This window comes from Thioclava sp. DLFJ4-1 (assembly GCF_002020145.1).
Taxonomy (GTDB): domain Bacteria; phylum Pseudomonadota; class Alphaproteobacteria; order Rhodobacterales; family Rhodobacteraceae; genus Thioclava; species Thioclava sediminum.
This window is the reverse complement of sequence record NZ_MPZT01000007.1, coordinates 1-55,050: the sequence shown is the minus strand read 5'-3', so window position 1 is coordinate 55,050 and position 55,050 is coordinate 1. Positions and strand designations below refer to the sequence as shown.

59 protein-coding genes and 2 pseudogenes (1 of these 61 only partly in view) are annotated in these 55,050 nt (G+C 60.3%); 35 read left to right on the top strand and 26 right to left on the bottom strand.

What is annotated here, in order from left to right:
* The 3 genes from BMI85_RS20150 to BMI85_RS20135 all read left to right on the top strand — a co-directional run.
* Positions 1–435 carry the 3' end of an LssY C-terminal domain-containing protein gene (locus BMI85_RS20150; RefSeq protein ID WP_168174830.1) on the top strand. Its footprint begins 1,680 nt before the window's first position, so only the last 435 of its 2,115 coding nucleotides appear in the window; its start codon lies beyond the left edge, outside the window; the stop codon is at positions 433–435.
* A 404-nt stretch (positions 436–839) separates the two neighbouring features.
* Positions 840–1,181 (top strand): cupredoxin domain-containing protein, encoded by a 342-nt coding sequence (locus BMI85_RS20140; protein WP_078602563.1) that lies wholly within the window; start codon positions 840–842, stop codon positions 1,179–1,181.
* Between the two features lie 27 nt (positions 1,182–1,208).
* Positions 1,209–2,039, top strand: a complete 831-nt coding sequence (locus BMI85_RS20135; protein ID WP_078602562.1) for an FTR1 family protein — start codon at positions 1,209–1,211, stop codon at positions 2,037–2,039.
* A 180-nt stretch (positions 2,040–2,219) separates the two neighbouring features.
* Here BMI85_RS20135 and BMI85_RS20130 read toward each other — a convergent pair whose 3' ends face one another.
* Together BMI85_RS20130 and BMI85_RS20125 are read right to left on the bottom strand one after the other, a co-directional pair.
* Positions 2,220–2,825 carry a response regulator transcription factor gene (locus tag BMI85_RS20130; RefSeq protein WP_078602561.1) on the bottom strand — a complete coding sequence of 202 codons (606 nt, stop codon included), beginning with the start codon at positions 2,823–2,825 and terminating at the stop codon, positions 2,220–2,222.
* Positions 2,826–2,876: 51 nt separating this feature from the next.
* Entirely contained in the window at positions 2,877–4,490 is a 1,614-nt protein-coding gene (locus BMI85_RS20125; protein ID WP_168174829.1) for a histidine kinase, read from the bottom strand.
* A gap of 138 nt (positions 4,491–4,628) precedes the next feature.
* On the opposite strand from BMI85_RS20125, the gene BMI85_RS20120 reads away from it, so the two are divergent.
* The 7 genes from BMI85_RS20120 (at position 4,629) to BMI85_RS20095 (ending at position 11,231) form a co-directional block, all read left to right on the top strand.
* Complete coding sequence (locus tag BMI85_RS20120) at positions 4,629–5,261, top strand: hypothetical protein (RefSeq protein ID WP_078602560.1); 633 nt, start codon at positions 4,629–4,631, stop codon at positions 5,259–5,261.
* An 11-nt stretch (positions 5,262–5,272) separates the two neighbouring features.
* Entirely contained in the window at positions 5,273–6,307 is a 1,035-nt protein-coding gene (locus BMI85_RS20115; protein ID WP_168174828.1) for a cytochrome c oxidase subunit II, read from the top strand.
* Between the two features lie 27 nt (positions 6,308–6,334).
* Positions 6,335–8,164: a cbb3-type cytochrome c oxidase subunit I gene (locus BMI85_RS20110; RefSeq protein WP_078602558.1), complete on the top strand. Its 1,830-nt coding sequence runs from the start codon at positions 6,335–6,337 to the stop codon at positions 8,162–8,164.
* Entirely contained in the window at positions 8,161–8,718 is a 558-nt protein-coding gene (locus BMI85_RS20105; RefSeq protein ID WP_168174827.1) for a cytochrome c oxidase subunit 3, read from the top strand. Before BMI85_RS20110 ends, BMI85_RS20105 begins: the two co-directional genes overlap by 4 nt.
* A 13-nt stretch (positions 8,719–8,731) precedes the next feature.
* On the top strand, positions 8,732–8,908 hold the full coding sequence (locus BMI85_RS21515; protein ID WP_168174826.1) for a hypothetical protein: 177 nt from the start codon (positions 8,732–8,734) through the stop codon (positions 8,906–8,908).
* Positions 8,905–9,822: a heme o synthase gene (cyoE, locus tag BMI85_RS20100; RefSeq protein ID WP_210402386.1), complete on the top strand. Its 918-nt coding sequence runs from the start codon at positions 8,905–8,907 to the stop codon at positions 9,820–9,822. Before BMI85_RS21515 ends, cyoE begins: the two co-directional genes overlap by 4 nt.
* Before the next feature lie 219 nt (positions 9,823–10,041).
* Positions 10,042–11,231, top strand: a protein-coding gene (locus BMI85_RS20095; RefSeq protein ID WP_143595211.1) for an IS3 family transposase whose coding sequence is annotated in 2 segments (ribosomal slippage) — positions 10,042–10,294 and positions 10,294–11,231 — 1,191 coding nt in all. Because the reading frame shifts where the segments join, the coding sequence is not laid out codon by codon here.
* Between the two features lie 4 nt (positions 11,232–11,235).
* Here the strand turns inward: BMI85_RS20095 and BMI85_RS20090 are convergent.
* Both BMI85_RS20090 and BMI85_RS20085 read right to left on the bottom strand, forming a co-directional pair.
* Positions 11,236–11,496, bottom strand: a complete 261-nt coding sequence (locus BMI85_RS20090) for a type II toxin-antitoxin system RelE/ParE family toxin (protein ID WP_078602555.1) — start codon at positions 11,494–11,496, stop codon at positions 11,236–11,238.
* 5 nt (positions 11,497–11,501) lie between these two features.
* On the bottom strand, positions 11,502–11,744 hold the full coding sequence (locus BMI85_RS20085) for a type II toxin-antitoxin system ParD family antitoxin (RefSeq protein ID WP_078602554.1): 243 nt from the start codon (positions 11,742–11,744) through the stop codon (positions 11,502–11,504).
* Between the two features lie 462 nt (positions 11,745–12,206).
* Here BMI85_RS20085 and BMI85_RS20080 point away from each other — a divergent pair, with 462 nt between their 5' ends.
* Both BMI85_RS20080 and BMI85_RS20075 read left to right on the top strand, forming a co-directional pair.
* Positions 12,207–12,860, top strand: a complete 654-nt coding sequence (locus BMI85_RS20080; RefSeq protein ID WP_246832608.1) for a hypothetical protein — start codon at positions 12,207–12,209, stop codon at positions 12,858–12,860.
* Positions 12,861–13,097: 237 nt separating this feature from the next.
* On the top strand, positions 13,098–13,940 hold the full coding sequence (locus tag BMI85_RS20075) for a hypothetical protein (RefSeq protein WP_078602553.1): 843 nt from the start codon (positions 13,098–13,100) through the stop codon (positions 13,938–13,940).
* Between the two features lie 209 nt (positions 13,941–14,149).
* Here the strand turns inward: BMI85_RS20075 and BMI85_RS21715 are convergent, their stop codons facing one another.
* Complete coding sequence (locus BMI85_RS21715) at positions 14,150–14,416, bottom strand: IS30 family transposase (RefSeq protein WP_246832607.1); 267 nt, start codon at positions 14,414–14,416, stop codon at positions 14,150–14,152.
* Positions 14,417–14,770: 354 nt separating this feature from the next.
* Here BMI85_RS21715 and BMI85_RS20065 point away from each other — a divergent pair, with 354 nt between their 5' ends.
* From BMI85_RS20065 to dps, 5 genes are read left to right on the top strand one after another with little or no spacing between them, the layout of a single operon-like run.
* Complete coding sequence (locus BMI85_RS20065; RefSeq protein WP_210402385.1) at positions 14,771–15,901, top strand: molybdopterin-dependent oxidoreductase; 1,131 nt, start codon at positions 14,771–14,773, stop codon at positions 15,899–15,901.
* Positions 15,901–16,392, top strand: a complete 492-nt coding sequence (locus BMI85_RS20060; protein WP_078602551.1) for a hypothetical protein — start codon at positions 15,901–15,903, stop codon at positions 16,390–16,392. The genes BMI85_RS20065 and BMI85_RS20060 overlap by 1 nt, the downstream gene beginning before the upstream one ends.
* A complete protein-coding gene (locus tag BMI85_RS20055; protein ID WP_078602550.1) occupies positions 16,389–18,983 on the top strand; it encodes a cbb3-type cytochrome c oxidase subunit I in 2,595 nt (864 codons plus the stop codon). The genes BMI85_RS20060 and BMI85_RS20055 overlap by 4 nt, the downstream gene beginning before the upstream one ends.
* Positions 18,980–19,207 carry a hypothetical protein gene (locus tag BMI85_RS20050; protein ID WP_078602549.1) on the top strand — a complete coding sequence of 76 codons (228 nt, stop codon included), beginning with the start codon at positions 18,980–18,982 and terminating at the stop codon, positions 19,205–19,207. Before BMI85_RS20055 ends, BMI85_RS20050 begins: the two co-directional genes overlap by 4 nt.
* Position 19,208: 1 nt before the next feature.
* Positions 19,209–19,691: a DNA starvation/stationary phase protection protein Dps gene (dps, locus tag BMI85_RS20045; RefSeq protein ID WP_078602548.1), complete on the top strand. Its 483-nt coding sequence runs from the start codon at positions 19,209–19,211 to the stop codon at positions 19,689–19,691.
* On the opposite strand, the gene BMI85_RS20040 is transcribed toward dps, so the two are convergent.
* From BMI85_RS20040 to BMI85_RS20015, 8 genes are all read right to left on the bottom strand, one after another.
* Positions 19,671–20,309, bottom strand: coding sequence for a uracil-DNA glycosylase (locus BMI85_RS20040; protein WP_210402384.1), 639 nt, complete (start codon positions 20,307–20,309; stop codon positions 19,671–19,673). The two genes, dps and BMI85_RS20040, sit on opposite strands and share 21 nt — an antisense overlap.
* The gene (locus BMI85_RS20035) at positions 20,299–20,526 is read right to left on the bottom strand and encodes a YrhK family protein (protein ID WP_210402383.1); all 228 of its coding nucleotides are present in this window, start codon (positions 20,524–20,526) and stop codon (positions 20,299–20,301) included. The genes BMI85_RS20040 and BMI85_RS20035 overlap by 11 nt, the downstream gene beginning before the upstream one ends.
* Positions 20,527–20,538: 12 nt before the next feature.
* The gene (locus BMI85_RS21585) at positions 20,539–20,661 is read right to left on the bottom strand and encodes a DUF2474 family protein (protein WP_143595209.1); all 123 of its coding nucleotides are present in this window, start codon (positions 20,659–20,661) and stop codon (positions 20,539–20,541) included.
* A complete protein-coding gene (cydB, locus tag BMI85_RS20030; protein ID WP_078602545.1) occupies positions 20,661–21,671 on the bottom strand; it encodes a cytochrome d ubiquinol oxidase subunit II in 1,011 nt (336 codons plus the stop codon). Before cydB ends, BMI85_RS21585 begins: the two co-directional genes overlap by 1 nt.
* Entirely contained in the window at positions 21,668–23,098 is a 1,431-nt protein-coding gene (locus tag BMI85_RS20025; protein WP_078602544.1) for a cytochrome ubiquinol oxidase subunit I, read from the bottom strand. Before BMI85_RS20025 ends, cydB begins: the two co-directional genes overlap by 4 nt.
* 66 nt (positions 23,099–23,164) lie before the next feature.
* A complete protein-coding gene (locus tag BMI85_RS20020) occupies positions 23,165–24,190 on the bottom strand; it encodes a YeiH family protein (RefSeq protein WP_078602543.1) in 1,026 nt (341 codons plus the stop codon).
* Between the two features lie 105 nt (positions 24,191–24,295).
* Positions 24,296–24,460 carry a hypothetical protein gene (locus BMI85_RS21510; protein WP_168174824.1) on the bottom strand — a complete coding sequence of 55 codons (165 nt, stop codon included), beginning with the start codon at positions 24,458–24,460 and terminating at the stop codon, positions 24,296–24,298.
* A gap of 60 nt (positions 24,461–24,520) precedes the next feature.
* Entirely contained in the window at positions 24,521–24,940 is a 420-nt protein-coding gene (locus tag BMI85_RS20015) for a hypothetical protein (RefSeq protein WP_067262795.1), read from the bottom strand.
* A gap of 103 nt (positions 24,941–25,043) precedes the next feature.
* Between BMI85_RS20015 and BMI85_RS20010 the strand changes: the two genes are divergently transcribed.
* From BMI85_RS20010 to BMI85_RS19990, 5 genes are all read left to right on the top strand, one after another.
* Entirely contained in the window at positions 25,044–25,628 is a 585-nt protein-coding gene (locus BMI85_RS20010; RefSeq protein ID WP_210402382.1) for a sigma-70 family RNA polymerase sigma factor, read from the top strand.
* Positions 25,625–26,389 (top strand): anti-sigma factor, encoded by a 765-nt coding sequence (locus BMI85_RS20005; protein ID WP_078602542.1) that lies wholly within the window; start codon positions 25,625–25,627, stop codon positions 26,387–26,389. Before BMI85_RS20010 ends, BMI85_RS20005 begins: the two co-directional genes overlap by 4 nt.
* A 112-nt stretch (positions 26,390–26,501) precedes the next feature.
* Positions 26,502–27,317 (top strand): extracellular solute-binding protein, encoded by an 816-nt coding sequence (locus BMI85_RS20000; RefSeq protein ID WP_078602541.1) that lies wholly within the window; start codon positions 26,502–26,504, stop codon positions 27,315–27,317.
* Between the two features lie 119 nt (positions 27,318–27,436).
* Positions 27,437–28,657 (top strand): sulfite oxidase, encoded by a 1,221-nt coding sequence (locus BMI85_RS19995; protein WP_246832606.1) that lies wholly within the window; start codon positions 27,437–27,439, stop codon positions 28,655–28,657.
* Positions 28,658–28,715: 58 nt separating this feature from the next.
* Positions 28,716–29,459: a c-type cytochrome gene (locus BMI85_RS19990; RefSeq protein WP_078602539.1), complete on the top strand. Its 744-nt coding sequence runs from the start codon at positions 28,716–28,718 to the stop codon at positions 29,457–29,459.
* Position 29,460: 1 nt separating this feature from the next.
* Here BMI85_RS19990 and BMI85_RS19985 read toward each other — a convergent pair whose 3' ends face one another.
* The 3 genes from BMI85_RS19985 to BMI85_RS19975 all read right to left on the bottom strand — a co-directional run bounded on the left by BMI85_RS19985 (position 29,461) and on the right by BMI85_RS19975 (position 31,757).
* Positions 29,461–30,201 carry a hypothetical protein gene (locus tag BMI85_RS19985; RefSeq protein ID WP_078602538.1) on the bottom strand — a complete coding sequence of 247 codons (741 nt, stop codon included), beginning with the start codon at positions 30,199–30,201 and terminating at the stop codon, positions 29,461–29,463.
* A complete protein-coding gene (locus BMI85_RS19980) occupies positions 30,198–30,701 on the bottom strand; it encodes an RNA polymerase sigma factor (protein ID WP_078602537.1) in 504 nt (167 codons plus the stop codon). The genes BMI85_RS19985 and BMI85_RS19980 overlap by 4 nt, the downstream gene beginning before the upstream one ends.
* Before the next feature lie 123 nt (positions 30,702–30,824).
* Entirely contained in the window at positions 30,825–31,757 is a 933-nt protein-coding gene (locus tag BMI85_RS19975) for an IS5 family transposase (protein WP_078602536.1), read from the bottom strand.
* A 79-nt stretch (positions 31,758–31,836) separates the two neighbouring features.
* On the opposite strand from BMI85_RS19975, the gene BMI85_RS21235 reads away from it, so the two are divergent.
* Together BMI85_RS21235 and BMI85_RS19970 are read left to right on the top strand one after the other, a co-directional pair.
* Complete coding sequence (locus tag BMI85_RS21235) at positions 31,837–32,157, top strand: MFS transporter (protein WP_143595207.1); 321 nt, start codon at positions 31,837–31,839, stop codon at positions 32,155–32,157.
* Entirely contained in the window at positions 32,111–32,353 is a 243-nt protein-coding gene (locus BMI85_RS19970) for a hypothetical protein (protein ID WP_143595205.1), read from the top strand. Before BMI85_RS21235 ends, BMI85_RS19970 begins: the two co-directional genes overlap by 47 nt.
* 178 nt (positions 32,354–32,531) lie before the next feature.
* Here BMI85_RS19970 and BMI85_RS19965 read toward each other — a convergent pair whose 3' ends face one another.
* Positions 32,532–32,744, bottom strand: coding sequence for a hypothetical protein (locus BMI85_RS19965; protein WP_078602534.1), 213 nt, complete (start codon positions 32,742–32,744; stop codon positions 32,532–32,534).
* Positions 32,741–33,493: a TMEM165/GDT1 family protein gene (locus tag BMI85_RS19960; RefSeq protein WP_078602533.1), complete on the bottom strand. Its 753-nt coding sequence runs from the start codon at positions 33,491–33,493 to the stop codon at positions 32,741–32,743. The genes BMI85_RS19965 and BMI85_RS19960 overlap by 4 nt, the downstream gene beginning before the upstream one ends.
* Positions 33,494–33,594: 101 nt before the next feature.
* Here BMI85_RS19960 and BMI85_RS19955 point away from each other — a divergent pair, with 101 nt between their 5' ends.
* Positions 33,595–34,452, top strand: a complete 858-nt coding sequence (locus tag BMI85_RS19955) for a MurR/RpiR family transcriptional regulator (RefSeq protein ID WP_078602532.1) — start codon at positions 33,595–33,597, stop codon at positions 34,450–34,452.
* Between the two features lie 165 nt (positions 34,453–34,617).
* Here BMI85_RS19955 and BMI85_RS19950 read toward each other — a convergent pair whose 3' ends face one another.
* Positions 34,618–35,685 (bottom strand): hypothetical protein, encoded by a 1,068-nt coding sequence (locus tag BMI85_RS19950; RefSeq protein WP_078602531.1) that lies wholly within the window; start codon positions 35,683–35,685, stop codon positions 34,618–34,620.
* A 195-nt stretch (positions 35,686–35,880) separates the two neighbouring features.
* Between BMI85_RS19950 and BMI85_RS21815 the strand changes: the two are divergent.
* Positions 35,881–36,107 (top strand): annotated as a pseudogene (locus BMI85_RS21815) (hypothetical protein); the annotation flags it as partial.
* A 201-nt stretch (positions 36,108–36,308) separates the two neighbouring features.
* Here the strand turns inward: BMI85_RS21815 and BMI85_RS19945 are convergent.
* The 3 genes from BMI85_RS19945 to BMI85_RS19935 form a co-directional block, all read right to left on the bottom strand.
* The gene (locus tag BMI85_RS19945) at positions 36,309–37,625 is read right to left on the bottom strand and encodes an APC family permease (protein WP_078602530.1); all 1,317 of its coding nucleotides are present in this window, start codon (positions 37,623–37,625) and stop codon (positions 36,309–36,311) included.
* A gap of 570 nt (positions 37,626–38,195) precedes the next feature.
* A complete protein-coding gene (locus tag BMI85_RS19940; RefSeq protein ID WP_078602529.1) occupies positions 38,196–38,783 on the bottom strand; it encodes an SMC-Scp complex subunit ScpB in 588 nt (195 codons plus the stop codon).
* 2 nt (positions 38,784–38,785) lie between these two features.
* Positions 38,786–39,670 (bottom strand): DUF1403 family protein, encoded by an 885-nt coding sequence (locus BMI85_RS19935; protein WP_078602528.1) that lies wholly within the window; start codon positions 39,668–39,670, stop codon positions 38,786–38,788.
* Positions 39,671–39,908: 238 nt separating this feature from the next.
* On the opposite strand from BMI85_RS19935, the gene BMI85_RS19930 reads away from it, so the two are divergent.
* A complete protein-coding gene (locus tag BMI85_RS19930) occupies positions 39,909–40,952 on the top strand; it encodes a tyrosine-type recombinase/integrase (protein ID WP_078602527.1) in 1,044 nt (347 codons plus the stop codon).
* A gap of 446 nt (positions 40,953–41,398) precedes the next feature.
* Here BMI85_RS19930 and BMI85_RS21225 read toward each other — a convergent pair.
* The 4 genes and pseudogenes from BMI85_RS21225 to repA all read right to left on the bottom strand — a co-directional run.
* Positions 41,399–42,396 (bottom strand): annotated as a pseudogene (locus BMI85_RS21225) (hypothetical protein); the annotation flags it as partial.
* 178 nt (positions 42,397–42,574) lie between these two features.
* On the bottom strand, positions 42,575–43,789 hold the full coding sequence (gene repC, locus BMI85_RS19910) for a plasmid replication protein RepC (RefSeq protein WP_078602525.1): 1,215 nt from the start codon (positions 43,787–43,789) through the stop codon (positions 42,575–42,577).
* Positions 43,790–44,003: 214 nt separating this feature from the next.
* Positions 44,004–44,933, bottom strand: coding sequence for a plasmid partitioning protein RepB (repB, locus tag BMI85_RS19905; RefSeq protein WP_078602524.1), 930 nt, complete (start codon positions 44,931–44,933; stop codon positions 44,004–44,006).
* Entirely contained in the window at positions 44,917–46,110 is a 1,194-nt protein-coding gene (gene repA, locus BMI85_RS19900) for a plasmid partitioning protein RepA (RefSeq protein WP_078602523.1), read from the bottom strand. Before repA ends, repB begins: the two co-directional genes overlap by 17 nt.
* Before the next feature lie 421 nt (positions 46,111–46,531).
* Here repA and BMI85_RS19895 point away from each other — a divergent pair, with 421 nt between their 5' ends.
* The 8 genes from BMI85_RS19895 to iolC form a co-directional block, all read left to right on the top strand.
* Positions 46,532–47,560: a LacI family DNA-binding transcriptional regulator gene (locus BMI85_RS19895; RefSeq protein ID WP_078602522.1), complete on the top strand. Its 1,029-nt coding sequence runs from the start codon at positions 46,532–46,534 to the stop codon at positions 47,558–47,560.
* A 267-nt stretch (positions 47,561–47,827) separates the two neighbouring features.
* Positions 47,828–48,772, top strand: coding sequence for a sugar ABC transporter substrate-binding protein (locus tag BMI85_RS19890; protein WP_078602521.1), 945 nt, complete (start codon positions 47,828–47,830; stop codon positions 48,770–48,772).
* Between the two features lie 108 nt (positions 48,773–48,880).
* The gene (locus BMI85_RS19885; protein WP_078602520.1) at positions 48,881–49,957 is read left to right on the top strand and encodes an ABC transporter permease; all 1,077 of its coding nucleotides are present in this window, start codon (positions 48,881–48,883) and stop codon (positions 49,955–49,957) included.
* 69 nt (positions 49,958–50,026) lie between these two features.
* The gene (locus BMI85_RS19880; protein WP_078602618.1) at positions 50,027–50,803 is read left to right on the top strand and encodes an ATP-binding cassette domain-containing protein; all 777 of its coding nucleotides are present in this window, start codon (positions 50,027–50,029) and stop codon (positions 50,801–50,803) included.
* An 84-nt stretch (positions 50,804–50,887) separates the two neighbouring features.
* The gene (locus BMI85_RS19875; protein WP_078602519.1) at positions 50,888–51,787 is read left to right on the top strand and encodes a sugar phosphate isomerase/epimerase; all 900 of its coding nucleotides are present in this window, start codon (positions 50,888–50,890) and stop codon (positions 51,785–51,787) included.
* Between the two features lie 11 nt (positions 51,788–51,798).
* Complete coding sequence (locus BMI85_RS19870; RefSeq protein WP_078602617.1) at positions 51,799–52,809, top strand: Gfo/Idh/MocA family oxidoreductase; 1,011 nt, start codon at positions 51,799–51,801, stop codon at positions 52,807–52,809.
* 11 nt (positions 52,810–52,820) lie between these two features.
* Positions 52,821–53,606, top strand: a complete 786-nt coding sequence (locus BMI85_RS19865; protein WP_078602518.1) for a TIM barrel protein — start codon at positions 52,821–52,823, stop codon at positions 53,604–53,606.
* A 98-nt stretch (positions 53,607–53,704) separates the two neighbouring features.
* Positions 53,705–55,050, top strand: a 1,346-nt coding sequence (iolC, locus tag BMI85_RS19860; RefSeq protein ID WP_078602517.1) for a 5-dehydro-2-deoxygluconokinase, incomplete at its 3' end; no start/stop codon positions are given.

Sequence of the window (55,050 nt, the reverse complement as noted above, 5' to 3'; positions counted from 1 at the left end):
CTGATGCGAGCCGCGATTGCTGCCTGGAGCAACGGCGCGGACGCAACTGCTCCTGTGACCCCGTATTTCTGGGATAATCAGCCGAATGACTTGGCCTTCCAGAAGCAGACCCAAGACGCCACTTTGCGAAAGCGCCATCACATTCGGCTTTGGCGAACGAAATTTGTGAACGCCAAAGGCCTACGCCTATTCGTCGGTGCCGCAAGCTTTGACGACGGTCTCAACTGGGGCGTCGACTGGGGCTTGCTGCACCACATCGACCCGAATGTCGACGCGGAGCGCGATGGGCTGGTCAAGGATCTTCGTAGCGCCAATCAGGTCGCAGCCAGCAACACTCTCCGGCTGTCACAACCACGCCTCGGGCAATCAGTGGCAGGCGATCCATGGTTCTCGGACGGCATCGCGGCGATACTAACGCTGCAGAGCGGGCAGTAAGCCGAGCCTTCGGCGCCTTAGGGAGCCGGCGTCAAAGCATGAGAAGTCGTATCACCGAGACCAATGCAAAGTCACAGTCCAACAATTCGACTTCCCTCCCAGCGTCGCGAGGCTTTGCTTCGTGACTACCATGGGAAACAAGATCGCGTTCCGCGTAGCCCTGCCAGACGCGAAGAGCGGCGTTCACTCCGGGACCTACAAGATACTTTCCAGAGGGATATTTCTGGGCAGGCCGAAGCGCATGAAGCTCCGTGGCGAGGTTCCGCCGATGAGAAAGCCAGACACGGCCCGTTCAGCGTCGAGCGCCTATTGGCGCGCGAAACAGCTTAGCATTTTTATCGGGAATTATTGACCCAAGTGTTTTTGTCGGCTATTCGACGGGCGAACAGACAAGCAGGAACATCATGACTCGCATTTCACGCATTCTTCCCGCGCTTTTCGTGCTCGCCTGCGCGCCGGCGCTGGCCGTGGCGGACGAGACAATCCCGACGATTACCCTGACCGACGGGGTCGTCTCGCCGCAGCAGATCGACCTTCCCGCGGATACCGCCGTGACGCTGACCGTCTCGAATACCGGCAAGACCGCAGCCGAGTTCGAAAGCAAGCGCCTGCGTATCGAGAAGATCATCGCGCCGGGCCAGACCGAGACGATCGACCTTCCGGCACTACCTGCTGGCACCTACCCCTTCGTCGAGGAATTCCACGAGGATCTCGACACCGCCAAGGGCACGATCGTCGTCAAATAATCCATCTTCCACCCGCAGGAGAATGTCATGGACGGACAGATCATCTTCATCCTGTGGCGCGAAAGCGTCGAGGCGCTTCTCGTCATCGGCATTCTCGCGGGCTGGCTCAAGCATGAAGGCGCCGGACGTCGAGCGGCGCGCTTTCTTTGGGGCGGCGTGCTGACGGGGCTCGCGCTGGCGCTTACCTTTGCGCTGACGCTGTTGGGCTTCTCGAAGCTTCTGTCGGCGGATGTCCGGCAGGACTTGATGACGGTGATGGTCTTCGTCGCGGCCGGGCTGATCGTGCAGATGGTGGTCTGGATGCGCGGCCACGGCCGCACGCTGAAACGCGATCTCGAGGCCGGGTTGAAGGCCGCCGCGATACGTCAGGGCTGGTGGGCGGTTTTCCTACTCGCGATGGCGGCGGTAGCGCGCGAAGGCTCGGAAACGGTGGTCTTCCTCTATGGCTCGCTCGCGGCAGCGAAGCAGAGCGAGATGGCGGGGGTTCTGGCCTCGATCGCCGTGGGCGTGGCTGCCGCTGGGGCAAGCTATGCGGCGCTGCGGGCCGGGGCGCGTTTCATGCCGTGGCGCGGTTTCTTCCGTTTGTCCGAAGTCATGCTGCTGCTTCTGGGCGCGGCGCTTTTCACCACCGGTGTGGATGACCTCGTCTCGGCAGGTATCCTGCCCTTCGGCGCGCCGCTCTGGGATATGAGCGCGGTGCTCGATGACGGCGACCGTATTGGCGGGCTGATCTCTGCGCTGACCGGCTATCGCGCCGCGCCGGACGCTGCGACGCTGGGCGGCTGGATCGTCTACTGGGCAACGGTCGCAGGCATCCTGCGCTGGCAGAGCCGCAGCCTGCAGGCCCGTCTGGCCTGAGGCTCGCTCTGGCGGAACCATTTATTTTTTGCCCCGGCCGGGATCATTCTCGCGCCGGGGACCGCTTTCTCTCTACCGCCCGCCAACCCCAAGAGGATACACATAGAAAACGCCCTCTGTTGAAGGTGTCGTTCTATCGGCCATCGGGGATGAGATCAGCTGGCAAGAAAGCACCCAGTTTTATTGGCTTGAGGCCTCATCTTTGGGGAGGTGCCCGCCAGACGCGCAGACAATCAATTCTGCCCGGCTGGCAACCCCAAATTTCTCCATCAAGCGCTCCTGATATGTCCTCACAGTGAACTGGGAAATCCCGAGCATCTTCGCGATTTCCTTGTGTGTCCGGCCCCGAAGCAGTCCGTCGAGCACATTGCGCTGCCGATCGCTCAGCCTGACATCACTGTCAGGTCGAGCGGTATTGGTCTCTGGGTAAACCCGGTAGCCATGCGCGACCGCCTCGAGCATCTTCACCAGGTCGGTCGGTTGCGCGTTTTTCAGAACATATCCGCCAGCGCCGGCAGCCATCGCTGCTTCCATGTCTGAAGCGTCCTCGGACACGGTCAACATCAAGACTGGCGGGTCTCCACCGAGCGCTTTCAGTGCTTCGATGCCATCACCTTCGGGCATATGCAGATCCATGAGAACGATATCGGGCGTCAAATCCCGTGCCGACGCGACACCGCTTTCACCGTCTGCGCATTCCGCCACAACGCTGTGACCATAGTCTTCTAACACGCGCCGTAGCCCGCTCCGGAAGATCGGATGATCATCGACGATGATTATGCGCATTTCTAGAACCGCCCCGTTTTCAAGTTAACATCAAACATAAAGCATTCAAAATCAGATCGATGGCAGCTTCACCTGCACTTCGGTTCCCGCATCGTCATGCGAAACTGAAAACCAGCCGTGCAACTCTTCGACCCTCTCGGCCATTATCTTCAGGCCGTGATGACCACTCGAAGATGTGCTCCCAGACGCAGGATCGCGGAATGTGCCGTCATCAAGAACCGTCAGCACGAGTTCGTCGTCGGCCTTGTTGAGTGAGACGGTGACCGTCCGGGCTCTGCCGTGTCGCACCGCGTTGGCGATAGCCTCCTGAAGAATGCGCCCAAGTTGCCATGCGGTTTCCGGCTCGAGGTCGATCGGTCCGGCGTGAAACGCAAGCTCGATACCACGGGTCTCGCTGGTCGCTCTCGCAATCCCCTCGAGGAAGTCCGTTGCGACCTCGGCATTTTCCGGTTTCCGGCGAAAGCCATCCACCGCCAAACGCGTGGCCTCGTAGGCATCAAGCGCGGCTTCGCGCAGTTGATGGCAGCGATCGACCGCGGTGGGGCGCCCCTCGGAGATCAGTGTTTCGAGATGACCAAGCTGCATGTGAACCGACGCGATCGATTGGCAAACCTCGTCGTGCAACTCACGCGCGATGCGCTGACGCTCAGCCCATAGAGCCTGCTGATACCCTTCGACGATACGCGTGAGAGTCGCACTGTGACCAGCAATCATCTGGACCAATGGCGGGTCCAGAGTCGCGGTGTCGATCTTTCTCCCGCCCGCAGATTGGAGCAGCAGCGCGCCATCTTGCGTGCCTTTGACACATACCGTCGCCCCGTCTTCGAAGGACCAGACGCCAATTGGGCGGGTAAAGACTTCATCGCTCACAGGATGTGTGCGGCCCTCCGTTGCCTGTAACTGCCATGTGTCCGCGTGGCGCAGATAAAGGCTCGCCCCGTCGGCTTCGGCAGCATCGCACATCACCCGTAACAAACGATGGGTCTGGCGCGGACCTATATCGGAAAAGCGCTCATGCCCCGGGTCGAGCGCGGAAAGTGCGTTGGCCTCGACCTGCCTGAGACGCCAGCGAAGCCGGAGCTCCGCTGAGAGGATGGAAAGACTGGTTTCATCAAAGCTGTCCCAATCCTCGGTGGAAACTGCGATCCTCCCCAAATCCGTATCGCCTTCGTGCAGTGTAAAGACGCGCTCTGAGCCATCTGCGGCCATATCACGACCGAACGAGCGTCCGACAACGACCACTTCGGGTCGGACGCCTGGCGGAGTCCAGATCAAGCGCAATCGATCGGCCCTAAGGGCTTCACGGGAAAGCTCCGCAAGCGGGTTGAGAATGTCGGCGACGGACGGTGCTGCGGCGAGCAGACGAACAGCTCCGCTCAATGCCTCATGCTGGCGGTTCTTGCGCTCCAAATCCAAAGCCGTGCGGCGAAGCTCGGCATTCGCCGCCTCGAGTGTCATTGCCCGCCGCTCGAGGAGCCGTAAAACGATCGCCGTCAATGTCGGCACGATGGCCGCATGCATAATGATGATCATCGTAAGTCGTTGCTCTGTCGTGTGATTGAGCAACAGGATGTGCGGTGTGAGGCCGAGGATCGCCGAAAAGGCGATCAGAGGCCATCTGAAAGCCGTCAGAAACCCCGATGACGCTCTATCGACGGTTGGCATCGCGCTCCTCCCTTCCACGCGTGTGTCGATCTGCTGTCCTCCAAACCGGGGACAGCTGTCCTCCATCGCGTGGCTATTCGGCAAAAATTTGCCGGTTACCCTTTTAGGAAATCACCAGCGAAAGGGGGAGGTCGCAAGGTGAAAAACGAATTCAAAGGGGAAATGAGAAGCGTCAGCGGTTGGTCGGTCCTGTCCGGAGCCGTGGTGCTGGCTGTGCTGACTGGCAGCATGTTGGTCTGGGCCAATAATGCCCGACCTGCCGACCGGACGCATTTCACGATTCATATGCTCGATTACGCATTCGAGCCTCGGCATATGGTTTGGCACGTGGGCGAAACCGTGACCGTAACGCTCGTAAACGACTCCGAAGCGCATCCCAGAAAAGGACACGAATGGATGGTCGGTCGTGGACCGAACCTAAAAGATACGGTCTTCGGACCGCGTCACGTAGACGGTTTTCATGTGCCCTTTTTTAAGGATGTAGACGTCAAGGTGGTCAGCGGACACGACCTGGTCATGTTCATGGGGGGCGCAGCGCACTTGAGCGGCGTGCCAGTGAAAGACGTTCTTCGCACAGGACCGATGGGGCCGATGGAAGAAATGTCGGGCTTTATGCCTCTGCTCGATGCCGCAGGGCAGCTGACGATTTCCTTCAAGGTGCCGGACAAGCCCGGGCAATGGACCTACGGCTGCTTCCAACAATCAGGCCAGCATTTCGTGAACGGCATGCGCGGCACTATCGACGTCGTCCACGACAAGCCGAAAGCGTGAGGGGAAGGGCTATGGACCGTGAAACCCGCAATCACATCCTCTGGCTGAGCGCTCTTTGGGTCGTTTTCAGCGCGCTTGGTGAATGGCTCGTGCAAGTGGCCGTGGAACATTGGCCCCTGATTGCCTCAACGCAAGGCGCTGTCACCGGCGAGGCGATATTCTTCCTGATGCGTGCGACGGTGCCGGTCTTCGTGATCGTCACTCTAATCATTGGGTATTCGGCAATCCGGTTCCGGGTGCCACAGGACGACGAGAAGCCAGCCGAGGCGCAATTCGCCACCAATGGCCTCTTCATCGCGGCTTGGGTCGGCCTGAGCGCCCTGCTGAATGTGATCTTCATTATCTATCCCGGCGTCTATGGGCTCGAAACTCTGTGGTCGAGCGCACGCGCGGCGGTTGCCCCCAATGCCCTCACGGTGAAGGTTACCGCAAAGCAGTGGGAATGGGACTTCAGCTACCCGAACGAAGGTATCGAGACCGTCGACAAGTTAATTGTTCCGCTCGACCGACCGATCCATTTCATCCTTCAGTCCAAGGACGTGATGCACTCTTTCTGGGCGCCTGCCTGGGGCATCAAAAAGGCTGTAATCCCCGGTGAGACACGCGACCTCGTCGTGACCCCGACCAAGATCATGGACACTCTGAGCGATCCGACCATGCGCATTCAATGCGCCCAAATCTGCGGCGCCGGCCACCCGGTGATGCGCAGCGAGCTGCGCGTGGTGTCCGCCGCAGATTTCGACACTTGGGTCGCCAAGCAACAAGACGCAGCGAAGCAGGAAGCCAGCTCGATGAGCGGCATGAATATGGGTGGCGGCGGTTCTGGGCAATCCGGCGGAATGCAAATGCAGGACAACGCGTCCGGAAGCATGAACATGAACGGTTCGGGCCAGCCCGACAGCGCGTCGATGCAGGATCAGGGTGGCGGCAGCATGGATATGAACAGTGAAGGCTCTGGCGGATCGGCGAGTATGAACATGCCCTCCAGCCAATCGAACACTGACATGCAGATGCCAAATATGAACAGCAACGGCTCAGGGAATTGATGCCGGGGGAGCGATAGGAGGACGCCGATGAGCGATCATTCCGGAATGATGGAGACGAATGAGAAGCGGCATGGCTGGCTGCATCATGCAGCGCCGATGTTGCGGGCTGCCTTGTGGGCCGCGATCGGGGTTCTGGGGGCCGACTGGCTCGTTGCGGCCCTCCTGAACGACCGGCTGGCAGGCGAGTGGCCGGTGGTCGCGGCTTTCTCCGCGGGCACGGCTGGCTGGATCCTCGGCGGCGGTGCTTTCGAGGCCTGCATCCGGCCTTGGTTCGGAAATGCGGCGGCTTGGGACGAAGGGCACGGGATCGGGCGCTTTCTGCGCTTTCACACCGATCACAAGATCATCGGGATGCAATATCAGATCACGGCAATCCTGACCTTCCTTGCTGCCGGGCTGGCGGCGATGATGATGCGGCTCGAGCTTCTAACTCCAAATCTCGACGTCTTTCAGACATCTCAGGCCTATAACGAAGCCTTTGGCGTGCATGGCAGCCTGATGCTTTTCGCAGTGTCCGTCGTAGCCATCGTCGGCGGCTTCGGGAATTATTTCGTCCCTGTCATGGTCGGCGCTGACGATATGACATTTCCACGCCTCAACGGGCTGAGCTGGTGGTTCCTCGTGCCGGGCGTGATGGCGATCCTTCTGAGCCCCCTTGCGGGCGGCTTCCAGACAGGCTGGACAGGATATTCGCCCCTCGCGGCCGAGGATGCGGTCGGACAAGATCTCTATTATCTTGGTGTCTTCGCGCTCGGACTGTCGTCACTCTTCACCGCGATCAACGTCATATCCACGACGCTCTACATGCGCGCCCCGGGACTTGGCCTCGGCCGTTTGCCGATGTTCGTCTGGGGCATGTTCGTGACCTCGGTGCTGAACCTGCTTTGGGTGCCGGTAATCGGAACGGGGATGATTTTCGGTCTCGCCGATCGCACGCTCGAGACCCATTTCTTCGACAGCGAAGGCCTCCCGGTTCTTTGGCAGGACTTGTTCTGGCTCTTCGGTCATCCGGAGGTCTACATCATCATGCTTCCCGCCTGGGGACTGTGGCTCGAAATCATTCCCGTTTTCGCGCGCAAACGCCTCTTCGGCTACGGATGGGCCGTCGCCGGAATGATCGGGGTGACGGTGCTGTCCAGCTACGTCTGGACTCACCACATGTTCACCACCGTCGCGGACAATCGTCTGGTCCCGTTCATGACGACGACGGAGTTGATCTCGATCCCAACCGGCTTCATGTATATCGCCGCGCTGGGGACGCTCTGGAAGGGCCGACTTCGGTTACGCACGCCGATGCTGTTCGCCCTCATGAGCGTGTTCAATTTCCTCATCGGCGGCTTCACAGGCGTATTCCTCTCCGACGTGCCGGCGGATTTCCAGCTCCACAATACCTACTTCGTCGTGGCCCATTTCCACTACACGATCATCGGAGGCATGGTCTTCGCGTGGCTTGCTGGCCTCTACTATTGGCTCCCGAAATTCTCGGGGCGGATGTATAATGAGGGCTGGGGCAAGCTGTCGGCTTGGCTGGTGTTCTTCGGGTTCAATCTGACATTCCTCGGCATGTTCGTGGCCGGCTTTGATGGCATGAACCGGCGGGTCGCGGAATACATGCCCTATCTCGGCAATATCAACGAATGGGTCTCGATCTGGGCCTTCCTCTTGGGGCTCGCCTTCGGGATCGCACTTCTGAACCTGCTCGTCAGTGCGATCAGCGGCAAACCTGCAGGCGACAATCCCTGGGGCGGCAAGACGCTCGAATGGCAGACCAGTTCGCCGCCTCCGCACGGCAATTTCGTGCGAGAGCCCCTCATTACGGACCATTTCTACAACTACGGCGCGGGAGATCAGACATGAGCACCGCAAGCATCAATGCCCCGAAGGATCTGAGCGAACGCCAACGACGAATGTATCGAGGTTCTTTCTTTCTCGTGATCATTGGCGAAGCGATGATCTTCGTCACTCTGTTTTCAACGCGCTTTCTGCTGGCGGGCACCGGGCACCCCGACACACTGAACACCCCGCTCGGACTTGCGGTAACGGTGCTTCTCGTGATCAGCCTCGCGCCGCTCGCTCTTGGCCTCGGCCGGGTGCAAAAGGGCTCTAGCGGTGCCTCCTGGCTGTGGCTTGCCGTGCTTCTGGGGCTCATCGCCTTGGCCCTGATCGTCTACGACTGGTCGACCCTCCAAGTGGCGGTCGGCAGCCGCTATGGCGAAAACTACGTCATGAGCACGGGCTATCATGCCCTGCATATCTTGCTTGGTCTCATTGGGCTGGCCGTAATCGCGGGAGCCGACGGGCACCGGGCCTTCACCGCAGGCAATCACTGGCAGGTCGAGGCGGCAGCGATGTTTTGGACCTTCGTCGTGATGACCTGGCTGATACTCTATGCCGTTTTCTTCATCTACTGAGCGGAGGTCCGATATGTTCAACCTCAATGTTCCTGAAAGTCCTGGCGAACCGATCCTATGGTGGCTGTTCTGGTTCACGGTTTCGGTCGTCGCCTACACTGTTCTGATCGTCTGGTTCTGGCGCGCGTTGAAACGCGAAACCCGCGACCTGCCTGACCCAGCCGAGCCCCGTGATGAGACGTCGGCGTGATCCGCTTGCCCCATATGGAAGCATCGCGCACATCCGGTTCCGAACTGGCGAGAGCCTATTTGGAGTTGTGCAAACCGAAGGTCGTGATGGTGATGATCTTCACGGCATTGGTGGGCGAGCTTCTGGCCGATCCGTTGGCTCTACCGATCCGGGCGCTTATTCTGGGCAATCTCGGAATCGCCATGGCGGCAGGATCGGCGGCGGCAATCAACCATCTGATCGATCAACGCCTCGACGCACGCATGGCGCGCACGCGCCGGCGCCCGATCCCGACAGGGCTCATTTCTTCGGGCCCCGCGCTGGTATTCGCGCTGGCTCTCGGCGCAGCCGGTCTGATCCTACTCTACACACTGATCAACCCACTGACCGCCGTGCTGACGTTCGCCTCGCTCATCGGCTACGCGGTCATCTACACGGGGTTTCTAAAGCGCGCGACGTCGCAGAACATCGTGATCGGCGGCCTCGCCGGCGCGGCGCCACCGCTTCTGGGCTGGACGGCCGTGACTGACCGGATCGAAGCGCTTCCGGTTCTGCTGGTGATGATCATCTTCGTTTGGACACCCCCCCATTTCTGGCCTCTCGCCATCCACCGCATCGAGGACTACCGCCGCGCCGAAGTGCCGATGCTGCCGGCTACCCATGGTGAGGTTCACACGCGCTGGCAGGTGCTGTTCTACACTACCCTGATGGTCGCGGTGACGCTGGTGCCCGCATTGATTGGTCTGACTAGCTTCATTTACCCCGCAGCAGCGCTGACGCTCGGTGGCATGTTTCTGTTTTATTCAATAGCGATGCTTGTTTCGCCCGACCCGAGCTGGCCGATGCGAACTTTCCGCTTCTCGATCACCTACATCCTCCTGCTGTTCGGAGCGCTTGTCATCGACAGCTATCTCATGGCGGCTCTTTTATCCTGAGGCTGTGAGACAGGAACGCGACTGATATAATGGGATGAACTGCCTTCCCACCAACCGCTGCGATCGTTGCGGGCATAGGTGGAAGGAGGAGTATCTCATAAACATCAAGGTTCTGGGAACTGATCTGTGTAAAACCGTTTGCAGTCTTGCCGGGCATGACCTGCCACGGGATTTTTCCTCCACCATCGATTAGAGTCCGACCCAACTTGAGGACGGACAATGAAGCGAACGAGATTCACGGACGAGCAGATCATCGGCATCCTGGCCGAACACGAGGCAGGCGCGAAGTGCGCGGACTTGTGCCGCAAGCACGGCATGTCGGAAGGGACCTTCTATAACTGGAAGGCGAAGTTCGGCGGCATGACGGTGCCGGAGGCAAAGCGGCTGAAGACGCTCGAAGACGAGAACGCCAAGCTGAAGAAGCTGCTGGCCGAGCAGATGCTGGACCTGGCGGCGATGAAGGAACTGGTTTCAAAAAAGTGGTAACGCCTGCCTTGAAGCGCGAGGCGGTCGCGCATCTGAAGGCCCAGTTCGGGCTCTCGGAACGGCGGGCGTGCCGGATTGCCGGGGCGGATCGCAAGATGGTCCGCTACCAGACGCAGCGTGCGCCGGACACGGTGCTGCGCGGGCGGTTGCGGGAGCTGGCCAACGAGCGTCGGCGGTTCGGCTATCGGCGGCTCTTCGTGCTGCTGCGGCGCGAGGGAGAAGCCTCGGGGATCAACCGGATCTACCGGCTCTACCGCGAAGAAGGCCTGACGGTGCGCAAACGAAAGGCACGGCGCAAGGCTGTCGGAACGCGAGCCCCGATCCTGGTCGAGGCGCGGCCCAATGCGCGATGGTCGTTGGATTTCGTTCACGACCAGTTCGCCAACGGTCAGCGTTTCCGGGTGCTCAACGTGGTCGACGATGTCACCCGGGAGTGCCTCGCGGCGATCCCGGACACCTCGATCTCGGGGCGCCGGGTGGCTCGTGAACTGACTGCCCTGATCGAGCGCCGCGGAAAGCCGGGGATGATCGTCTCTGACAACGGCACCGAACTGACCAGTAACGCAATCTTAACCTTCGCTACCGCGCACCGGATCGAGTGGCACTACATCGCCCCGGGCAAGCCGATGCAGAACGGCTTCGTGGAGAGCTTCAACGGGCGGATGCGGGACGAGCTGCTCAACGAGACCATGTTCCGAAACCTGGCCCACGCGCGGATCGTGATCGCCGCCTGGGCTGCCGACTACAATACCGAACGCCCGCACTCGGCCTTGGACTACCAGACACCGGCTGACTACGCGCGGGCCCTGACCTCCGCAATCGCCCGCCCCGCTGCGCGAGATGATAGCTCCGCGCGTCGGGCGATTGCTCAACCTGCGCCGATCGGCGTAAACACCAACCGGGCTCCGGTCGCGGCTGGATGAAAGTTCAGTGGCAGGTCACTGCCGCGCCATCCGCGGCATCGAGCCGCTTGTAGAAGATCACGTGACGCTGGCAGTTGACGGATCGCATCCCCGGGACGAAGAGACTCCTGTCCCGACCCCGGTCGGGATCCCCGGTGATTTGCTCGAAGGCGGTGACCAACTGGCGGTAATAGACGAGCCATTGGTCCCTACCCCAGGTCTCGACGGTGTAGGCACGGATCTCTTCAAGGTCGGACCTGGCCCGACCGGAAAGTCGAATAGTCATGCGGGTCAGCGATCAAACGCATCCGGCTCGAAGGCTCGGGCTTCGAACTCGGCGAAGTCTCCATTTTCGGCCAGGGTGGCTGCCTCCTCGAGGTCGGCCTTGAGCACATAGAACTGCCGGGCACCATCCCGCTCCATCAGCATCCTCACGCCGGCGCGCACGACTTCGCTCAGATTGGCGTAAGCGCCGGACTCGATCTGCGCCTGCACATATTTCTGCATCGGTTCGGTCAGGTGGACGTTTGGCATCAGACTCTCCTATCTATACTCAATCATATCAGATACTGACATAAATCTTCAAGCTGATGTTCGATCCCAACATAGGCTCGTTGCTCCATACCGTCCTTCTGCGCCCGGATTCCAGCCGGGGAGCCAGGCGAGACAGTTTTCCGATACTGCCCGTCCCGAGACCATGAGCGCTCCGACACGCCGTTTGATGGACTCATGCGGTCTAGTCTTTCGTGACCGCTTTCGTGGCCGCATTGGAATGCCACATTTGTATTTGATTACAGATGTTTGTTTGGCAGCCAACGTGAAACAAGGCCGCAATTTTGGCCACTTTCAAGACGCCACAAAAGCCCACACCGGCGTCAGAACTCGGAAGCCGTCACGCGACACAAGCGAACAATCGCATGCCTTCATCAATCAAATCTCCCTGCTATCATTAATGTTGTTTCGTATCGCTGCACCATTATAGATGGAGTCGGCATCATGAAGCACGTGATCCACGGCGTGGCCACTGCCACGGCACTAACCATATCCGGAATAATGGCCTCGTCAGCTCCGGCTCAGGCCTATCAGGTCGACTGTGCAATCCTCCTCTGCCTTGCGGGCGGCTGGCCTGCCTCCGCGCCCTGCGCGCATGCCAGAGCGGTCTTCATTCGGCGGATCACGCCATGGCCGATCGAGCCGCCCTTGCAAATCTGGCGGTGTCCGATGGGTGTGTCGTTCAACGATCCCAACCCGATGTCGCCCATGGAACGCCTTTATGACATCACGTTCCGCGATCCGCCCGAGCCGCAGGAATCGACTCCAATCCCCCTTGTCCGCGTCCAGGCGGATGAACAAGCAGACATCGACATCTCAGGCGACGCCTTTGATTTCGTGCGCAGCATTCGCGTCTATCACATCCAGTACCGCCAGCACGAAAACCGAGATGGCGACTGCAATCGCAGCGACTCCACGCGATTGGGGTCCTACGGCGTGCAGGGCGACTACCGATGGACAAGATCCACCGTGGGCCAGGTGCCAGCCGCATCCGGCCTGAGCATTCCGAATGGATGCGGCAACTACTTTTACCGTTCCGTCTTCGTCGACTGGCGTGATCACGCCGGGAACTACGGTTCTGAAGAAGTTCGCTACTGACAAAATCTGCGCGCGGTTTTGCCGCGCGCGTCATCTCAACCCCGCCCGGGAGGCTGTGCAAAAGCCCCTGAAAAGGAGACGACGCCAGACCGTGAAGCCTGACGCCGTGCTAGAAAACTCCGTGAACAAGAGTTTCCTAGCGCACCGCTAAAACACCTGCAACCAGCAAAGTTGTTTTGCTGGCAAGAATGTTGTTGTCTCACGACATGGCGTCGGATCTCCAAGGAGACCTCGACCATGGAACCTACGACCGGCTTGATCCTGCGACGGATTACGCAGACAAATCTCTCTGTTGCAGCGCACAAGCTTGCCACCCTCATCCTCGACGCCATCGCCTGGAAGGATGGCTACAACGGTTTGTCGCGCGGAACGGCAGCCTTCACACTCTCGGCCCTGGCGGAGAAGATGGGTGTCTCACGGCAGTATCTTGCGGTTCTTCTGAACGAACTTGAGGCTTCGGAGTTGCAGCTCGAGCGGGCGAAGCCGAATGGCAAGTTCGCGCCCTGGATCTTTCGGTTTTCCGCTTTCGACGAGGAGAGTGAAACCCATGATCTCGTGTCAGGTGAAGGTGACACATCACTATCTAGAGATAATAATAACAAAACTATCTTCTCAGGACTGATCGACATCACCGCGAGTTCGAACGTTTTTCAGACCAGTTGGGCGGAGCTCATCAAAGCAGCGAAGGCAACGCTCCCCTGCTGGAACGTCGACACTCAGGTCATCTGGGACCGCTTTCTCGCCTTCAATCGCTCCCGAGGCAACGGCCGGGTGCCTGCCGGCTTTTTGCTTGGCTTCATGCGCCGATGGCGGAATTCGCCGGGGACTCCGCCTCGTCCCGAGGTGAAACCATCGCAGAAACGGGTAGCAGACCCCAAAGAGCGCGAATTGCTAAGACAGATGCAAGCCGCACCAACTGCGAACCGCCAGTTCCACGCGTCCGACTTGTGTCGCTTGATCGGGCACGCTGCCTACGAAGCGCGGGTACTCGATGTGATCCGCAGGTTTGGGTGTCAGAGGTTCTCAGCAACCTTGGCGGTGCACGGACGAGCGGTGTTGGCAGGGGAAATTTCCAGGTAGTCTATTTGCGATGCTGTGGCTTAGGGCCGGAAAGCCACCACTGTAGGTTCAAGGCTGGTTGCGACAGTTTCGCTATCTTAGTTTCATCATATCGTCCCTGAAGGCTTCCATCGGGGTTCCGTTCAGGCGGGCGCAAATCGGCTTCATATTGTGATTTAAGAGCATTGCCACCGGCGTCTCCCGTGGCAGGTAGCGCCGGGCCCGCTTGTTCAGGTTTCGACCGACCCTTTCTGCCAGGAAGCCTGAGGATCGCAGAACCAGACCTCGGTGCCGATCCCGGGCTTGAGCTTGCGCCAGCTGGGGAACTCGATCCCGCGGTCGAAGGTGATCGACTGGCGCGCCAGTTGGGGCAAGCGGTCCACAATCTCCATGAGCCAGTCCATCAGATGCGTGGTGCTCCGGTCGTTGTTGCGGAACAGGGCGGCGAAGCGGGTCTTGCGCTCGACCAGCGAGGCGATGTTCGCGTTGCCATTCATGCGCGCGTCGCCGGTTGGATCAGTCCGGTTTCTACTTGGGTTTTGGTGGTTCTGGTCGCGACATACCTTTGGAATGTCCTGCGAAAGTGATGCCGGAGCTGCCCAAAGCGCACTGAGGGGCCGATCGTCGACAAGAACTGACCGCCACCCATCCCCTGAAATATGCCAACGGGCGGAGAAACCTGTTTCGACAAGGGAATAATCGAGGCTTGAAAAACGTCCCTTCAGTGTAGGCTGCAGAAGGACGTGACGGTGCACGAAACAAAACAAGGCGCTCAGCAAGCGATCTCACGTCGCGCTCTACTCGCATCGACCGCCGGCATGTGTGTGTCCGCGCTTGGTGCCAGAATGGCTATGGCCGGTCCGCCCTATGACGATCCCGTCGCCCGGTTCCCAGAAAAAACTGCGTTGCGGCTGCTGAATGATCGTGCGCCGCAGCTTGAGACGCCTTGGCGGTACTTCAAGGAGGATCTGACCCCCAATGAGGCGATGTTCGTCCGCTGGCACTTGCAACCCATCCCGACCCATGTCGACCTGAACACCTGGACATTGCGGGTGGGCGGCCATGTCAACGAGACACTTTCGCTGAGCATGGACGACATCCGCACGATGCCCGCACAGGAATTCGTGGCCGTCATCCAATGCTCAGGCAACTCGCGACGGTATTTCGCGCCCCGTGTCCCCGGCGGACAATGGGGAGACGGGGCGATGGCCAACGTGCGCTGGAAGGGCGTGCGTCTGTCGGACGTCCTGGAACGCGCGGGAATGAAGTCCGGCGCCGTGCAGGTCACGTTCAACGGTCTTGATACCGGTCCGCTTCCCGCGACGCCCGACTTTGTCAAGGCGCTCGACGTCGATCACGCGATGCAGCCAGAGATCCTGCTGGCCTACGAAATGAACGGTGAGGAACTGCCACTTCTAAACGGTTTTCCCATGCGGCTGATCGTGCCGGGCTGGTACGCCACCTACTGGGTGAAGTGCCTGTCGGAGATCACCGTGACGGATACCATGTTCGACGGTTTCTGGATGGCCAAGGCCTATCATATCCCCGACAATGCCAATGCCTCCGAGGCGCCGAATGATCTGGCCAAGAACACGGTTCCCATCAACCGATTCAACACCCGCTCCTTCTGGGTGCACCCGAGCGAGAAGACCGGCGAAACCGAATTTGCGAACGGCGCCACCATCCCGCTGGAGGGCGTCGCGTTCGACGGTGGAAGCGGCATCGCATCGGTCGAGTACTCGCTGGACGGCGGCGGGACCTGGCAAGAAGCCACGCTCGGAGATGACATGGGCGGCTACGCGTTCCGGCGCTGGCGCGCCGAATGGACCCCGACGACGCCGGGTGCCTACCAGCTGAAGGTCCGCGCAACAAGCAATGACGGCGAAACGCAGCCCGTGGATGCGAAGTGGAACCATGGCGGCTACATGCGCAACGTGATCGAGACAGTCGATGTCACGATCACAGGGCAGGAGGAAGGCTGATGGCCAACAAACATCCCGCCCCGAAGGACCCGTCCGAAGTCAGCCGCGAATACGACGAGACGCGCCGCCGGCTCGACGGGCCCGCGCTGATGATCGCCATCCCGCTTCTGCTGGTCGCGATCTACTTCGCTTTTTACGGTGTCGATAGCGGACGATCAGACATTGAAACGGCGCAAATGGGGACGCCAGCAGCCGAGGCCGGACAGGTCAGACCGATCACTGCCGCCACATCCAAAACAATCGAATTGCCGCATCTGCAGCCGATCTTGCCACCGGGTCCGGGGCTGGAAGCTGTCGAGGTCAATTGCGTCGTCTGCCACTCGCCGCGCCTGATCACCGATCAACCAGACTTTTCGCGCGAGCAATGGGCCGAGATCGTCCACAAAATGGTCGGCACCTTCGGTGCTCATGTCACCGCAGACGACCAGGATCTGATCATCGATTACCTGACTTTTATCAAGGGCACAGACACCAGCGGGGACGGCCAATGACAGACGCGACCTTTGAAAGTGCGAACGAAAATCATCGGGCGGCACCGCAAGTCACAACATCTCTTGTTCGCGCGCATGTCTATGCCGCGCTCTCCATGGTCATCATCTCGGCGCTGTTCGGGATTATTGTCGCGACCAAGATGAACTGGCCCGGATTTCTGGGTGAGACAGCGGAGCTGACCTGGGGCCGGGTGCGCTATGCCCACACGCAGGGCATCTTCTTTGGCTGGCTGAGCAACGCATTCATCGCGTTTCTTTATTACGGCGTGCCGCGACTGGCCGGTCGATCCGTCACAAGCACGTCATTGGGCTGGGTCATTTTCGTCGCTTGGAATCTTTTGGCCGTGCTGCCGGGCTGGGCGCTGGTCCTGGCAGGGTACAGCCAACCGCTCGAATGGGCCGAGTTCCCGATCATCATCGACGGGGTGCTGATCGCGGCGATGGCGCTTCTTTTCGTCCAGTTCGTCGTGCCGTTCTTCCGGACTCGGATGGCCGATCTCTATGTCTCGGGCTGGTATTTCCTCGGCGGCATAACCTTCACGATCTTCGCCTATGCGGTCGGAAATTTCGTGCCGGAATTCCGGCCCGGTGCGGAGGGCGCGTCCTATAGCGGGCTCTGGATCCACGATGCGGTCGGACTGTGGGTCACGCCTCTCGCGGTCGGCATCGCCTACTACGTCATCCCCGCCGCCAGCGGTCGGGCGATCTGGAGCCACTTTTTGTCGATGATCGGCTTCTGGCTTCTGTTCTTCGTCTATCCGCTCAATGGCTTGCACCACTACCTGTTTTCCTCCATCCCCTTGGAGATGCAGAAAGCCGCCGTTGTGGCCTCTGTCTATCTGGGCGTTGCCGTCATCATTGTAGTGACGAACCTGATGATGACCCTGCGGGGCCTCGGCGGGAAGGTCACCGGTGATCCGGCGCTTCGCTTCGTCTGGCTCGGCATCGTGTTCTACCTCGTCGTCAGCCTGCAAGGCTCGTCACAGGCGCTCATGCCATTCAACCGCTACATTCATTTCAGCGACTGGGTTATAGGGCATTCGCATCTCGCCCTGCTAGGGTTCGCGAGCTTCATTGCCGTCGGCGGCATGCTCTACGCATGGCGCAACACGGTCGGGGTGCGATACAATCCGCACCTCGCGACGTGGTCCTTCTGGCTCCTGTCATTCGGACTACTGGCCATGGTCTTGGTCCTGACGATTGCCGGGATGATTCAGGGCCAGTTATGGCAGGGCGGAGGTCCGTGGCTAGATAGCGTCGAGGCGTCGCGCCCCTATTGGGTCATCCGCACGCTGACCGGTGTTCCAATCATCCTGGGTTTCGGCGCGCTGATCTTGGCGATGACGACCGGTCAGCGGATCGCAGCCCAAGACACCCATGATTCAAGCCAGGGTGCCGCGAAGTTCCAAGACATCAACATTTACTCCCACGCGCGGCGCAATCGCTGGCTTCGCGGGGCCTATGCTGTGACCGGCCTCGCCGGGCTGGGCTTCTTCGCGCTCTCTTTTCTTGCACTCGCCGTCTGGCCCTCTCGGGAGGTAGCCGCAACGATCGAACGGACCACGCCCGTGGGAGCGATCACCTATACGGTGGCCGAAGCGCGGGGGCGTGATGTCTATGCCCGCGAAGGCTGCGCCTACTGCCATTCCCAGATGATCCGCGCGCTCCCCGCCGATGAAAACCGCTTCGGCCCGGCCAGCCAGGCCTGGGAGACCGCACAAGATACGCCGCAGATGTGGGGCACCCGCCGGATCGGGCCCGACCTCAGCCGGGAAGCCGGGCGTCGCCCCGCCGACTGGCAGTTCGCGCATCTCTACGATCCTCGCTCGGTCGTGCCGCGGTCGAACATGCCGGCGTTCCCATGGCTCTTTGACGGGTCCGCCACCGAACCGACGCAGGAGGCCATCGATCTAGTGGCTTACCTCGAAGCGCTTGGGCGCAACCGCATCCTCGCCGGGGAAGCAGAGCCGTTGACCACGAGCGCAGAGGGACGCGCCCCTGACCTGTTGCTAAGCGATGTCGACGCGCGGCTGCCAGGACGCGGCAAGGCGCTCTTCGAAGCAAATTGCGCGGGCTGCCACGGGGCCGAGGGCTTGGGCGATGGCCCCTCCTCGGACGCGTTTCTGCCGCATCCCCGCAACTTGGCGGAGGTCCGGCTTTCCGACGACCGCTTGTCGGTGGTTCTGTGGAATGGCGTCGAGGGTTCCGCCATGCCAGGCTGGTCTCGTCTGCCAGTCGCAGACCTGTCGGCGATCGCCGCCTATGTCGAAACCCTTCCTCGCAACGTGGCCGCCGAGGAAAGGACGCCGGATGCCTTTGCTGGCGCCGGCATCTATGCACAGAATTGCGTTGTCTGCCACGGCAACAATGGACGGGGCGATGGCCCGTCCGCAGGCGCGCTGGCCCCTGCACCCTCCAACTTTCACGAAGAGCTCCCCTCCCTCGACTACGCGATCAAGGTGCTGACCGAGGGCGTGCCCGGCACATCCATGCCCCGCTGGGACACGAAATTGTCGGCTGAGGAGATCGAGCAGGTCGCGCGATATGTACGGACGTTCTACGACACATCAGCGGAGGAGAATGCGCAATGATCGCCAACTTGATCGTCGTTACCGCCACGCTGCTGATCGCGGGTTTTCTGATTGCGCGGATTTTCGTTCCCGGTGCGAAGGCGTGGTTCGAGGCACCGAAACACCGGTTCATGCGTGACGAAACCGCCCATGCCGACCGTCACCGCCGAAAGGCATACGGGAACGAAAGACCGATGCACGAGACGCCACCCGAAGATACCGATCGATCAGATAAGGAGAGTTAACATGCCCCGGAAGTACGCCAGCGGCCTCGACGATCCCACTTCGGTCAAGATGGTCGAACTGCTCAACAGCAACCTCAGCCTGGTCATCGACCTATCGCTTGCGGTCAAGCAGGCCCATTGGAACCTGAAGGGCACCGGCTTCATCGGTGTCCACGAACTGCTCGACACAACGGTCGCGCATCTACGAGACATTCTTGATACAATTGCCGAACGTGCGGTCATCCTTGGCGGCCTTGCGCGCGGGACGACGCAAACCGTGATCGAGGGTTCGACACTCGAGCCCTATCCGACGGACATCACCGATATCCAAGATCACTTGCGCGCCTTGACCGATCGCTACGACGTGGTCGCGGCGTCGCTCAGAGACGCCATCGGCACAGCAGGAGATGCCGGTGACGAGGACACCGCCGATCTCTTCACCGAGGCCAGCCGCATCGTCGACAAGGATGCGTGGTTCATCGGCTCAAACCTCAGCGGCAACTGATCCATGCGGTGATTGACCAATGATCCCGGCCACGGATTTAAGGCCCTTATCGATCCTGAACTGGATTTCAGGATCGGTATTCACATAGAAAGAGCTTGGATGCGGGATTTCGATGACCGGAATCTCTTTACCAAGACCCGCAATCGCCGGGTTCGCCTTACCCGCCCATCGTCCCGCCAGGACAATTACCTGCAAGTTCTTCAGTAGACAAAAGAGCGCAGGCAATTGATCGAGACCGTCCGCAAGCTCGGACGCGGTCAGGCGGCGATTACGTGTCAAACTCGACGGCGCAAGCCAGGGCACAATATTCCACAATAACGTTGTTGACCGTTCGAGGCCTGCGCGATCAAGCGCGCGTTTGAGGTTGCGCTGCGTTGGTGACGGATTGTCGCGGGACACGAACCGGGGATGCTCCCCGCGCCTGGCTGGTCGTTCGAGCAAGATGAGAACGCTTGCATCCTCCCCTCCGTCCAGCGGATCGAACCAAGGCACATCCCGGCTGAGGTTTTGAAGCCCGCGGCAATAGGCGTTGAGGCGATGCATGTGCGGCGCGTCGAGCGCGGCCAACCGGGTCGCCCGAGCCGCCGGTGTGCTTAGCTCGGTGGCCTCAACCACCATCGCGTTCGCGCTTCTCATAGACGGCCTTGGTCACCTCTCCGAGAGCGCCGACGAACATCAGCGCCGAGCCGACGACGAACATCCAGACAGCAAGCGTTTGCCACGTCTCGAATATCTTGAAGAACAAGACAGAGCCGATCACGAAGAGAGCATTGCCGGTAACCGCGATCGCCAGATGCCAGTGCCGATATTCGCGCACGATAGTCTCAAGTTGCATTGCCATTTTTCCTCATGCGCCGATCCAGAGCCGCAGCCCATAGGCAATGGTGGCGACAGTCCCGACCCCCGCAAGCCACAGCAGGACGAACCACGCCAGGCGCTTGTGCAATGGTGGCTGATCATGTTCGGGCATCAATGATACCCCTCGTCCGGATCCATCTTTCCGCGGAAGACCCAGTAGGCATAGGCCGTGTAAGCCAGGATCACCGGGATGAGGATGGCGACTCCCACCAGGATGAAGATTTGGCTCATGCGTGGCGCGGCGGCCTGAGCGATGGTGACCGTGTCCAGCACAATGTAGGGAAAGATAGAAACGCCAAGCCCGACAAAGCAGAGCCCGAACAGCGCTAAGGTCAGCGGGAAGGGCCATGCGTCACGGCGTTCGGCCAAGCGGCGCAAAAGGAGCCAGGCGAGTACGCCTACCCCAAGCGGAACCGGTGCAGTCAGCAAAATCCGCGGCCAAGCGAACCAGTTCTGCCAGTAGGACGCTTCGAGGAATGGTGTCACCGCGCTGACGAACAGGATCGCAGCCAGTGTCGTATATGTCAGGCGGTTTGCGAGTGTATAAGCATAGTCGCGCAACGTGCCTCCGGTCTTGAGGATAATCCAGGTCGCTCCAAGAAGTGCATAGCCGATCACAACCGCCAGACCCGTCAGCGCGCTGAAAGGTGTGGCCCAATCCCACCAGCCGCCGCCATAGGCATTTTTTGTTACCGTCACCCCCTGCAGGATCGCGCCAAGTGCCACGCCCTGCGCAAACGCTGCAACAAGCGAACCACCCGTGAAGGCGATGTCCCACAGGAAACGGCCCCGTTCGGTCCGCCAGCGGAACTCGAACGCGACGCCGCGAAAGACGAGACCAAGCAGCATGGCAATGATCGGTGCATAGAGCGCGGGCATGAGGATCGCGTAGGCAAGCGGGAAAGCCGCAAAAAGTGCGCCGCCGCCGAGAACGAGCCAGGTTTCATTCCCATCCCAGACTGGTGCGACCGAATTCATCATCACGTCCCTGTCGTGCCGCTCGGGAAAGAACGGAAAGAGCAGCGCCACACCGAGGTCGAAGCCGTCCATCACGACGTACACAAAAATTGAAAAGGCCACGACGAAGGCGAGGCTCGTCGCGAGATCAAGCGAGCCAGTCATTTGCCGTTCTCCTCGCGCTGGCCCATCACTGCATTCGGATCCATGGAAGTTGCGGGCGTGATCCCGGCCGCGCGAATTGGCTGCCCTCCCGTGAGACCTGGCTCGTGGGGCTTGGGCGCGTGGTTCATCAGGCGCAAGAGGTAGAAGGTCCCGGCCGCGAAAACCACGGCATAGACGACGATAAAGGCAATCAGTGACGTCCCCACCGCCGGGACAGCCAGCGGCGAGGCGCTATCCGCTGTCCTGAGCAATCCGTAAACGGTGAATGGCTGCCGCCCGACCTCGGTCGTGACCCATCCCGCCAGAACCGCGACGAAGCCTGCAGGACCCATTGCGAGGGCAACCATGTGCAAGCCGCGCCAATCATGGAGCTTGCCGCGCCACCGGGCAAAAAGGCTGATAAGGCCGAGACCCAGCATTGCGAAGCCCAGCGAAACCATGATGCGGAACGACCAGAAGACAATCGCAACCGGCGGCCAGTTTTCGCGGGGGATCGTTTCCAGCCCGTCAAGGGGCGCGTTCAAGTCATGTTTGAGAATGAGCGAAGAAAGCTTCGGAACTTCGAGCGCGTAATCGACCTGCGCGGCGTCCTGGTCCGGCAAACCGAACAGGATCAGCGGCGCGCCGTCCGGATGGCTTTCGAAATGACCTTCCATCGCCATGACCTTGGCGGGTTGGTGTTCAAGCGTGTTCAGTCCGTGCTGGTCGCCCGCAAAAATCTGAAGTGGGGCCACGAGAACCAGCATCCACATCGCCATCGAAAACATCTTGCGGCTGGCAGGGCCCGACCGACCGCGCAGGTGATGCCAGGCAGCAACACCGCCGACCACGAGTGCCGTCGTCAGGTAGGCCGCCAGCACCATGTGGACCAGCCGGAAGGGAAAGGACGGATTGAAAATGACGGCCAGCCAGTCTTCGGGCACAAACTGCCCGGCATCGGTGACGGCATGACCCGCGGGGGTCTGCATCCAGCTGTTGACCGACAAAATCCAGAAGGCTGACATCAGCGTGCCAAGCGCAACCATCAGGGTGGCGAAGAAATGCAGCCCACGGCCAACACGCTTCATTCCGAAGAGCATGACCCCGAGGAAGCCGGCTTCGAGAAAAAAGGCCGAAAGCACCTCGTAGGCCATCAGCGGCCCCACCACCGGCCCGGCCTTCTCGGAGAAGACCGACCAGTTGGTTCCGAACTGATAGGACATCACAATGCCCGAGACGACACCCATACCGAAGGCGACCGCGAATATCTTCTTCCAGTAGTGGAAAAGATCCAAATATACCTCGCGGCCTGTTTTCAGCCACAAGCCCTCGAGTACCGCAAGATAGGATGCCAGCCCGATCGAGAAGGCCGGAAAAACAATGTGAAACGACATCGTGAAAGCGAACTGCATCCTGGCGAGCAGCACTGGATCAAAGTCAGTCAGCATGCATGGCGCTCCCAGCAATCAAAGTTACGAGAGGCTGGAGATAAACTCTGGCGATTGTCCATCACCTCAGCCTCCCTGCGTGAGCAGGACAAGCAGGAGGCTGAGCAATACGATGAAAACCCAGGATGCGGCCCCGAGCAATGCGGGACGCACGCCTTCCGCCGCCAATTTTCGGATGTCAGTCTCAAGCCCCATCGCCGCCAGCGCCATCGCAAGCAGAAACTGCGTGAGGCCCGTTGTCCACGGTTCCACAACTTGTGGCACCCAACCGGTTGAGGCAATTCCGACCATGCCGACAAAGCCAAGCACAAACCAGGGAATGGGCGCGCCCCCGGCCTGTTTTCCGTCGACTTGCTTCGCGGCAAAATAGCCGAGGATCAGCACCATCGGAGCCAGCATCATGACGCGTGTCAGCTTTGCGATTGTTCCGAAATGCCCAGCCTCTTCGCCCTGCTGGAAGGCGGCGGCAACGACCTGCGCAACTTCATGGATCGAGGCTCCGGTCCAGAGGCCATAGGCGTGCGGCCCAAGCTGCAGGAACGTTTCGGCCACCGGGATGAGAACCATAGAAAGCGAGCCAAATACGGTCACGCAGGCAACCGCATAGGCCACGTCTTCGTCGCTTCCGCGGGTCACGGTGTTCGTCGCGATCACCGCCGAAGCGCCGCAGATGGATGTGCCCGCCGCAATCAGCTCTGTCAGTTTCGCGTCAAGCCCGAGTTGACGTCCCAGCCATTTGGTGAAGAAGAAGGTAGCAACGAGCGTGGCCACAATAACGCCGACGCCGACCCAGCCCACGGCGGCGACCTGTGCAAAGGTCAGCTGCAGCCCGAGCAGTATGATACCGGCACGCAGTATCTTTTTCAGGCTGAATGTCACACCAGGTTTTGCGGCGGCGGGGGTTCCGATCAGATTATGCACAGCCATCCCGATCAGAATGGCCAGGATCAACGGAGATAACAGATTGAAGCCGGGAAGATAGCGCAAACCGAATGCAGCCATTGCAATTGCGCCCGTCAGCGCAAGTCCGGCCCAAGGAGACCGGGGCGCGTTTTGTTCGGCGGTATTTTCAGGAAGTACTGTTTCGGTCATTTCGCCCTCATTCAATCAGTTGCGATCGGACATCCGCATAGATCGGGGGCGTCTATAGCTACAATCCAATCACACTCTTTTCGCCATAAATGGCTGTAAACGTTTCTATTCCGAATGTTCGATGTCATTTGCGGCGTCGTTCGGTAGCGGCTCCGAGGCATCTTCATAGAGCGCGGCAAACAGCGCAAATGCGACGGCCGCCGCCATGCCCGCCAAAGGGACCCAGTGCCATCGTTTCGATTTCTCGGAGTCCGGTTCCAGGTTCGACATATTGTACCTCCAAAAAACGATCTGGCCGGGCGATCCGAAGAGCACCCGACCGTGAGAGGTTCAGTCGTCGATCGAGATCGGGCTGACCAATGGGCCACCATCGACAACCACCGGCTTGTCGTTCGCAACGCTGCCGGGCCCGAATTCATAGACGCCGAGTTCGCCATCATCGACGTGCAGCATCGCGATGACCTTGTCGCCATCATATTCACCGGTCAGCGGCACATAGACGTTCTCGGTCATGCCTGCCTTGACATAGGTATGGCCGATCGAGGCCGGCACGACGGGCTTGCCGTCCTTGATTGCGTGGATCACGACCCAGCCATCTGCCGCGGCGGTCACGGACTTGACCACGACGGCGTGACTCAGTTCCTGTTCTGCGGTTTCGAGCGCGTCGGACACGTGGCCGTCAGCGAGGGCGACGGACGCGGTGGCGGTCAGGGCCGCGATTGTGGCGATAGTCTTCTTCGTTACGTTCATCAGAACTCTCCTTTGAATTCGGTTGGAGCGCCGCTTCGGGCGGAGCTTGTAGGGTTCACGACTGTCCGCTCGAAACCCTTCCCAAGTTTCCGTTCACGAACCCGTGATAGACAATCTGGAAAAGATCTCTGGGAATAAACCGGTGGGCTCAGGCGTCACTTTGGTGAATGCATGCAGCGGAGACACCATGCCGACCCATCACGCCCTTGCCCAAGAGGCCGACGCCATGAAGCGGTACGCGATCACGCTGACGCGCGACGTGCATACCGCCGATGACCTCGTGCAGGATTGCATGGAACGGGCCTTGCGCAAGTGGACGCTGCGGCGTGAAGGCGTGCCGCTTCGGGCCTGGCTCTTCACGATGATGCGCAATCTGCATGTCGATGGCTGGCGGCGGGCGAAACGACGTCAGACGGAATCGCTTGAGACCATGACATCACCGCCCGAGATACCGCCGACCCAGGAAAACCATGTCGAATTGAACCGGCTGCTGGCGCGCGTCATGTCGCTGCCCGAGGATCAGCGGGCGGCCTTGATACTGGTCAGCGTTGAAGGCTTCACCTATCGCGAGGCCGCCCAGACGCTTGGCGTGCCCGAAGGCACGATCCTGAGTCGCGTGAGCCGGGCCCGCGCCGCCTTGCGCGAGGCCACCGGCGAGGCCTCCCCGAAACTGAGGAGCGTAACATGACGCGCGCGCCGAAGGATATCCGTGAAGAAGATCTTGTAGCCTACGTGGACGACGCCCTGACGCCCGATCGGAGAAGCCAGGTCGAAGCCTATCTGAACGACACGCCAGAAGCCGCGCATCGGGTGGAAGCCGACATGGCCATCGCCCGCGATCTGCGCCGTGCCTTCGCTGGGCTGGTTAGCGATCAACAACCAGCAGCGCTTCCGGCGACTGACCCGCGCAAGCACATGCCGTTGGCATGGGCTGCGTCGGTTGCGATGGCGCTGATGATCGGCGGTGCGGCAGGTTGGGTCCTGCGCCCCGACGCAGTTCCACAACCGACATCGGGCCTTGTGGCCGAAGCCTTCGCCGCACATCGCACCTTTGTTGTCGAAGTCGCGCACCCGGTGGAGGTCGGGGGCGAGAACAAGGGCCATCTGGCCACCTGGCTGACCAATCGGCTTGGTCGGCCTTTCGCTATCCCCGACCTGCGGGTCGCGCGCCTGTCGCTGGTCGGTGGGCGGCTCCTCCCCTCGCCCACCGAACCAGCGGCGCAATTGATGTATGAAGACGGCAACGGTCAGCGCCTGACGCTTTATCTGCGACGCGGCAGCGAAGGCGATCCGAGCTTCCGATTTGCTGAAACGGCTACCGAGCAGGCGTTCTACTGGAGCGATACGGAGTTCGCCTATGCCTTGACCGGGGCATTGCCACGTGCGCGCCTTCTGGAAATCGCGCATCTGCTTCAGGCGCAGTTCGAAGATCCCGGCGCGCCAACCTGACCTCACGCAGGCGTGAACAAAAAACCCGGAAGGGTTCTGCATCTCCGCCCGTCAGTCCTGTGAAGGCCACTCCGACCGGGGGTGGTCGGTACACGACCTGACAGGAGATGCCATGCGACTGACGACACTTCTCGCCACCACAATCCTCGCCGCTGCGCCGGCGTTGGCCGACACTGCTGCCGACCGCCGCGGTGATACGCCGTTCAACGACCCATCCATCCAACACGCGCCGAAGGATGGCGTCGTGAAGCTTTACGGCGCTGGCGGACCGCACACGGCGTTCCGGAAGGTCGCGGCCGTCTTTGAAGAGCAGACCGGCACCAAGGTCGAAGTGATCGCTGGCCCGGAGTCGAAGTGGACTGCGGATGCCCAGAAGGATGCGGATATTCTCTGGGGTACCTCCGAACAGTCGATGACCGCCTTCCTGCTGACCTATACCGCCTTCGATCCGGCGAAAGTCGAGCCGATCTACCTGCGTCCGACGGTGATCGCGGTGCAGGCCGGAAACCCGATGGGCATCGAAGACTTCGATGACCTTTTGGCCGACGGGGTGCGGGTTGTCGTGACCGAGGGCGCAGGGGTCTACAACACCTCGGGCACCGGCACATGGGAAGACGTGGCGGGCCGTTTGGGGAACCTTGATGACATCGCCGCCCTGCGGCGCAACATCGTGGCCTATGCGCTTGGCTCGGGTGCCTCCTACGGGGTCATATCCGGCGGTGATGCCGACGCGTGGATCACCTGGCCCAACTGGCCGATCACCAAGGACGACCTCGACATGATCGAACTGGCCGAGGACCGGGTGATCTACCGCGACGTGAACGTCGTGTTGTCGCCCGATGCCGATCCGGAAGCACAGCAATTTCTCGATTTCCTCGTCACCGAGGAGGCGCAGGACCTCATGGCGACCGAAGGCTGGCGTCGCTGATCCACCCTTAAAAACCGGAATTCAGGAAATCGGCCACGCGCGTGGCCGATTTTTTTTGCGGGTGGCGGGAATAAAGACAATCGGCCGGACGTCTTTCAATCATAAGGGTGCTGTATGCCATGGAACGCGGTGCCCTAAACCATGGGAGGAAAGCAATGAATTTTCAGACACAAGTGAAGCGTCGCCACTTTCTAATCGGCTCGGCCGGAACCGTGGCCGCGGCTGCGGTCGGCGGCTCGGCGATCGCGCAGGACGCGACCGATCCGCTGCCCGATTACGTGGCCTGGAAGGACCCCAACGATTTCATCGTCCATTCGAAACAGACACTCGAGACGAAGCGCGCGGTTCAGGGCACTGAGCTGATCACGCCGAGCGATGAACTCTACATCCGCAACAACCTGCCCGCCCCGTCCGAAGAGATCGTCGCCGACCGCGATGCGTGGGAGATCGAGATCGACGGCGTTGCCAACCCCGGCTCACTGACCGTGGGCGACCTGAAAAAGATCGGAGTCGAAACGGTCGTCTGTGTGTTGCAATGTTCGGGCAATGGTCGCGCCTTTTTCGATCACGAGGCGAGCGGGTCGCAATGGTCGGTCGGTGCCGCGGGCAACGTGGTCTGGACCGGCGTGCCGGTGCGCGCGGTGATCGAGGCGATGGGCGGCGCGGATGCGGACTCCGTGTTCCTGACCGGTACGGGTGGCGAAGAGATCCCGGACGGCCTGCCACCCGAGACAATTCAGGTTGAACGATCGGTTCCAAAGGCAGCGATGGATCAGGCGATCCTGGCGTGGGAGATGAACGGTGAGCCTTTGCCGCTTGCCCATGGCGGCCCCCTGCGGCTGGTCATTCCGGGGTACTACGGCGTGAACAACGTCAAGTATATCAAGCGTCTGGCAATGACGGTCGAGGAATCGCCCAATAAGATCCAGCAAACAAGCTACCGCGTGCGCTCTGTGGGAGAAAAGGGCGATCCCTCGCAGCCGTCAATGTACGAAATGGTCGTCAAGTCTTGGATCACTGGGCCTCTGATGGATGCGGCGACGGGTAAGGTGCAGATCCACGGCGTCGCCATGGGGGGAGTCAGCGGTCTGGACAAGATCGAGGTGTCGACCGACGGCGGGCAAAACTGGGCAGAGGCACAGTTTCTTGGCCCGGACCTTGGCCCATATGCCTGGCGGCCCTTCGTGATGATCACAGAACTGTCCGAAGGCACACATATGCTGGCAAGCCGCGCCACTAACGAAGCGGGCGATAGCCAGCCCGAGACCTTTCCGCCGAATGAACGCGGCTATGGCAACAACGGCTGGCGCGCCCATGCCGTCGACGTGACCGTCAGCTGACCTCAACAACCGGCGACACCCGTTGTCGCAGGGTCGCCCCCAATCCGGAGACATATCTATGACCAATCTATCGACGCCGCCTCTCGGCGCCGTAATGTTCGTCGCCCTGATGTCCAGCACCGCAAGCGCCCAATCCGATCTTGATGCCGGCCGGACGATCTTTACCGAAACCGCGCAACCGGCCTGCGCCCTTTGTCACGCTCTGAAAGATGTAGGATCAGAGGCGGAGATTGGCCCCAGCCTTGATGAATTCAAACCGACGGTCGAGCAGGTCCGCGCTGCCGTGACAAGCGGTATCGGTGTTATGCCGGCTTTCTCAGAAACCTTGACCAAGGAAGAAATCGAAACGGTTTCGAAATACGTGGCCCAGGTCACGGGCGGACTAGGCACCGCGACCGAAAGCGAAACCGCGGACGAGTCAGCTGAAGCTGCCAGTGCCCAAGAGTCGGAAAAGCCCGGCAACGAGGTACTGACGCAAAGCAACACGGTTGCGGGCGAAAAAACGTTCAGAAAATGCAAGGCTTGCCATACGGTAGATGAGGGTGGGGCCAATCGCGTCGGTCCCAACCTATACGGCATCGTCGGTGCACCCGTGGCAGCGGCCGACGGTTTTCGCTATTCAGACGCACTCATCGAATACGGGGGCGACTGGACACCTGACCGGCTTGCCGCGTTTCTGGCCAACCCCCGCAAGGCCGTTCCCGGCACGAAAATGAGCTTTGCCGGACTTCGCAAGGCGCAGGATCAGGCCGATGTGATCGCGTATCTCGACAGCTTGACGGACACCGCGAAAACCAATTGACCTAGCCGACGCAGGACCGCGCCGTCCGGATCGTCTCCGAAAGCGACGCCATGACGCTTTCGGAGGCACGCTCGCTGGTTTCAAGCTTGAGATAACTGGCGATGGCATCGAACCGCGTGCGGTCCATCCCTGTCGCGACAATCATATAGCGAAGTTGATCCTTGGACAGCCAGGTTGCCATCTGCTGCCCTGGCGTGTCATTGCCCTCTGGGGAAACGAACGTGCCTCGAAGATAGGTCAATCTGCATCCATTCTGACCCGCGTAGTGGACAATTTCGCCGTTGTCCGATGAGCGGAAGAAAACAGCCGTCAGGTGTGCGACGGAAAGGTCGGGTATCCCCACCGCGCCGCCTGCTGCGGCGGACCGCAGCTCGGCGGACTCGACGTCAAATGCCTCAGCCGCCAGTTCGGCGTGAATTTCGAAAGCTGTCGGGGTGGTATCAAAAGCCGGGCCGAAAGCCACAGCTAAGGCAATTGCCGCAGCAACGGCACCGACCGCAAGCAAGCGCCGTGGGTGCCAGTTACTGTTTGCGGAACTGGTATCCAGCGCAGAGGCCGATTGCACCAGGCTTGGCCGCAAGGCCGCCAAGCTGTCAGAGACGTTCCGCACGTCCTCAAGCGCTGCAGCAAGCGCGGGCTCGGACGCAAGTCGACCCTCGAATGCGTGTAAGTCTGCTGCGCACAACTCACCATCGTGGTAGGCGTTGACCTGTTCCCAGTCCTTGTCGTGCAGTTCATTCATGTCTTCCGCGTCGCTTCCTGCTTTGACGTTTCGGCTCCATCGACGATTTCCAACAGCGCCTTGCGGGCACGGCTGATCCGGCTCATCACCGTTCCATTCGGCACATCCATCACTTTCGCCGCCTCGGCGTACTTCAACCCCATGATATCAACGAGACACAGAACCTCGCGGGTCTCGGGCGGCAGTTTTTCAAAGGCCAACCGGATCAATACGTCCCGCTCGGTGTCCGATGGACCCGTTTCAGTGGATAGACGTTTTTCAGCCGCGAAATATTCCCGACGCACTCGCCTTTTTCTCAGCTCATCGTAATGCAGGTTGCGAATGACACGGAACATCCAGCGCCGCAGCTCATCCGGCAATGCCGGCGTTCGGTCCGACCGCAACCCCCGTTCGATCGCATCCTGAACGAGGTCTTCAGCCTCGTCGCGAGAAAGGCAGATGGCAATCGCATAGGCCCGAAGTTCAGGCAATAGGATTTCAATGGAGGTCAGCTGCGCCATGACGAACCGTACCGTGTTTCCCGGTAGGGTCAAAGCAAACAAGGCGCGCTGGAAATCTCAGGCCAGGGCGGCGTTGTTGCAGAACTCACGCCTGAGGCATGACTTCCCCTTACCCCGCTGATGTTATGCCACGCGAACGATCTCGGCGGTGCCGAGGGCATTGAAGCGGTTCATGAGGGCGACTCGGATAGGGATCTCGGCGGTTTGGAGGTCGGGGTCTTTCGCGGCGATGCGCTCGCCGAATTCCTTGATACCTCGCATCTTCGCCTCCACCCGGCTTCGAGCGTGGAATCCGGTCCAAGTATTCCAGAATGCCTTGCCGTAGTGCTTGGTGGCGCGCAGCGTCTCGTTTCGGGCCTTTGCCGCCGGGCCGTTTTCCTTCCAGGGGCGCCCGTTCTTACGGACCGGGATGATCGGAACAGCCAGCCGCGCGGTGATGGCCGCTTGGCAGCGGCGCGTATGGTAGGCCTCGTCGGCGGTCACTGTGCCGATTTGCTCGTCCTTGGGGATCTGGCCGAGCAGATCAGGTTTGATTGGGCTGTCGCCATCTCCGCTCGGAGTGAACTCGATCGCCCGAATGTCGGAAGTGGCCGTATCCATGGCCAAATGCACCTTGCGCCACTGGCGGCGGCCACGGACGCCGTGCTTACGGGCCTGCCACTCGCCGTCGCCGAGGAACTTGATGCCGGTGCTATGCACGAGCAGGTTGAGTCGGCCATCGACACGGCGATACGGTATCTGAACCACTAGGGTCTTTTGCCTCCGGCACAAGGTGCTGAAGTCGGGCACGGTCCAGTCCAGACCCGCCAGCCGGAGCAAGTGGGCCACCATACCGGCGGTCTGTCGCAATGGCAGCTGTAACAGCACCTTGACCGACAGACAGAACTGGATGGCGGCATCCCAGAAGACAGTTGAACGGCCGGGCCGCTTTTCGGGCGGTGCAAACCAGGCCATCTTCCGGTCGATCCAGATCAACATCGAGCCGCGCGTGCGCAGCGCCTCGTTGTAGCTGGACCAGTTCTTCATGCTATAACCGGCGGGGAGAGGCTTGTTCATGCGGCCCGTCTAACCGACTGGACTTACACTGTGAATCTCACCCAGTCAGAGTTCTGTGTCAACCCGTGGTGCGACGCTGATGGCGCTGCCGTTCTACGTCGTGGCCGCCTCTGAACGCGGAATTGACGCGGCTGATACCGGCATCCTGCTCGCGGCGCAGACCGCTGGCGCGCTGATGTCCAATCCGCTTTGGGGCTGGCTCGGGGACGGTGCAGGTAAACGGACGATGCTGCGGATCGTCGCTTTTGTGAGAATGATACCGCCGGTGATTGTTTTGGGACTGCTGCAAACAGAATCTGGGTTGGTCGGTTTTGTGCTGCTCGTCGTGGTGATCCGGGGTGATGATGAAGGGCGTGACCACGGGCTATCTGGACTACCTGATGGAAATCTCTCCCGATGATCGCAGGCCCGCCTATTCCGCTTATTTCAATGCGCTAGCGTTTCCCGCAGCACTTCTGCTCCTGCTCCTGCTCGGGGCCGGGTTCGTTGCGGTGATCTCGTTCCACGCGGTACTCGTGGCGGCCATTCTCGTGGCGCTCTGGCAGGTCTGCCTGCTCTCCCGGATTTCGCGATTGCTAAGGTATGCTGCGCCATGATCCGAGTATGGTGCGCTTTCACGCGACCCAAGACGTCGAGGGCTGGCGTCGGGGCCTTTCCGGCTTCAACGGTTCAAAGTCATGCAAGCATTGGCAGACGGATGAAGGTCCGAGTTAGTCTGGCAAGCTTGCACCCCGTCAAAAGGCCTCTTGGTTGAGTGTACACTGCCGTCCAAGGTCACTTGCGACGACGCGTCTCGCGCAGTACTGCTTCGCCGAGCACCAGCACGCATCCGGCGGCCAGTGTCAGGCCCGCCCCAATCGGTCCCAGAACTCCCTTGTCTGTTAGGATAGCCACCAACACCACGCCACCGAGTATCGCGAGTGTGAGCCGCAGGTCGGCCACGAACATCTTAAAAAGTTCCTTGAAAACGTCGCTGAGGATGGTCATGCGAGGCTCCTTCCTGAAGTGGTGCGCGCAAGACGCGCAAGGCCGATGCCAGACAGCAGGAACAGCGCTGCGAGAGGCAGGAGCGCAAGGTCGGCCCCGGGCCATTCCGCGCCCAGCCCTTCGCCGGTCCAGAAGACACCGAAGGCGGACAGCATGACGCCCACACCGAACTTCAGCGTGTTCTCGGGCACCTGCGACAATGGCTTGTGCACGGCCGCGCCCACAATCAGGACGAGAGCGCAAGCTGCCAAGGCACCGAGCGAAGCCTCCCACAAGAGACCCTTGCCGGCACCGACGGCGACGACGATGAAGGCGACCTCAAGCCCTTCCAGCAGCACCGCCTTGAAGGCGGCGATCCCGGCGATCCACTGCAATGTCTGCGGCGCCCCCGTCTGCGCGCGAAGCTCCGCGGTTTCATCGTCATAGGCGAGCGTCTCGTCATGCAGGGCGATGACGCCCGCCGAGCGAAGGACGGCTTTCCTGAGCCAGCCCATGCCGAACAGGAGCAGCAGAATGCCGACGACCAGTTGCAGGGCCTGGATCGGAATAAAGCGCAGCGCCGGCCCGAGGATCAGGACGACGAGGCCAAGGACCGCGAGCGCCGCGGCGGTCCCGACGATGGCCGGTCGCCATCCCCGCGTGGTGCCGACGGCCAGCACGATGGTGAACGCTTCCACCACCTCGACGATCGAGGCGAGGAAGGCCGCCGTGACGGCGGGAAACAGGACAGTCCAGAAATCCGGCGGCATGGGTTCCTCCCCATCTTGCGCTTAGCTGCGATCCGGTTGCGACTCACTTGTCGCGATTACTACATCTTGCTTGTAGCGTTTACAACAGATATGTAGCGAACATGAGCAAGGCCACATTCTCCGACCGGATCTCCACCCTCGACGCGGCGGTTTCGCCCGCCGAGTCGCGCCTCATCGACTGGTTCGCCCGCAATCGCGAGACCGCCCTGCATGCCTCGGCCGCTGAGATCGCCGAAGCCGCGGGGACCAGCGACGCCACCGTGATCCGAACCGCGCGCAAGCTCGGCTATGCCGGACTGGCCGATCTGCGCCACGCCTTGGCCGAGGATCTGCGCCGCGACCTGACGCTGGCGGACCGCATGGCGAGCGAACTGGCGCAGCCTGGCACTGTCCCGGGCCTGCAGACATCGGCACAGGCCTTGCGCGCATCGCTGGACGCCATCGAGGCGCTGGAGGAATCGGTCGTTTCGGACATCGTCAGGTCAATTGCTACCGCGCGCCGGATCCACGTCTTCGGCATCGGGCCGTCGGGTTTCATCGCCGGGTATTTTGCGGTGCAACTGGGGCGCCTCGGTTTCGATGCGCGGGCCTTGTCGCGCACCGGCCTTCAGTTTGCCGACGATCTCGTGGGGATTGGCGCCGGCGACGCGGTCGTGGCACTGGCCTATGATCGCCCCTATCCCGAGGTGCGGGCTCTGTTCGACCGGGCCTCGCGCCTGAACCTTCGCTCCCTCCTGATCACCTCGAACGGGCCGCGCCTTCCCGACCCGCGCGCGAGCATCCTCGTGCGCGTGCCCCGCGGCCGCACAGGCGGTTTCGGCCTTCACGCGGGAACGCTCGCCTTGCTCGAAGGTCTCCTCGTCGCAATTTCGGCGGCCGAACCCGACAGGACGAGGGCTGCGCTTGAGGATCTGAACGCCGCCCGCGATGCACTTTCGGGGTCAGGCATGCGATTGTGAAATCTTTGGGCGCCTACTGAAAAGTTACGCTTAAGAGAGGCTTTTGAAGACTGTCGCTTCTACATGGCAACTGGGCTGTTAATGTTAGCCCACAACAGTTCAATGCTCTGGCGCTTCTATGCCGCCGAAATGGAACGTTGACCTATTTTGACCCACGGCACGGTGTCAGATAGCGGCCCGCCACATCCGAAAGCGGCCCTGACCTGTGACTTCCTTGACCAAGCCTTTGTTTTCTAACCACGTCAGGTTGCGCTGAACTGCGGCCCGGCTCGTGCCGGTCATTGCCTCGGCCATTGGGGCGGAGACAAGTGGCCACTCCGTCAGCATCTGGCGTAGCGCTCGCGGCGTTTTCCCCGAAAGCGTGGCAGTCACTGCCTCCGCCCGCGCCGCCCAAGCTTCGATATCGTCCAAGTGACGCATCGCCGTTAGAATAGCGGCGTTCAATCCATCCAGCCAGCGGGCCAACCGTTCAGGAGGCAAGCCAGAGGCGCGTAGCCCCCCTGCGCCGCCCATGACGAGAGGTGCAAATATGGCACCCCTTCCGTCGCTGGCCGCGATCCTCGACGCGGTGACGGCCTCCTCGATCTGGTCGCCGTGTTGTCCGAGGCCCGCCAGACTCCAGAGATGAAAGCCCATGCAAGCCCGGGTGATTGGGTGAAGCTCGGCTGCGGCTGTCATTACGTCCAGCCATCCGCCCGCGCGATCTTCGAAACGCTCAGCGCTGTCTTCAATAGTCTCGGGATCGCGGCGATCCAGGAAGGCGGCCAAATCAGCCTTCGGTCCGGGACCACCTGTCAGGCGCCGAACAGCCCATCCAACTCTTGCAAGGGCATTTGGGTCATCCTGTGCGCCCGAGAGCCGCATCGATATCCAGAGAGCCAGACGATCAGAACTCACCCGATCCCCTGCGAACCAGCTGAGGTCCGCTGCCTCGATAAGAGCGATGCGATGCCGCCAGCCTTCCGGGCCACGCAGCAGCCGGTCATCCAGAGCACCCAGGCGTCCAGCGACCCGTGCCAGTCGCGCAGCGTGAACGCCTTCTGCCTTTGCCCAGTCTTCGATGACAGCAGTGTCGGGCGGTTCCGCCCGTGGCCCGGGAGCCAAATCATCCGGTTCCTCTTCGAGTGGTCCCGGCAGAAACCAGAGATCCTCTTCGCGAGCCTCTTCATCCCCCTCGATGGTGATAAGGGGGTCATTGAAATCATCAGTAAAAGAGAATGCTTGGGTCTTCATATGTGCAAAATACTGTTCTTTTGCACATTACCCAAGTGATTTCGTGGCGGTTGCCTTCGCTCTTTATAAGGTATGCGCGCGCGACTGTCGGTGGAACCTCTCAGATCGCGCTCTGCGCAAGGAAACCAAGGGTTTTTGGACGAGCGCGACGAGAAATCACCTGCTTGCATTCGTTTACAAACAGCCGATTGATACCGATGGCGGAATTCGCAGTGGACTCCGCCTCGTGCCAAGGTGAAACCATCACAGAAACGGGTAAGCAGCCCCCAACGAGCGTGAATTACTGAGACAGATGCAAGCCGCCCCGACTGCGAACCGCCAGTTCCACGCGTCCGACCTGTGTCGCTTGATCGGTCACGCTGCCTACGAAGCGCGAGTACTGGATGTAATCCGCAAGTTCAGCGAAGTTGGCAGTGCACTGACGAGCGGTGTTGGCGGGGGGAGATTTCGAGGTAGTCTGGTTGGGACATCGAGCTTTAGGGCCGCGAAGTCAACGACTGTACAGAACCAGCGCATTTGCGACCGCTGCGAAGATGATGATCAAAACATGCCGGAACCACTAGGCGTTTCGCGCAAATGAAATCATCAGCTGGGGCCTCTGTTTTTGTGCGGGATCTCAGGTGTCAATCTGCAGCCGCTGCGATCCAAGCACGCAAATATATCTTTTCAAGAACGAAGACTATCAGGATTGCGACTATGGCGAAGATAGCAATTGCGGGATCGCTTCGCAGTTTCATAGCAGTGAAGGCGACCAGAACAATCGCATCGAACCCGAGCGCTGCGAGAACGACGACGCTAGAGGCGCCGATGTCCGCCCTACGGAAGCGCCAGACACCCCAATGCACAACCATATCCATGATAAGGTAGAAGAACGCGCCGAGAGAGGCGATGCGGCTCAGATCGAAGAAGATGGCAAGGAAGGACGCGATGACCACCGTATAGACCAGCGTATGCCGCTGGATGGGACCGGACATGCCGAAATGGCTATGCGGGATCATCTTCATATCCGTGAGCATGGCCAGCATCCGCGAGACGGCAAAGACGCTGGCCAGCACGGCCGACGCCGTCGCCACCACGGCCAGCAGGACCGTCAGCAGAAAGCCGACCTGGCCCAATGCCGGTTCCGCCGCCTCGGCCAACGAATAGTCCTTTGCGGCGATGATCTCGTCGATAGTCAGGCTGGATCCAACGCCGAAGGCCACCAGCAGATAGACAACAACACAGAGCGCAATCGAAATCACGATCGCGCGCCCCACGTTGCGGTTCGGGTTGGTGATCTCGGCGCCACTGTTGGTGATTGTCGTGAACCCCTTGAACGCGAGAATGGCCAGAGCGACCGAGCCAATGAACCCCATCGGGCCAAAATCGACCGAGTCCTGCGATGCCGCGGCGAAGCCGAAGCCGCTCGACCACAGGGCGGCGATCCCGAACAGCGCTATGCCACCGATCTTGACTGCGGCCATGATCATCGAAAACAGCCCGATCGACCGGTTGCCCGCAATGTTCATGAAGAAGGCAAAAAGGATCACCCCGACGGCAAGGATGGGCACAAGCGGCCCGCCCTCGATATCGAAGGCGCGTAGGAGGTAGGTGGCAAAGGTCCTGGCGACGAGGCTTTCGGCGATCACCATGCTGAGCGCCATCAAAAGCGCCGCCCCCGCCGCAACCGCTCCCGGTCCATAGCATTTTTGCAGGATCATCCCGATACCCCCTGCCGACGGCCAGGCGTTGGACATCTTGATGTAGCTGTAGGAACTGAACCCGGTCACGATCGCTCCGATGATGAAGGCAATTGGAAAGAGCGGCCCTGCCAACTCGGCGATCTGTCCGGTCAGCGCGAAAATTCCCGCGCCGATCATGACACCGGTCCCCATCGCAACCGCGCCGGCCAACGTGATGGAATTCTTCTTGTATCCGTTGCTGTCGTGGTCGTGGTTCATAACGTGTCTTGTCACTTTCGTCTCTTAGTTCGGCCTTCGCCAAGTGTTCGAGTGAATCGTCTCCGCGTCAGGAAAATACCTACGCAGTCCTCTCAGCACTTGCGCAAGATCGAGGTGGTCAACGATGAAAGTGCCCGATTTCTGCCGAGCATCGCCGGAATATAATGCTTCAACTGTCAGCAATATCATAGTGGCCGTCAAATCGGCCTGATCGCCACCCTAAAAAAGTGCGACGCAATCTCTTTGCCATCGCTATCGAACGCAACCGCCGCAATCCGTGTTCTCGTAGGCCCGATGTTAGGCCCCACCGCCTCGAAAGCAGTGTTAATCGCGGGAAATGCCTTGCCATCCAGCGTCCGAGCCCAAGCCACTGTGGTACTGCAAAAAAGCGTGTGACGAGCGGCGCATCGACAGTCAAGTAACTGCGAACACAGCCCTCGCGTTCGTTGGGAAATATTCCGGCATCATCTATCTCACAGGATGCTTATCACTGCTGTCACCGAATGCCCATTAGATCTGCCACGCGACGCCTGTTAGAAGCTGTACTAAACGACCGTCACACGCCTCTCACTACGCAGAACCCAGCCCGGCATCGTGGAGGTGCTCCCGCTCCGGCAAATCTACAAGTGTCTCCAGATCGAAGGCCGCGAGGAACCGGTCGGTGGTAACGAAGGTAAACGGCGCGCCACGTTGCGGGGCGCGGGGGCCGGTCGCAATCAGGCCGCGCGCATGCAGACGGCCCGTGAGGTCGCGGCTGATCTCCTTGCCGAAAATATCCTTGAGCCCGTCGCGGGTGATCGGCTGGTGGTAGGCGATGGCGGCAAGCACGGCGATGTCGAATTCGCTCAAATCGAAAAGCTGGTCCCCGACATCCGCTGCCGCCCGGATTGCGGATGCATAGGCCGGTCGGGTGCGCAGCATCCAGCCATCGGCCACACGCGCCACCTCGAAAGCGCGCCCCTCCAGATCGGCAGCGAGATCCGCAAGCAACAACTCGACCGAAGCCCCCTGCCCTACCACCCGCGCAAGATCTTCGCGCGGCACCGGCGTTGCGGAGGCAAAGAGCACCGCCTCGATTCGCAGCATCCATTCGCGCCAGCGCAATTCGGGTGGCAGCTCATCAAGCTCGCGATCAAGCGATGTCCGGTCCCTCGCCATGCTCACACCCCGTAGAGGCGGAAGGTGTCGCGCCCGGTCAGCTCGCGGATCGCGCCGAGTTGGACGAGCCGGTCGCAAAGCCTCCGCGCGGCGCGATCGGGCAGCGGCAGGGCCGCAGGGGCAACGGCGTCCCGGGAGAGGAACAGGGCCACCGCCTCCGCCGCCCCTTTTGCGCGCAGCTTCGGCGCCACCGCACGCAGCCGGGCGGTTCGGCGAGTAAGGTCTGTTAACAGCCGGTCCGCCTCGATGGCCGCCGTATGCAGCGCGCGGTGGCAGGCGAGGTGCAGCTCCGTCCCGATCAGGCGCAGCTCGGCGCGTTTGAGGCCCGTCGAAAGCAGCGGCACCAGATGGTTCCAACCAAGCGCCTGCGCCAAGGCGGCGTCGGCGAGGATCAGCGCTGCGAGTTGCGCCCGCGGCGCCTCGGCAAGAACCGCCTCGAGAACGTCCGCCGCCCGCGCGACCGGAGCCCCCTGCCCCACCGCCAGCCAACGTTCGAGCGCCTCCGGCGCGTGATCCGGCAGCGCACGTTGAAGCGACGCGACCGAGGTCGGCCGCTCCACCGCGCACCGCCATGCTAGATAGACCTCGCCCGCCGGTCCTGGCAGATCACCGTCGCGCAAAAGGTTTACCGCGTCTCGTAGGTCCGGCGCACGCTCGGGGCGGCCCGAATGGGTCACGCGGAGTTCCGCCGCGCGTAAAGCAAGACGTTCGCGCAACAATTCATGGGGTGCGGCGTCGCGCTTCAATACCAGATGCAGATGGCTCAACGCGGCGCCCGACAAAAACGCCACATCTTCAGGGGTTTCGCCATGCCCCCGCGTGACCCAAGCCGGCAGGTGCGGTAGAGTTTCGTAAGCGTCAGAGATGTCGAGCATCAGCGATGTCATGTTCTCAGCCTACCCCGCCGCGGCGCTTTTCTCCAGAAAATTGCACCAAAACCGCCCCGCTTTGTTGTTGCCTTTTATGTCCAATAATCTTGCATTATCGGACTAAGGTCGACTAAGCTGAAACCTGCGGGCATTTGCCGGGAAAAAGCCACGTTAAGCAGGCACCTGCGGTGTCCTACAGGCGACCAATTTCCTGCCAGTTGGCAGCCGTCCGAAACCTACCCGCAGGAGCGTATCGATGAGCGACAGCCCCGACCACGAAGCAGATGACGCATCCCCTGCCCTGCCCGCACGTGTCGCGGGTTCCGGCGCGCTCGATCGCCTCGTGGAGACCGCGCGTGGCTACGCGCAGCAATCGGCGGCGGACAATACGCTTTCGGCCTATGCCGGGGATTGGGCGCATTTCGCGCGGTGGTGCCGGATGAAGGGCGCAGAGCCCCTGCCCCCGTCGCCCGAGATCATCGGGCTCTACCTCGCGGATCTCGCCGCGCCGGCTGACAACACGGCGGGCCTGTCGGTGCCGACGATCGAGCGGCGGCTCTCGGGCCTGACCTGGAACGCGGCGCAGCGCGGTTTCACCATCGACCGGCGCAACCGGCATATTGCCACCGTGCTCGCCGGAATCCGTCGCCGTCACGCGCGCCCGCCGAAGCAGAAAGAGGCGATCGCCCCCGAGGAGATCCTCGCGATGGCGGCCACCCTGCCCCACGATCTGCGCGGACTGCGCGACCGAGCTATCCTGCTGCTCGGCTATGCCGGAGGTTTGCGGCGGTCGGAAATCACCGGTCTGGATCACGCACGCGACGACACGATCGACGGCCGTGGTTGGGTCGAAATCTTGGAGGACGGCGCGGTGCTGACACTCAATGCGAAGACAGGTTGGCGTGAGGTCGAGATTGGCCGCGGCACCTCCGAGCATAGTTGCCCGGTCCACGCGCTCGAGCAATGGCTGCACTTCGCTAAAATCGGCTTCGGTCCGCTTTTCGTACGGGTGTCGCGCGACGGGACCCGAGCGCTCGACGCGCGGCTCAACGATCGCCACGTCGCCCGGCTGATAAAGCAGACCGTTCTTGCAGCGGGCATCCGCAGCGACCTGCCCGAGACGGAACGGCTCGCACTGTTCTCCGGTCACAGCCTACGCGCGGGTGTTGCGAGTTGGGCGGAGGTGGACGAGCGTTACGTGCAGAAACATCTCGGCCACGCCTCGGCGGAAATGACGCGCCGCTATCAACGCCGCCGTGACCGGTTTCGCGTGAACCTCACGAAGGCTGCGGGGCTATGAAACCCCTGCCCAATCGCACCGCCTGCCCAATGAGCCTATGATAGCGGCGGCGAGCGAGGTGCAGATCCCCAGCCCCAATCTTGTCGACCATGTCGCGCAGATAGCCGCCTGTTTATCCAAGCGGTCCAGCGCATTCCAGGCATGCTCGTACACCCCGATCATCGGCCTGAGTTGACCGGCATCCCGCTGCAGATTGCCTCACTCCTCCAAGAGTCCGCCCATATTGCGCGCCCAAGACGCGGATTCTGGACAGGCTTGCATGATGGTCGGCAAACCAATTGTTGACCGCTTCTTGCGTATCTCGGCAACCCAGTCGTCCAACTCCCTATCGACTTAGGTGTTTGACCCCACGGCTTGATGGTTTGGTCCGTTCGCAGGACTGAGACAAGTACATTACGGCTGCTCGACGACAACGTACGCCGTCAAAACTGCGATACAGTGGCGGGCTTGGCCACCACGCTTTCCTTTAGATCGCTCGCTTGCGCCAGCATGTTGACGTGGCGCACCGATGCCTCAAGGTAGCAGCCGGGCGAATCCGATGTCTGGAAGATGTCATTTCCAGCTTCAGGAGCAGCAGCGTCAACGCGAAATCAGTCGAACGCCCGAGCGCTTCGCATAATACCAAGGTGCGGTTTGACGCCAGTTCCATGACCAGCCGCTCGGGCAAGGGATGTCATCCGTCATCGGGGCCGGCTCGCCAGTGAGCCGGCGCAAGCCGTGGTTGTAGCCGTAGGGCAAGTCGAGAGAGATATCGATCCACTTCCAGCCCTCGGTCGCAATGGCTTCGGCTTCAGCCTGAAGATTTTCGCTGACCTGACAATCCAGAAGGGTAGGGGTCTTCCAGCTAGCCGCCGTCATCGCCCTGAAAGAGGTCGTGCAATATGGTGCTGCCAGTAACCTCATAAGCCTCGACGCCGACAATGGCGGAACGACGGTCAGATGCGCGCACCGAAATTTCCGTCAGCGTGTTTCGGATCTAATAAGACTCCTTGTTCCAGGACGATTTGATCGCATCCCAGCCCTGGACCTGACGCAAATGATCCGGATTGACCGTGAAGGCCATCAGCTGTTCCAAAGTCATTTCATCTTCGGCATAGAGCTCGAGCAGGGCAGGGGCCACGGCAGCGAGTTTAAGGTGCTGTTCGGCCACCTGCGACGTGAGGAAGAAGCCGGCTGTGATCTCTCATCTCCCTGACCCTTCTTCCGCAGCGCCACGAATGTGCGGAACTGATCGAACGGATGCCGGGAATTGGTGTCGTCTTGGCCAGCCGCTTCTTCTTCACCAGAGGTGCCAGGGCTTGGAAGCGCCTGCCGCCAGCGGAAATTTCGAACTTATCCGTCGTGGCAACATGATCAGCCGAATGTTGGACTGGTTCAGCACAAGCTTGTCGAAGCGAATGTCGCAGAAGGGGAACAGGGTGACTTTCTGGGCAGGTTTCGCCATCAGATCTTCTCCGCGACGGGCGTCGGAAGCCACTCTTCCGATCTCACTCCCCGGCGTCCCCAAACCAACAAACCTTTCCCTCTTATATTCTGACGTTCCCGAAGCAGGCCCTTAACAGCTGTTAAGTCGCCAGTCCCGAGGTGGCGGAAAAGTCCGCGGTCTCTGACCTTAACAGCTGTTAAGCTGCAGATCGTCGCCCAATCAATGCCATGACCATTGGCCCACAGGAAAACTCACCGGCCGCAGCTTTGCCAGTCAGAGCTCGCAAGTATCCGCCAGGCGATCTGATGTCCTCAAACCGTTCCAGCATCGCAGCAACTACGATCGATGCTTGCTCCGGCCCCATGAATCGCTGCGCTTCTTCCCACGCAGATGCACTGATCCCCATGGCTGGCCGCACATGGCACGCCGCGTCGAAAAGCTGATGCCAATGCCGGATTTCGCCTTGATAGAAGGTTTTGAGCGATGGACATGCAGTGATCACTAGGTGGAGCGGGATCTTTGGCAAATGATGTCTTGTGTCCTGTTCATCAACGTCAGCCAGAGGCTCATCCATATACACATCTGGCGCGCCGGCTACCGCGCCGCTTTTTTCTAAAGCAGGTTCAAGATCTATAGATTCTTTATTTGAATTATGATGGTGGCGCTCAAATCGGGCATCATTGGTGCTCATTTTTTCTGTTTCAGGGCCATCAATGATGTCACGTGCTCGGTTAAGGAGGGCTTCAAGATCGGCTCGATAGATCAACAAATCCTCAATCGAAAGCTTGCGGCGAAGGTCGCGCGCTATGAGGGTTGCCTTGTCGCGAAACTGATCCCAGAGGCTAAGGCCCGGCTGGATCTCCTCTCCGAACTCCGCTAGGGCCGCGAGATCGCGTCGCATGAGACTCACGGCCTCTCTAAGGCGCCTGACACGCTCCTCAGCCTCACGCACCGCCTCTGCGGCCCGCGCGATCTCCTCAGACTGGCAATAGAGGGGAGAAAGATCAAAACCAAAGGCTACGCGCTCTTCCCCATGCTTGCGGACGTAGCGCTTCCCATTTGGGCTATCGCGCCGCTGGAGAAAGCCAGCCTCGACAAGACGCGCGAGGTGACGACGCATCGTGGAGCAGGGCATACCATTCAGGCGCTCACAGATCGCCTTGTTGGAGGGGAAGACTACCATCTCGGCGTTCCCGCCAAGTGCATCGTCTGGAAAGAAGCTGAGGAGCCCCTGCAAAACAGTCAAATCACGTTCCGACACGCCGAAGGCCGCTTGCGCCTTGGAGAGCTCACGTAGGAGTTCCCACTTGTTAACGGGTCTGGCCGGAATAGATGCCTCGGGTTGCTCGATCACGCGCAGATGGGCGTGCGAAATCGGCCGCATAAACGGCGAAATCGGTGTGTATTCCATGAAAACGTTCACGAAGGCAAAATTTCTACGGCCCGCGAATCGCTTTGCGCTTGCGGGGTCTGGGCCAGCACGCTACATTCAGAAGTGCGAAAACTGAGATTTTGTAGCGGGCTGATCCCGGTGCGAAACCTTACAAAGGTCTCGTGAAGCTAGCTTCTCGGGGCCTTTTCCTTTTTTGCCTGTATCGTGCCTCCTTCTTGTTGGTTGCTCTTCCTCAGTCTCCTGAACGCTTCCAGCGCTCATGAAGCTCGGCCATCAGCTTTGAGGCATTGCCCTCCAACCAGCTGACAAAATCAGGCTCATCCGTAGTCAGATCGAGTTTTAGCTGCTTGCCTTGGCGACCGGTCTTAACAGTCGCAGTTCCGACGCCGGGGATCTCCAAAGCAGGCGCGCCTTTGCGAGGCGGACATGCCTTCCTCTCCGCGCTCTTCGCAGCCGCCAGAACTGCGAGAAACGCACGATCAGAAACCTCATCGACCGAGCCGAAACTTTCGGACTTGGCTGCATGAGCTTCGGCTTGCAGTTGGTCACGATCACCGTCGTAGGCACCCAAAGCCTTTTTGAGCTCTTCCCATCTCGGGCGACCAATCCCAGGAGCTGCACCAATTGCCTGGATGAGTTCCTCGCCGATCGTCCGAACCACATTCACGAGTTGTGAAACCCCAGCTTCGTGGAGGTTAAGGACTTCGGCGACACCGCGATTGGTGCGCTCAGGCCCTTCCAAATGGTCACCATCCATAAGCGCCGTCGCAACAAGCGCACGCTCAATAAAGCTCAGATCACGACGCTCTTGGTTCTCGAGAAGCTGATCTCGAAGCGCTTGATCACCCTCGACTTCAGTGACGATGGCTCGAACTTTGATCCCGAGCTCGCGACATGCTTCCAGGCGTCTGCGGCCATAAATCAGGTTGTAGCGATCACCTTCCAGTGGGCGAACCAAGACAGGTACACGCTGACCGTTCTTGGAAATAGAGTTCTTCAGGCCCTCAACTTCAATCTGAAGCCTGTCATCCAATCGTCCTTCGGTAACAATCTGCGACGGATCGATCTCAAATACACCGCCACGCAGTCGGCGCCCTTCAAGTGCGTCAGGAGCGTTGCGAAGGGTCTGCAGCGGCAGGCCAAGTTTAGGCGTTCTTGCCATTCCGACCCCATGTGTTCTGGATGATTTCAGCGATCTCATCGTTCACTGCGTTCATGGATTCGATCGCACGATCAAACGTCTGACGCGTAAAGTCCTTCTTGTCAGCTTCATAGAGCGTTTGTTTGGTCAAGCCAGCGTCAGAAATTGCGGTCGATTCAACCATGTGATTGGTTAAGACCGACCTTCCAAACAGCCCACGAATGAAGGCGATCACTTCGGTCTGCGGCGCATCGCCGACTTTGTATCGCGTTGGCAAAAAGCGCAGCCAATCGAAGCGCAGATTTGCGCCTGCATCCCTGATTACTCCCAAGAGATCCGCAGTCATCCGCAGGAATTGAGACATCGACATAAGGTCAAGCATCTGCGGGTGAACCGTCACGAGGACACCCGAAGACGCGGAAAGTGCTGACATCGTCAAGAAACCAAGCTGCGGGGGGCAGTCGATCACGACAACGTCGTAGTTTGCTTCAACACTATCGAGTGCGTCATGAACTCTCGCGAAGAACGCCTTCGCTCCTCCTCGCTGGATCGCAGCAGGCGTCTCATGCTCGAACTCCATGAGTTCGAGGTTGCCCGGGATGAGGTCAAGGCCGCGGATGTAGGTCTTGCGGATTACTTCACCAATCGGAATCGGATCGTCGTAGCGAACGGCATCATAGAGGGTTCCGCCCTCCATAAGGTCGAGTTCCGGCTGGATCCCATGGAGAGCTGAAAGGGAGGCTTGGGGATCGAGATCGATCGCAAGAACCCTGTACCCCTTAAGCGCCAAGCGTTGAGCTAGGTGAGCAGACGTCGTCGTTTTGCCTGACCCACCCTTAAAGTTCACCACTGAAACCACTTGAAGTTCGTCACCTTCGCGACGTCCAAGCACGTAGGTTCCGGGCTTTTTCGCATTTCCTTCAAGCGTTTGCCGAATTTCCCATATATCGTCGAGCGTATAGCGGCGGTGACTTCCTGCCGTCGTCTCGACGTCAACGATCTTTCCTTCTCGATGAAGCTTCCGAAGATAAGTATGATCGACACCCAAGAGTTCAGCGGCTTCGCCGCTAGTTAACGTGCGCATTACTTTCTTTGCATCCGGCGGGAAGTGGGCAGCGCGTTGAGCATACAGGTTCGACGCGAGAAGTTCCGCATAGTGCCCGATGGCGATGTCTAGATCCTGATCTACTTCGCTCATGTCTGCTCCGATCCGTGGGCGCGTTTTTTATGTATCCGCGCGTTATTTTTCGAGACTATTGCCCGAGCAACTAGATTCGTGCAAGCACTTTCTAGATTTAGTGGTACTCGGTAAGGTCAACGCAAGTGTCGTCTTCTGAGACGCTCCTGCTTTTCAGCAGCCCAGACAAGTCTAAAAGGGAACTCGCGCCGGTGCCGCGACTTTCTGAGATACTGGACAAAAGATGGTCGCCACGGATTGGCGATTCACTTCTGTGGATTTGCCCTTTTCGCTGCCCCGTTGATACTTCCTGGTCGGTTGAAGCAGCGTCCTTCGAGCAGTCATGCGATTTCTGAGCCTACATCTTCATTGGCTGAAAAGAACTTGCAGCACCCCCCGCAAGCCGTGATGTAATCATATCAAATCTCAGTAGGGGGAGTAGATGGCCCGCGTCACAATTAAAGACCTCGCTCTGGAGGCAGGTGTCAGTGTTGCAACGGTCGATCGTGTGCTCAGTGGAAGGCTCAAGGTGCGCGAAGAGACTGCATTGAAAGTGCACGAGGCTGCGCGGCGAATTGGCTTTCATGGCGCGAACGCGATCCGTTCTCGCATACTTGCAGATCAACCTGAGATGCACTTCGGGATCATCCTCCAGAAGGAGCGTCATGCATTCTATCGTGAGTTTGCAGCGCAAATTGAGGCGACGCTAGCGGCGGTCACGACACATCGTCTACGCGCGACCATCCGCTTTGCTGAGACCACGCTGCCCGGTGAGCTTGCCGAGCTCTTGCGCTCGGTGAGCGGGAAGGTTCAAGCGGTTGCAGCGACCGGGTTAGACCATCACGAAGTCACGTCGGCGGTGAATGATTTGCGCATGCGCGGCATTCCAACCTTTTCCCTTCTCTCTGACTTCGCCCAAGGGGTTCGTGAATCCTATATTGGCACCAATAACTTGAAGGTTGGGCGCATTGCAGGTTGGCTAATGTCACGCCTCGCCCCCCAGCGCGGCAAGATCGGAATCTTTATCGGCGGGCACCGCTATCACGGCCACGAATTGCGCGAGACCGGATTTCGTTCTTCTCTCCGTGAACACGCTCCGGGGTTCGAGCTGCTTAACCCGCAGATCAACCTCGAAACGCGCCAGATCACATACGAAGCGACTTGCGAGATGCTCGAGACACATCGCGATTTGGTGGGGCTCTATTGTGCAGGCGGAGGAATGGAAGGCGCAATCACAGCACTTCGCGAGACCAAGCGCGCGCGCGACGTGACACTTTTCGTTAATGAATTGACCGACGAGACCCGGCAGGCTCTTCAGGACCGCGTCGTCTCAATCGTGTTTGCCACACCGTTGAAGGATATCTGCGGGGAACTCGTCACTTCGATGGTGAGTGCGGTCGAGCACGGCATGGCGGAAACGCCAGGGCAGCGATTTCTGCCTATACAGGTCTGGACGCCAGAATCTCTCTAGCTCGCCGGAGTTATGATAGAAAGCTATCAGATAGCCGATCATTTCCTATCATAAATGATGGATTTGAGCTGGATCTTTCGTTGACCCAACGATGCGTATCGGCAAATCTCCTGCTCGAGGTTGCGCTGGAGGAGCGTGATCCAAGGGAGGTTCAGCCGCATTCAGGCAAAGATCGTCGCCGTATTCGGTGATGAACGACCGTGTCTGGTCGGTGGAAACCTGCGTCTTATCGGTCCCCGAAATGCGGGCGACAGTGGAGGAGAAAGTATGAAGAAGTTTCTGATCACGACTGCGGTTCTTACCGCGATGGCAGGTTCGGCCTCGGCCGAGAATATCGGCGTCTCGATGGCGCTATTCGACGACAACTTCCTGACCGTTCTGCGCAACGGCATGATCGATCAGGCGGACTCGATGGATGGTGTGGACCTTCAGGTCGAAGACGCGCAGAACGACGTGGCTAAACAGCTCGACCAGATCAACAACTTCATCGCGTCTGGCGTGGATGCGATCATCGTGAACCCGGTCGACACCTCCGCAACGCAGGCGATGACCGCAGCCGCCGAAAGCGCCGGCGTGCCGCTGGTTTACGTGAACCGGCAGCCGATCAACGTCGACACGCTGCCCGACAATCAGGCTTTCGTGGCCTCCGACGAGCGTGAATCCGGAACGCTGGAAACGATTCAGGTTTGCGACGACCTCAAGGCGATGGGTAAAGAGGAAGCGAACGTCTATGTTATGATGGGCGAACTGTCGAACCAAGCAGCGGTTCAGCGCACCAAAGACATTCACGACGTGATCGAACAAGGCAAATGCTCGGTCAAGCTCAACATCATCGACGAGCAAACCGCTAATTGGTCGCGGGACGAAGCGCAGGATCTCATGACCAACTGGATATCGACCGGGGCTTCCTTCGACGGCCTCATCTCGAACAATGACGAGATGGCGATCGGTGCGATCCAGGCGATGAAGTCGGCAGGTATCGACATGAAGGATGTCGTCGTCGGTGGTATCGACGCGACGCAGGATGCTCTGCAGGCGATGCAGGCGGGTGATCTGGATGTGACTGTGTTCCAGAATGCAGCCGGGCAGGGCGCTGGTGCGCTCGACGCGGCTCTCAAGCTCGCGAAGGGCGAGAATGTTGATCACAAGGTCTACGTGCCCTTCGAGCTGGTGACCCCGGACAACATCGACAAATACATCAAGAAGAACTGATCTCGGTTCCTCCCGAGGGGCGGCGCGTGCCCCATGCGCGTGCCGCCTTTCATATTTCGCAACAGGACAGCGACCCGACACATCTGGGTCGCGACAAGGAGATGATCCATGTCGGATACGTCGCATGGCGTCGGGGGACTGTCCTTCGACACGTCGAAACGCAACTGGCCGCCCGAGATGGGCGTCTTCCTCGCGCTGGTGCTAATCATTGTCGTTTTCGAGATTCTCGGACGATTGCTGATGCATGACAGCTTCCTGTTCAACACGCGTGACAACGTGGACACGCTGTTCAACGAACCGCGCCTCAAGATCATCATCCTTCAGGTCTCAATCACCGGGATCATTGCGCTTGGCGTGACACAGGTCATCCTGACTGGCGGCATCGACCTGAGCTCGGGCTCCGTCGTCGGGGCTACGGCGATGATTGCAATGAGTTTCGCCCAAGCTGGGACGCTCAATGGTAGCCCCAATACACGTGCAATCTTCTTCGATCACGGTCTGGTTGACCTACCGGTGATCTTTCCGATTGCCGTTGGGATCGGCTGCGGCGCGATCGCAGGCCTGATCAACGGTGCCCTTGTCGCATACACCAAAATTCCGCCGTTCATCGCCACTCTCGGCATGATGGTCGCGGCGCGAGGTGTCGCGAAATGGTGGACCAAAGGTCAGCCGGTTTCCTTCCCCACCGACAGCTATGCGGCCATCGGCAAAGGGATGATGCCGGTCTTCATCTTCATCGTCCTGGCGATCCTGTTTCACCTGATCCTGCGCCATACCGTTTATGGAAAGCACACCTACGCGATCGGTTCGAATGAGGCGGCGGCACGTATGTCGGGTATCAAGGTCGACCGTCACAAGCTGCTTGTCTACACGATCGCCGCGATGCTGGCGGGTGTGGCAGCGATCGTGCTGAGCTCGAAGAACCTGACGGCGCAGGCCGGTATGGGACTGATGTATGAGCTCGACGCCATCGCGATGGCCGTGATCGGCGGGATCAGCCTGCAGGGTGGGCGCGGTTCGGTCATCGGGACGGTGCTGGGTGCGCTGATCTTCGGTGTCATCATCTCGGGTTTCACCTTCCTCAGGCTCGACGCCTATTACCAGGAGATGGTGAAGGGCGCGATCATCGTGGGTGCCGTGGCGCTCGACCAATGGCGGCAGCGCCGCGCAGCCGCACGCAGCTGACGGAGACTTATCATGGCAAGCGATCTTCAAACCAATATCTCGGGTGAAAACATGCCGCATCACGGCCACATCTCCGACGATGTCGTGCTTCGCACCGAAGGCCTGACCAAGCATTATGGCGGTGTGCATGCACTGGTCGACTGCAACTTCGAAATACGTAAGGGCGAACATGTCGCCATCATGGGCGATAATGGGGCCGGCAAGTCGACGTTCGTCCGCCAGATCACCGCGGTAGAACAAAAGACAAGCGGCCGGGTCTGGTTCGATGGCGCATACCGGAACTTCGACAATCCGCTCGAGGCGCGCGAGGCAGGGATCGAGACGGTGTTCCAGAACCTCGCGCTGGCCGACCATCTCGACGTGCCCGACAACCTGTTCCTCGGGCGTGAGATGATCAAGTTCAAGCTCGGCCCATTCTCAATCCTGGACTATAAGGGGATGCGCGAGGCGACGCTGCGGGGCTTGGAAAAGACCGGGGTGAAAATTCCCAATATCCGCAACACGATCCAGAACATGTCGGGCGGTCAGCGGCAATGTGTGGCCATCGCGCGCACCGCAACCTTCCATTCGAAGCTGACCATCATGGATGAGCCGACGGCGGCGCTTGGTGTTCAAGAGACCGCGCAGGTCGAGAACATCATCCGCACGCTGAAAGAGCAGGGCGAACCCCTGATTCTGATCAGCCACAACATGCGGCAGGTGATGGAGTTGTGTGATCGGATCGTCGTTTGGCGGCGGGGGCGGATCTGCGCGAACCTGCGCAAGGAAGACACCGACGGTCAGGACGTCGTGGCCTATATCACCGGCGCCAAGACGCAGCCCGAATACGAACTGGCCGACGCCTAAGCCGCCAGCAGACACGCCGGGAGCCCGGGGCTCGCACGACTGCGGGCACTCCCCGTGTGCTCCGGCCGCAGACAGGAGACAGATATGAAAATCGCCCTCGACCCGTTTATGCATCGCCACCTCTCGCTTGAAGAGATGCCGTCGAAAGTCAAAGAGCTTGGCTACGACTGGATCGAGCTGTCGCCCCGTGGCGATTTCCTCGAATGGTTCAAGGCGCCGCGCGTTTTCCCCGACCGCATCAAGAGCTTCAAGAAAGCCCTGAAGGACGCCGATGTCGGTATCGCCACGCTGCTGCCGATGTATCGCTGGGCCTCGAATGACGAGGAAGAGCGCAAGGCCGCCGTGCGTCACTGGAAGCGCGCTATCGAGATCGCCGTGGAGATGGAAGTCGACACGATGAACTCGGAATTCGGCCGCGGTCCGCATCCCGACAAGGGCACCTGCTATTGCTGCCACACCGGCTCGATGATCGAAGCCTGCGAGGACGCATGGTGGCGCTCGATGGAAGAACTGGTGCCGATCTTCGAGCGCGAGGGTATCCAGCTCAACATCGAGCCGCACCCGGAAGACTGGGTCGAGACGCTGCAGCCCTCGGTGGACCTGATCCGCACCGTGAACTCGAAGAACGTGCGTTTCCTCTACTGCACGCCGCACACCTTCTATTTCGGCGATGACACGGTCGCGATGCTGCGCGAATGCGCCGACGTTCTGGCCCATGTCCATATCGCGGACACCTTCAACCACAAGGCCAGCTCGGGCCTCCGCTACATCATCAACCCGCCCGGCTCGAGTGCGCGCGTTCACCAGCACCTCAACATCGGGCAGGGCGAAGTGCCGTGGGACGATTTCTACAAGACGCTCGCCGAAATCGGCTTCGACGGCATCATGACCGCCTGCGTCTTCGCCTGGGAAGAGAAGGCGGACGAATCCGGCAAGTTTATGCGCGCAGAGATGCAGCGCCTCATCGACAAACATTATAAGTGAAGGTCAAAGACATGACTGTCAAAATTGGAGTGATCGGAACGGGCATGATCGGTCGCGATCACACGCGCCGGATCCAGCAAGTGCTGACGGGTGGCGAGGTCGTCGCGTTCTCAGATGTCAATCTCGAAGGCGCGAAAGCGCTGCGTGACGATCTCGCGCCAGACGCTGAGATCTTCGAAAGTGGTCAGGCACTGATCGCATCGGACAAAGTCGATGCCGTTCTCGTCACCTCTTGGGGCGCAACCCATGAGGAATATGTCCTCGCCGCCATCGCCGCCGGCAAACCTGTCTTCTGCGAAAAGCCCCTCGCCACGACTGCCGAGGGTGCCAAGGGGATCGTCGAAGCCGAAGTCGAACACGGCAAACGCCTAGTTCAGGTCGGCTTCATGCGCCGCTATGACAAGGGCTACAACCAGCTCAAAGACACGCTGAACTCTGAACTCGGCGCACCGCTGATGGTCCATGCCGCGCATCGCAATCCCACGGTGCCGGAGCAATACGTGACGCCGATGGCGATCCACGACACGCTGATTCACGAGATCGATACGTTCCGCTGGCTGCTCGATGACGACTATGTCGCGACCCGCGTGACCTTCCCGCGGACCTGCTCGGCAAGCCATGCCAAACTACGCGATCCGCAAATCGTGACGCTGATCACCAAAAAAGGTGTCGTCATCAACACCGAGATCTTCGTGAACTGCAAATACGGCTACGACATCCAGTGCGAAGTTGTCGGCGAAGAGGGCGTTGCGCGCCTGCCCGAGCCGATGTCTGTGGTGATGCGCAAGAATGCCAAACTGCAAAATCCCATCCTTACTGACTGGAAAGGACGCTTCGTCGAAGCCTTCGACACGGAGCTTCAGAACTTTGTCGACACCGCCGCCACCGGCACCGTCGAAGGGCCGTCAGCTTGGGATGGTTACATGGCCGCCGTCACCTCGGATGCCTGCGTGGCAGCGCAGGAAGACGAAGGCGCGACGATCGATATCAACTATCCGGATCGTCCGGCACTTTACAACTGAGGACGTCTCCCATGCGCTTCGCAATTAACCACATCTCTGCGCCCAAGCTTCCGCTCGCCGAATTTTTCGCGATGGTGAACGAGCTCGGCTGTTCTGACGTCGAAATCCGCAATGATCTGCCCGATGTTCTGGGTAGCATGTCCGCCTCGGATGTGCGTGCCGAGGCCGAAAAGGCGGGCGTCACGATCCTGTCGATCAACGCGCTCTACCCGTTCAATGTTTGGTCGGGAGACCTGCCTGAGCGTGCGCTGAAGATGGCTGACTACGCCGCCGAATGTGGGGCCCAGGCGCTGGTCATGTGCCCGCTCAACGACGGCAAGCAGGTCGAGCACAGTCATGTCGTAGCCGCGCTCGATGCGATGAAGCCAATTCTGACCGAGCGTGATCTGACCGGCCTCGTAGAACCGCTAGGTTTTCCGATTTCCTCGCTTCGGAGCAAGGCAGCTGCACTCTCGGCGATCACCGAGGCGGGGGCGGATGGCACCTACAAGTTGATGCACGACACGTTCCACCATCATCTTGCCTCCGAAACCGAGTTCTATCCGGGCCGCACCGGTTTGGTGCATATCTCGGGCGTGACTGATCCAGAGATCGGGATCGACGCAATGCTCGACGCACACCGCGTTCTCGTGGACGACCAAGATCGGCTGGAAAACATTTCTCAGGTCAAGGCGCTTCTGGCGGCAGGCTATGATGGCCCGTTCAGCTTCGAACCTTTTGCGGCGGAAGTGCATGACCTCGCCGATCCTAAAGCCGCGTTGCAAGCCAGCATGGATTACATTCGCGGCCAGCTTTGACCTGCTGCGGGCGCGACGCCGCGCCCGCATTCAATCCCATGAAGGATGCCCCCTTCACCGGCCCCCGACACGCCGGGGCGCAATCCAAGGAGACCCGCATGAAAAACCTCGACGTGATCACGATTGGCCGGGCCGGCGTGGATTTGTATGGCGCGCAGATTGGCGGGCGTCTGGAGGATATGGGCTCGTTCGAGAAGTATATCGGCGGGTCTCCGACGAATATCGCCTGCGGGACGGCGCGGCTGGGGCTGCGCTCCGGCCTCATCACGCGGGTCGGCGACGAGCATATGGGCCGCTTCATCCGCGAGCAGTTGCTGCGCGAGGGTGTCGATGTGACCGGCGTGAAGACGGACCCGGAGCGGCTGACGGCGCTGGTGATCCTCGGCATTCGTGATGAAGAGCAGTTCCCGCTGATCTTCTACCGCGAGAACTGCGCGGATATGGCTCTGAGCGAGGAGGATATCGACGAGGCGCTGATCGCGCAGACGCGGAGCGTGCTCGCGACCGGCACGCATCTGTCGCATCCGCGCACGCGGGCGGCTGTCCTGAAGGCGCTGGAACTGGCCCGCAAGCATGGGGCGAAGACTGCGCTCGACATCGACTACCGCCCGAACCTCTGGGGCGTGGCGGGGCATGGCGAGGGCGAGAGCCGCTTCGTGGAAAGCGCCGAAGTCACGTCCAAGCTGCAGGAGGTGCTGCACCATTTCGACCTGATCGTGGGCACCGAAGAGGAGTTCCACATCGCGGGCGGCTCGACCGACACGATTACGGCGCTGCGTGCGGTGCGCAAAGTCTCGAATGCTACGCTGGTCTGCAAACGCGGGGCCGCCGGCGCGGTGGCTTTCGAGGGCGATATTCCCGACAGCCTCGATGACGGCCAGACCGGTCCGGGCTTCCCGATCGAGGTGTTCAACGTGCTGGGCGCAGGCGACGGGTTCTTCTCGGGGTTGATGAAGGGCTGGCTCGATGGCGAGAGCTGGCCGAAGGCGCTGGAATACGCCAATGCCTGCGGGGCCTTCGCGGTCTCGCGCCATGGCTGCACGCCCGCCTATCCGTCGCTGACCGAGCTGGAATTCTTCCTCAAACGCGGCGTGAAGCAGCCCGATCTGCGCAACGATGCGGAGCTGGAGCAGATCCACTGGTCCACCAACCGCCATACGCGCTCTCTGCCCGATTGGCCGGATTACCGGGTCTTCGCCTTCGATCATCGGATGCAGCTCGAAGAGATGCCGGGCTACACCCTCGAGAAGGGCGGGGCGTTCAAGGAGCTGTGCCTGTCGGCGGCGCGCGAGGTGCAGGACGGGCGTCCGGGCTATGGCATCCTCTGCGATGACCGGATCGGGCGCGCGGCGCTGCATGCGGCCTCGGGCTCGGGCCTCTGGATCGGGCGGCCCTGCGAATGGCCCGGGAGCCGCCCGCTGGAGCTCGAACCGCAGCTTGGCCC

What these genes read in the sequence shown, in the direction of transcription:
- BMI85_RS19890 (WP_078602521.1), top strand. Translation starts at nt 47,828, where the DNA reads ATGAAGAAGTTTCTGATCACGACTGCGGTTCTTACCGCGATGGCAGGT.
- BMI85_RS19950 (WP_078602531.1), bottom strand. Translation starts at nt 35,685, where the DNA reads ATGAAGACCCAAGCATTCTCTTTTACTGATGATTTCAATGACCCCCTT.
- BMI85_RS19975 (WP_078602536.1), bottom strand. Translation starts at nt 31,757, where the DNA reads ATGAACAAGCCTCTCCCCGCCGGTTATAGCATGAAGAACTGGTCCAGC.
- BMI85_RS20080 (WP_246832608.1), top strand. Translation starts at nt 12,207, where the DNA reads ATGAAGCACGTGATCCACGGCGTGGCCACTGCCACGGCACTAACCATA.
- BMI85_RS20015 (WP_067262795.1), bottom strand. Translation starts at nt 24,940, where the DNA reads ATGAACGTAACGAAGAAGACTATCGCCACAATCGCGGCCCTGACCGCC.
- repB (WP_078602524.1), bottom strand. Translation starts at nt 44,933, where the DNA reads ATGGCAAGAACGCCTAAACTTGGCCTGCCGCTGCAGACCCTTCGCAAC.
- BMI85_RS21585 (WP_143595209.1), bottom strand. Translation starts at nt 20,661, where the DNA reads ATGCCCGAACATGATCAGCCACCATTGCACAAGCGCCTGGCGTGGTTC.
- BMI85_RS19945 (WP_078602530.1), bottom strand. Translation starts at nt 37,625, where the DNA reads ATGAACCACGACCACGACAGCAACGGATACAAGAAGAATTCCATCACG.
- BMI85_RS20060 (WP_078602551.1), top strand. Translation starts at nt 15,901, where the DNA reads ATGGCCAACAAACATCCCGCCCCGAAGGACCCGTCCGAAGTCAGCCGC.
- BMI85_RS20025 (WP_078602544.1), bottom strand. Translation starts at nt 23,098, where the DNA reads ATGCTGACTGACTTTGATCCAGTGCTGCTCGCCAGGATGCAGTTCGCT.
- BMI85_RS20140 (WP_078602563.1), top strand. Translation starts at nt 840, where the DNA reads ATGACTCGCATTTCACGCATTCTTCCCGCGCTTTTCGTGCTCGCCTGC.
- BMI85_RS19875 (WP_078602519.1), top strand. Translation starts at nt 50,888, where the DNA reads ATGAAAATCGCCCTCGACCCGTTTATGCATCGCCACCTCTCGCTTGAA.
- BMI85_RS21235 (WP_143595207.1), top strand. Translation starts at nt 31,837, where the DNA reads ATGGCGCTGCCGTTCTACGTCGTGGCCGCCTCTGAACGCGGAATTGAC.
- BMI85_RS19940 (WP_078602529.1), bottom strand. Translation starts at nt 38,783, where the DNA reads ATGGCGAGGGACCGGACATCGCTTGATCGCGAGCTTGATGAGCTGCCA.
- BMI85_RS20110 (WP_078602558.1), top strand. Translation starts at nt 6,335, where the DNA reads ATGAGCGATCATTCCGGAATGATGGAGACGAATGAGAAGCGGCATGGC.
- BMI85_RS20050 (WP_078602549.1), top strand. Translation starts at nt 18,980, where the DNA reads ATGATCGCCAACTTGATCGTCGTTACCGCCACGCTGCTGATCGCGGGT.
- BMI85_RS20105 (WP_168174827.1), top strand. Translation starts at nt 8,161, where the DNA reads ATGAGCACCGCAAGCATCAATGCCCCGAAGGATCTGAGCGAACGCCAA.
- BMI85_RS19870 (WP_078602617.1), top strand. Translation starts at nt 51,799, where the DNA reads ATGACTGTCAAAATTGGAGTGATCGGAACGGGCATGATCGGTCGCGAT.
- BMI85_RS19965 (WP_078602534.1), bottom strand. Translation starts at nt 32,744, where the DNA reads ATGACCATCCTCAGCGACGTTTTCAAGGAACTTTTTAAGATGTTCGTG.
- dps (WP_078602548.1), top strand. Translation starts at nt 19,209, where the DNA reads ATGCCCCGGAAGTACGCCAGCGGCCTCGACGATCCCACTTCGGTCAAG.
- BMI85_RS20115 (WP_168174828.1), top strand. Translation starts at nt 5,273, where the DNA reads ATGGACCGTGAAACCCGCAATCACATCCTCTGGCTGAGCGCTCTTTGG.
- BMI85_RS21515 (WP_168174826.1), top strand. Translation starts at nt 8,732, where the DNA reads ATGTTCAACCTCAATGTTCCTGAAAGTCCTGGCGAACCGATCCTATGG.
- repC (WP_078602525.1), bottom strand. Translation starts at nt 43,789, where the DNA reads ATGGAATACACACCGATTTCGCCGTTTATGCGGCCGATTTCGCACGCC.
- BMI85_RS20135 (WP_078602562.1), top strand. Translation starts at nt 1,209, where the DNA reads ATGGACGGACAGATCATCTTCATCCTGTGGCGCGAAAGCGTCGAGGCG.
- cydB (WP_078602545.1), bottom strand. Translation starts at nt 21,671, where the DNA reads ATGACTGGCTCGCTTGATCTCGCGACGAGCCTCGCCTTCGTCGTGGCC.
- BMI85_RS19955 (WP_078602532.1), top strand. Translation starts at nt 33,595, where the DNA reads ATGAGCAAGGCCACATTCTCCGACCGGATCTCCACCCTCGACGCGGCG.
- BMI85_RS20005 (WP_078602542.1), top strand. Translation starts at nt 25,625, where the DNA reads ATGACGCGCGCGCCGAAGGATATCCGTGAAGAAGATCTTGTAGCCTAC.
- BMI85_RS20130 (WP_078602561.1), bottom strand. Translation starts at nt 2,825, where the DNA reads ATGCGCATAATCATCGTCGATGATCATCCGATCTTCCGGAGCGGGCTA.
- BMI85_RS20055 (WP_078602550.1), top strand. Translation starts at nt 16,389, where the DNA reads ATGACAGACGCGACCTTTGAAAGTGCGAACGAAAATCATCGGGCGGCA.
- BMI85_RS20075 (WP_078602553.1), top strand. Translation starts at nt 13,098, where the DNA reads ATGGAACCTACGACCGGCTTGATCCTGCGACGGATTACGCAGACAAAT.
- BMI85_RS19865 (WP_078602518.1), top strand. Translation starts at nt 52,821, where the DNA reads ATGCGCTTCGCAATTAACCACATCTCTGCGCCCAAGCTTCCGCTCGCC.
- BMI85_RS19980 (WP_078602537.1), bottom strand. Translation starts at nt 30,701, where the DNA reads ATGGCGCAGCTGACCTCCATTGAAATCCTATTGCCTGAACTTCGGGCC.
- BMI85_RS19895 (WP_078602522.1), top strand. Translation starts at nt 46,532, where the DNA reads ATGGCCCGCGTCACAATTAAAGACCTCGCTCTGGAGGCAGGTGTCAGT.
- BMI85_RS20000 (WP_078602541.1), top strand. Translation starts at nt 26,502, where the DNA reads ATGCGACTGACGACACTTCTCGCCACCACAATCCTCGCCGCTGCGCCG.
- BMI85_RS19930 (WP_078602527.1), top strand. Translation starts at nt 39,909, where the DNA reads ATGAGCGACAGCCCCGACCACGAAGCAGATGACGCATCCCCTGCCCTG.
- BMI85_RS19885 (WP_078602520.1), top strand. Translation starts at nt 48,881, where the DNA reads ATGTCGGATACGTCGCATGGCGTCGGGGGACTGTCCTTCGACACGTCG.
- repA (WP_078602523.1), bottom strand. Translation starts at nt 46,110, where the DNA reads ATGAGCGAAGTAGATCAGGATCTAGACATCGCCATCGGGCACTATGCG.
- BMI85_RS21715 (WP_246832607.1), bottom strand. Translation starts at nt 14,416, where the DNA reads ATGAATGGCAACGCGAACATCGCCTCGCTGGTCGAGCGCAAGACCCGC.
- BMI85_RS19990 (WP_078602539.1), top strand. Translation starts at nt 28,716, where the DNA reads ATGACCAATCTATCGACGCCGCCTCTCGGCGCCGTAATGTTCGTCGCC.
- BMI85_RS19960 (WP_078602533.1), bottom strand. Translation starts at nt 33,493, where the DNA reads ATGCCGCCGGATTTCTGGACTGTCCTGTTTCCCGCCGTCACGGCGGCC.
- BMI85_RS19995 (WP_246832606.1), top strand. Translation starts at nt 27,437, where the DNA reads ATGGAACGCGGTGCCCTAAACCATGGGAGGAAAGCAATGAATTTTCAG.
- BMI85_RS20085 (WP_078602554.1), bottom strand. Translation starts at nt 11,744, where the DNA reads ATGCCAAACGTCCACCTGACCGAACCGATGCAGAAATATGTGCAGGCG.
- BMI85_RS19985 (WP_078602538.1), bottom strand. Translation starts at nt 30,201, where the DNA reads ATGAATGAACTGCACGACAAGGACTGGGAACAGGTCAACGCCTACCAC.
- BMI85_RS20035 (WP_210402383.1), bottom strand. Translation starts at nt 20,526, where the DNA reads ATGCAACTTGAGACTATCGTGCGCGAATATCGGCACTGGCATCTGGCG.
- BMI85_RS19935 (WP_078602528.1), bottom strand. Translation starts at nt 39,670, where the DNA reads ATGACATCGCTGATGCTCGACATCTCTGACGCTTACGAAACTCTACCG.
- BMI85_RS21510 (WP_168174824.1), bottom strand. Translation starts at nt 24,460, where the DNA reads ATGTCGAACCTGGAACCGGACTCCGAGAAATCGAAACGATGGCACTGG.
- BMI85_RS20125 (WP_168174829.1), bottom strand. Translation starts at nt 4,490, where the DNA reads ATGCCAACCGTCGATAGAGCGTCATCGGGGTTTCTGACGGCTTTCAGA.
- BMI85_RS20065 (WP_210402385.1), top strand. Translation starts at nt 14,771, where the DNA reads ATGGCCGGTCCGCCCTATGACGATCCCGTCGCCCGGTTCCCAGAAAAA.
- BMI85_RS20040 (WP_210402384.1), bottom strand. Translation starts at nt 20,309, where the DNA reads ATGGTGGTTGAGGCCACCGAGCTAAGCACACCGGCGGCTCGGGCGACC.
- BMI85_RS20020 (WP_078602543.1), bottom strand. Translation starts at nt 24,190, where the DNA reads ATGACCGAAACAGTACTTCCTGAAAATACCGCCGAACAAAACGCGCCC.
- BMI85_RS20090 (WP_078602555.1), bottom strand. Translation starts at nt 11,496, where the DNA reads ATGACTATTCGACTTTCCGGTCGGGCCAGGTCCGACCTTGAAGAGATC.